This window comes from Bradyrhizobium sp. 132, from assembly GCF_023074185.1.
Taxonomy (GTDB): Bacteria; Pseudomonadota; Alphaproteobacteria; order Rhizobiales; family Xanthobacteraceae; genus Bradyrhizobium.
In genome coordinates this window covers 111,783-168,969 of record NZ_JADPKY010000024.1, presented here as the reverse complement: position 1 = coordinate 168,969, position 57,187 = coordinate 111,783, and the positions used below count along the sequence as shown (strand labels likewise).

Here is a 57,187-nt window from a genome sequence, read left to right as displayed (position 1 = left end):
AGATCGCCCAGATCCGTGCCTCGACATGCTTGGCGCTGGCATCGTCGGGCGCAGCTTTCAGCGCGCCGAACAGGAAATCGAGATTCTTGGTGCGGTCGACCTTGGGCAGCTTGGCCGGCGCTTCCGGAAGCTTTTTCTGCTTGCCGGGCGGAGGCGGCGGATCAATCTGCTGCGCCAGCGCCGGAGCGAGGCCGGCGGCTCCCAGCACAAGAGCCAGACAAAGGGTGCGCGCGAAGAGGAATCTCACTGCCATGATCGAAGTGTAAACGCGCAAGGCCGCCCTTGCATAGCAGGGGCGGCGTCAAACTCGTGTGAGGCCGTGGTCTTGCGGGGCGCGCGCTCGGGCGTCCGGCAGGGCAATATCAGCCGCCCAAATCAGCCTTGGCGAGCCTTGAAGCGGCGCTGCACCTTGTTGATCACATAGACCCGGCCCTTGCGGCGGACCAGGCGGTTGGCGCGATGGCGACCGCGCAGTGATTTCAGCGAGTTACGGACCTTCATGGCAGAATCCTGAACGTTCGAAAGGCCGTGTTCGGCACTACCGTTTCGGCACGCGCGAATGTGGCAAAATGAGATCTTTCCCGCTGGCGGACGACCGCCCGGGACGGGGCGGTTTCTAAGGCATCGCGGGACTGGATGTCAATGTTAACTGCCATGTTCCGAACCAGCAAATTCTGGAAAACAACCCCATGCAAAGCAGAAACGGCCGGATCGGCCTCAATCTAGTCGCTTGCCGGCCTCGCTTTCCACGATGCCTTGCCAATTTCGTTATATCATATAATCAATTTGGCAACCCGTCGGGAGGAAACCAATGCCGAAGCTGAAGCTGCCGAACATCGACGACGTCGTCGCCATCGACATCCACACCCATGCCGAGGAGCCCTGCGGCACCCATCCCGACGACGGCTATGACGATTTTCAGGCTCAGATGGCGGATTACTTCAAGTCGCCGCACAAGCATCCGCCGACCGTGCCGGAGACCGCGGCGTATTACCGCTCGAAGAACATCGCGGCCGTAATCTTCCCGGTCGACGCCGAGCGCGAGACCGGCTTCCGCCGCTACAAGAATGAGGAGATGCTGGAGATCGCCTCCGACCATCTCGACGTCCTGATCCCCTTCGTCTCGATTGATCCGCACAAGGGCAAGCTCGGCGTCCGCGAGGCGCGCAAGCTGATCGAGGAATACGGGGTGCGCGGCTTCAAATTCCACCCGACCATGCAGGGCTTCTACGCCAACGACCGCATGGCCTATCCGCTCTACGAAGAGATCAACAATGGCGGCGCGATCGCGCTGTTCCACACCGGCCAGACCGGCGTCGGATCGGGCATGCCCGGCGGCATGGGCATGCGGCTGAAATTTTCCAACCCGATGTACATGGACGACGTCGCGGCTGACTTCCCGGACCTCAAGATCATCCTCGCCCACCCATCCTTCCCCTGGCAGGAAGAAGCGCTGTCGGTCGCGACCCACAAGCCGAACGTCTATATCGACCTGTCCGGCTGGTCGCCGAAATATTTTCCGCCGATCCTGGTCCGCTACATCAACTCGATCCTGCAGGACAAGATGCTGTTCGGCTCGGACTGGCCGGTGATCACGCCGGACCGCTGGCTGTCGGACTTCGCCAAGATCGACATCCGCGACGACATCCGGCCGAAGGTGTTGAAGGCCAACGCGCGCAAGCTGCTAGGGATCTAGGCGCGTATTCGTCAGCGCATTGATGGCTTCGACGCTGCTATCGAATCCCTCACGCTCAGGCCCTCAAGGCCTCAGACGGCGGATGGCGGCCTTGGCGCGGTGAATCCGATGGCCGCGTTGCGTGCGATCCATTCACGCGACGAGGTCCCCGAAGCATATGCCCACCTCCGGACCGGCTCACACTTCGGCAAGATCGTTGTAAAGCTTTAGAAGCCGAGGCCCCGATTCGCGTTTCCCCCTTGGATCGATACAGCTGCGCCGAGTATAGTCCATGCGCCCGCAGCGATCCGGAGGACCGGTCAATTGAGCCTGAAAGCCGTTATCTTCGACGCCTACGGAACGCTTTACGACATCCAGTCGGTCGCGGAGACCACCGAGGATGCGTTTCCGGGCTACGGCGAGATCATCACGCAGATCTGGCGCATCAAGCAGCTCGAATACACCTGGTTGCGCTCGCTGATGCGGCGCTACCAGGATTTTAACGCCGTCACGCGCGACTCGCTTGCCTATACGCTGCGCGTGCTCGGGCTCGCCTATGAAAGCGATGCGTTCGAGCGGGTGATCGAGAAATACCTGCATCTCGATCTCTATCCGGATGCGGCAGCCACGCTCGCGGCGTTGAAGCCGCGAAAACTCGCGATCCTCTCCAATGGCAGTCCGAACATGCTGGGTGCGCTCGTGCGCAATTCCGGGCTCGACGCCCTGCTTGATGCCACGATCAGCGTCGATGCGAAGAAGATCTTCAAGCCGAGCCCGGAAGCTTACGTGCTGATCGGCGAGGTACTCGGCACCGCGCCCGACGAGGTGCTGTTCGTCTCGTCCAACCCCTGGGACGTCGCGGGCGCGAAGGCGTTCGGGCTGAACGTCGCCTGGATCGAACGGGTGACGCCCGAGGCGATGGCGCTGGCTTGCGTCGAGAATGAACTCGTGGCACCGCTGACGATGTTCAAGGCGATCCGCACCCAGATGGATGAGCTCGGCTTCGCGCCGGACCACCGCGTCCGTTCGCTCTCCGAGCTGCCAAGGATCGCCGAAGGATCGCCCAAGGATCGCCGCCCGCCCGTGAGACCTGAATGAGCCTTCAATCCGTTCGCGATTTCTTCGCTGAAAAAGCCCCCGACATCACCGTCATCGAATCCCCGATCAGCTCCGCGACTGTGCCGCTGGCCGCCGAGGCCTATGGCGTCGAGCCTGGAATGATCGCCAAGACGCTGTCGTTGCGGATCGGCGAGCGCGTGCTCCTGATCGTCGCGGCCGGCACCTCACGCATGGACAACAAGAAGGTGAAGGCGGCGTTCGGCGGCAAGCCGAAGATGCTCGGTCTGGAAGAGGTCGCCGAGATCACCGGGCACGAGGTCGGCGGCGTCTGTCCGTTCGGGCTGAAGTCGCCGCTGCCGATTTACTGCGATGTGTCCTTAAAGGCGTTCGACATGGTGGTGCCGGCCGCAGGCTCGACCCATAGCGCGGTGCGCATCACGCCGGACCGCATGGCCGAGCTGACGGCGGCCGAATGGGTCGATGTCTGCGAGGTCAGGCCGTAAGGCAGCTGCGGGATGCCTGATGCATTTGCCAGTCAAGGAGGCTAATGTATGAACCATGCCCGACGATAAGGTAAAACGACGGCTGACCACCGTGCTGTGCGCTGATGTGCACGGCTATTCTCGCCTCATGGAAGCCGACGAGGCGGGAACGCTGGAGACACTCCGCCGCTACCGCACGGCCATTGCGGGATTGGTGGAGCGCCATGACGGGCGGATCGTGAATACCTGGGGTGATGCTGTCATCGCCGAATTCGCCAGCGTCGTCGAGGCCGTGCAATGTGCGGTTGAGATTCAGCAGGAAATTTCCAACCAGGATTCGGACCCACCTCCCCCGATGCGTTTTCGCATCGGCATCAATCTCGGCGATGTGATGGTGGATGGTTCCGATCTTTATGGAGACGGGGTCAATATCGCGGCGCGTCTGCAAGAGCTTGCCGAACCCGGGGGCATCGTGATCTCCAGCTCCACCTATGATCAGGTGCACAACAAATTGTCTGTTGGCTTCGACTGCCTCGGCCAGCGTCCAATGAAAAACATTGCTCCCGTGACCAGTTATCGTGTGACCATGAGCGGCCAAACCGCTCAAGCACGGAGCCTTCCGCCTGGCGAACGCCTGACTTCTCAGGACGCAATTGCGGGCTCGCAAACTGACGCCGTACACCGCGACCGATACGAGTCGTCCACGTGGATGGGCTTCGTTTCAGATGGGCTAGCGAAGCTTCCCCGCCCGGTTGCAGCGGCCCTCACGGTGTCGGCCTTTCTGATTCTGATCAATATTTTCACCGGCATGCACAGGATCTGGTTCCATTGGCCGGTCGCGGCTTTGCTCTTCGGCGCCATCCTGCGGACGGCGCTCCGACATCGACCTGAGTCGGACAGCAAGGGGGAGCGCTGAACGAGGCGGCACCGGCAGCATCTTTGCGCCTAGCGCCAACCGCGCTCCGATCGTGCGCTAATCATTGTCATCATCATAAGGATCATAAGGCCGCGGCTGCGCTTGCGGAGGTGGTGGCGGCGCATTGTTATAGCGCGGCGGCGCTGCCGCTCGATTGCTCGGGACCCGCTGCTGCGGCTGCATCTGGTTGTTGGACTGGAACACCGCACGGCAGCCGCTGGAAAGCTGTGGTGTGTTCTGCCGCAAGCAGGCCGTGATGCGGCTCACGTCCGGGATCTGGTCGCTGCACAGCCGCCACACATCCGGCGTACAGGCCATCTGCTGTTCCATGGTTCCGCGATATTCTTCGGCGGACGCGGCACTATGTGCGACGATGCCGCCGATCGCGAGCGCTACACCCAGCACAATCCGCTCTGTCCGCATGTCCCGATCCTTCTCGAGTTTCTTGAATTGTCTTCAATCAATGAGACGCGGGGAGGTTCTGGACCAACAAAAAAACGTGAAAGCGCGATTGGAACTTACTCCACCTTGCCGATCTTCTTCACCGCCGCGATCAGCCGCATGCTGTCGGTGGCGACGAACTCGGCAAACGCCGGCGCGTCCGTGACCGCCCGCAAGAACAAGCCGTGCGGCGGGATTTACGAAGCATTATCCATGTTTCGCCCGGTCAGGAACGCCCCTCTGGACCCACCGTTGCCTCCCAGGGAGTCGAGCGATGAACAGACTTCGAACCATCGACGTGGCGTTGGACGAGATGCTGGTGAATCTCGCCGCTATCGTGTTGCGGCTTTCAAAGCCCGAAATGACGCGAACGCCGCAGGCACGGCGCGCATTGGCGCAATCGGTGCATCAATACGCGGTCTGCGCGAAGCGCTCGAGCGATCCGCATGTTCATGAATTGAAGTCGCGGCTGGAACAAACGTTGAAGCCGAGCTTGCGAATTATCGCGAAGGATGGCGTGAAGGTGTCGTAGCTCAGACTCCGTCATTGCGAGCGCAGCGAAGCAATCCAGAGTGTCACCGCGGAGGGAGTCTGGATTGCTTCGCTGCGCCGCTGCGCTCGCAATGACGAGGGTGTTGAAGCCGCTCGCTCTACGACGACTTTGCTACGACGGCTTTGCCTTTCCGCGCGCCGGCCGCTTGCACGTCCCCGGCAGCTTCGCCGCGAGAAAATCGCCGAGCGCTTCGACACGTGCGGGGCGGGGGCCGCCGGGTGGCGTGACCAGATGCACGGCGCCTTCGGCCTGCTTCCAGTCTTTCAGAATGACTTCGACCTCGCCGGAGGCGATGGCCTCGCCGACGATGAACTCCGGCAGTTCGGCGATGCCGAGACCCGCGATCAGCGCCGGCATCACGGCTTCGCCATTGTTGACGCGAAGCTGTCCGCCCGGACGTACACTGGCCTGTTCGCCGGCCGAATTGGTGTAGTGCCAGACATTCGGCGTCGAGAGGTAGGCGTAGCTGAAGCACTTGTGCTCGGCGAGATGCATGGGATGCGTCGGCCGTCCCTGGCGTTTGAGATAGGCCGGCGCCGCCACCGTGAAGCGCGGCATGGTGAACAGCCGTCGCGCGATCAGTGAGGAATCCGGCAACCGCGCGATCCGCACTGCCATGTCGAAACCTTCGCCGATCAAATCGACGGTCGCATCACTCAGATGCAGATCGACGGAGACTTCCGGATAGACTTCGAAGAACTCCGGTAGCAACGGCGCCACCGCCTTGATCCCGAACGTCATGGGCACGGCGAGCCGCACCAGCCCGCGGGGCGCTACCGATTGCGCCAGCGCCTCGTTCTCCGCCGCCTCACCGTCGGACAAAAGGCGCGTCGCACGCTCGGCGAGCTTATGCCCGGCATCGGTCAGCGCGAGCCGGCGCGAGGTGCGGTTGAATAGCCGGGCGCCGAGCCGCTCTTCGAGGCGCGTGACCGCCTTGGACACCGTCGCCTTGGACATCGCGAGCTCGCCCGCGGCACCCGCAAACGACCGTAATTCCACGACTTTTGCGAAAATCGCGAGCGCCTCGAAATCGGGGAGTTTTGCCATGGAACCGGTCCGATTGGGTGATTAATGGAAACAATGTGTTTCAACAGTTTCTATTTCTATACCACAAGCGGAGGCTTATCCAAGGGTCATCAGAAATTCAGGAATGGAGAAATCCAATGACCAAGAAGCTCTCAGGCAAGATTGCGCTCGTCACCGGTGGCTCGCGCGGTATCGGCGCGGCCTCTGCTCGCGCACTCGCCGATGAAGGTGCGGACGTCGCCATCAGCTATGTCGCGTCACCCGAAAAGGCCGAAGCGGTCGTCACTGAACTGAAGGCAAAGGGCGTCAGGGCCCGCGCCTTCAGGGCGGACCAGGCCTCGGCCAAGGACGTGACGCAGCTCGTCAACGACGTGGCGAAGGAGTTTGGCCATCTCGACATTCTCGTCAACAATGCTGGCGTTGCGAGCGGCGGTGCGATCGACGATGCGAATGCCGACACCGAGGCGCTGGCCCGCCAGGATGCGATCAACGTGCATGGCGTGATCGCGGCGATCCGCGCCGCCTCGCAGTTGATGGGTGAAGGCGGCCGCATCGTCACTGTTGGTTCGATGCTTGCCGACCGCGCCTCGTTCCCGGGCCTTGCCGACTACGTAGCCACCAAGGCGGCCGTCGTCGGCTACACCAAGGGCGCGGCGCGCGACCTCGGCCCGCGCGGCATCACCGTGAATGTGGTGCAGCCCGGCTCGATCGACACCGATATGAATCCGAAGGACGGCGGCGAGTTCGCCGAGACCCAGCGCAAGCAGCACGCGCTGCAGCGCTTCGGCCGCCCCGAGGAGGTGGCGGCCGGCGTCGTCTTCCTCGCAAGCCCGGAAGCCTCCTTCGTCACCGGCACCGTCCTCAACGTCGACGGCGGTTTCGGCGCCTAGGCGCCGCAATATCCCAATATAAGGAATTACGCAGATGATCGAACTCAGACCCTTCGCAAAGCTCGGCGGCGCCGATCACGGCTGGCTCAACGCCAAGCACCATTTCTCCTTCGCGAGTCACTACGACCCCAACAACATGGGTCACGGCGCCTTGCGGGTGTGGAACGACGACGAGATCGCGCCGAACACGGGCTTTCCCGCCCATCCCCACGCCAACATGGAAATCATCACCTATGTGCGCGAGGGCGCGATCACCCATCAGGACAGCCTCGGCAACGAGGGCCGCACTGAAGCGGGCGACGTGCAGGTGATGAGCGCCGGCAGCGGCATCCGACACTCCGAGTACAATCTCGAGCCGACCAAGACACGGATCTTCCAGATCTGGATCGAGCCGACCGCGCGCGGCGGACAACCGACCTGGGGCTCGAAGCCGTTTCCGAAAGGAGACCGCTCGGGCAAGCTCGTCACCATCGCGAGCGGCTTCGAGGGTGACACGGACGCGCTGCCGATCCGCGCCGATGCGCGGGTGCTCGCCACCACGCTGAAAGCCGGCGAGAGCGCGGAATACGAACCGCAAAAGTCGCGGCACCTCTATCTTGTGCCCGCGGCGGGTTCAGTCGAGGTCAACGGCGTCCGCGTCAATGCTCGCGACGGCGCCGCGATCCGCGACGAGGACAGATTGAAGATCACGGCTCTGGAAGACACCGAGCTCGTGCTGGTCGACGCGGCGTAAGCGCCACTCATACGGAACACCTCAAATCACCCTTCAACGGAGACCATCATGACCAAAGTTCTCGTCCTCTATTACTCCGCCTACGGCCACATCGAAACAATGGCCAATGCCGTTGCCGAAGGCGCGCGCGAAGCCGGCGTCACTGTCGACATCAAGCGCGTGCCCGAACTGGTGCCGGCCGAGGTCGCCAAAGCGTCCTATTACAAGGTCGACCAGGCAGCACCCGTCGCCAAAATCGAAGACCTCGCCAATTACGACGCGATCATCGTCGGCACCGGCACCCGCTTCGGTCGCATGGCCTCGCAGATGGCGAACTTCCTCGACCAGGCCGGCGGGCTCTGGGCCAAGGGCGCGTTGCACGGCAAGGTCGGCGGCGCCTTCACGTCGAGCGCGACCCAGCACGGCGGTCAGGAGACGACGCTGTTCTCGATCATCACCAACCTCCTCCATTTCGGCATGGTCGTGGTCGGCATGAACTACGGCTTCGCCGGCCAGATGAAGCTCGACGAGGTCACCGGCGGCGCGCCCTACGGCGCCACCACGATCACCGGCGGCGACGGCAGCCGCCAGCCCAGCGCCAACGAACTCGCCGGCGCACGCTATCAGGGACGCCAGATCGCGGAGACCGCCAAGAAGCTACATGGCTAGGCTTCACGGCTGATGCGAGGGGGCGGCGTCAGCGCCTCCCCTTGCCCATGACCCGCGCCGCGAGGACGGCGAGCCTGGGGTGACGGCGCAGGCCCTGCGCGGCATGATCGCGCAACGCGAAGGGCATGCCGCGCCAGGACAGCGCGACGCTGACATCGGTCAGCCGCACCGGCTCGGCGCCGAAGCGGCGCTTGTAGTCCTGGTTGCCGATGCTGAGGTCGAAACGGCGCACGCCTTCTGCGTGCAGCGCTGCCATGGTGCGCTCGGTCACCAGCAGCCCCGGCGAGCAGCTCGACCATGAATTGCCGGCGTGGCTGATGCGCAGGAGAAAATAGGTCGCACCAAACCTGACGCCGAGCGTGGTGGCGACGATGGCCTCGTCGCACACCAGCGCCGAGATGACGGCGTAACCGTCCGCGACACCCTGGCGGGCGACTTCGCGATAGAACTGCGCATGGGTTTCGTCGTTGAGGACGAAGCGCGAACCGAGCTTTTGCATGCGCGCCTGCTGCTGGACATCCATCACGTCCAGCAGCTCGCGCGCGCGCGTGACATCGGTGGCGATCTCGAATCGCGCGCCGGCATGACGGCAGAAGACGCGCCAGCAGCGCGGCATCTGCATGCGCTTGATCGAAGCCTGGTAGTCTTCATAGTCGTCACCGGTCAGCACGAGGTTGCCGTTGAGCGAGCAGGACCCGATCCGGCCGAGCGACACCAGCGGATTCGGGTTGCCGCCGATATGGGCTGGCATCTTCTTCAAGCGCAGCAGATCGAATCGATCGGGCAATGCGCGCAATGCGTCGATCAGCGCCTTGCCGATCGCATCCGTTGCCGCCGCCTCCAACGCGGCATCGAGCGCCAGGATCGGCGCGTTGTTGTCGGAGACGCCGAAATCCGCGAATTCGACGATGCGGATGCCGCGCCTGAGGTGGCTAATCATCGGCACCACCGCAATGTCCCTGCCGGTCGCGGCATCGGAGATCAATGCAATCAGCGGCGCGAGGTCGTGGAACGCTTTGTACCAGGCGCCGAGCCAATAACCATGCTGAAACGCAGTGCGATGACCAGCGTTCAGGCGCGATGCGGCGTGCCGCCAGTCACGCACGAAATCGACCGCGATTCCCGACGTGCTGGACACAAGACCATTTGGTTGCTCGACGCTGAGGAACGTCATCCGCGGTGCTTACGACTACTGAATGTTTCCAGATAGATTGTGTTTTGTCGCAGACCACAAGCGACGTCACTGCTTATCGTTAAGCCAATGCCACTGCCGCGCCGGTGCGACAAGCTGTCAGGTTTCAGGTTCCTTTTGCGTCACACATTGGAACCTGGCCAGGAAGTGCAGGCCGGCCGCAGCAACAGCGAACATGAACCAGATCGGATTCTGCCGTTCGAGCAGGAAGGTCTCGGTCGCTCCGTAGTACAGGCCGAACAGCCACACGGTCAGGAACAGCTTTGCCAGCGCGCGACTGCGATTGTGTGTCCGGGTCGACTGGAAATTGCCGAGCGGCGCGAGCACGAAGACGAGGATCACGAGCACAAGACCCGGCAGGCCGATGGTGACCGCGAGGTCGAGATAGCTGTTGTGACTGTGCGCCGCGGTCGTCGCCCATTCGGCGCCCTGGGCGGTCTGCCGTGCGGTGACGTCGTCCCAGAAGGCCGCATAGCCGTGGCCGGTGATCGGCTTTTCGGCGACGGCTGCGAGCGCGAACTCCCAGATGGCGGAGCGGCCGGTGAAGGTGGGGTCGAGCGGAAGCAGCCGCGTCATCGCCCCGAGCGTCGGGCTCAAGACACTGCCGACCGTCAGCAAGTTCATCACAATCAGCGGCACGAAACAGATGATCCGCTTCAGCCACAAGCTCGGCGTGACGCAGACCAGCGACGCGAGCGCGTAGATCGCTAGGCATAGCACCGAGGACGTCTTGCCGCCGGTGAAGATCAGGAAGATTCCGGCCAGCGCGGCGATCGCCGGACCCATCACGAACGATCCGACGGCGGACAGGTAAATGCCGACATAAACCAGGATGGTCATCACCGGCGAGGCGATGTTCTTGTGGCCAAAGCTGCCGCGCCAGTCGCCGGCCAGCTGCGGCTCCGTGACGTCGAGTGCGGTGTGGATCGAATATTGCGGCGCGAGGAAGACGCCGAGATAGCAGAGTGCGAGCAGGACGAGCGCGGCGCCACCAAGACACAGGTTGAAGCTGCGCTGCGTCGGCGGCAGCAATGGCAACAGCACGGCAAGCGACATCACGCTGGCCGCAAGCACGAGGCGCTGAATCGAAACGCCGCGGCTCTCGGAAAAGACGATGTTGATCAACAGCCAGCCGACCAGGCAGAGATGCAGCGGTGTCACCAGGGTCTTCAGCGCGGGCGCATCCGTTGTGGCGACGAACAGCACCGCGACCGCAGCCAACAGGCCCCAGGAGACATAGGTGAACGCCATCCGTCCGCCGACGACGGTGATGACATCCTCGCTGCGCAGATCCGGAAACGGATCGAGCGTTACCAGCACAAGGAGCAGCGCCGCGACTGCGACGAGGCAACGCCCCGCCCGCACGGCGTTGACCCCCGCGAGCCCATCGCGCAGGACGTAGCCGAACGATCGGGCCTCGACGTCAGTCATGTCAGCGACGCTGCGATCCATGGCTCAAGGCTGCCCGGGAAACTGGGGAAGCTCCAAGTCTTAGCCGATCCCTGTTAAGCATCCGTCAACCAGTACACCGGAGCTCTGCGGCACAGCCTGCTGCCGCACGATGCTCCGCGCGATCTCGTAATATTGCAGCGCGCGCTGTTCCAACGTGAGATTGTCGAGCACGAAGCCGCGCGGATCGAACTCATCAGCGGCGCACCCGGCCCAGAAATCGTCCCAACCCGCCTCGAACCCCGCGGCGTCGACGAACTTGGCGCCGCAACGATCGTCCCAATACGGCACCGACGACACAGGCGCGAACTGGACACGATGCGGATAATAATCGGCGTCCCGCCAGGGGCCACCGGGATCCCAGGCGAGCACCGGCACGCCGCAGGACAACGCCTGCTGATAAGCGATGCCCTGGCTCTCGTTCTGGCACAGGAAGATCATCGCACGCGAGCGCGCGAGCGCGGCCTGATAGTCGTCCTCCTTGTAACTGCCGTAACGCAGTTCCGTGAACGAGCGGCCCTCTCTGGTGAGCCGGGCGCGAACCGGCTCGATCAGCTCCGAAGCATAGCGCTCGCGGTCCCAGTTGACCTTGTCGTAGATCAGGACGTCGACGGTCTTTTGCGACGTCAGCGACGGCGCCCAGAGATCCGTGTCGATACCGACCGGCCAGGCCTCCGTTTCGGGCCAATGCGGCCGGTACATGTCGGCGTACCACGGGCCGGGCACCACCACCTTCTTGACCGGCAGGCGCTTGAACAGGTCGGGATCGTCGAGCGGATGATTATGGGCGGCGACGCCGAGCAGGATCGGATTCTTCCACGCAAACTTGTCGAGCAGGAAGGTGCGACCGATGATGCAGGCGAGTTCGTCCGGATGCTGCGCGATGTAGCCATAATCGTTGACGCGATAGCGGATGCCGAGCCGATCGAGCCCCGCACGGAGATTGAGGAACACGCGGAGCTGCCCGCTCATACGAGGCTCGCCGAGCAGCATGCGGCGCGCCATGCGCCGCAGATGCCGGTCGCCGGAAAACCAGCGATCGTCCTTGTCCTCGTAGAAGAGGTTGAGAACCATGTCGTCGGGATCGTAGTCGAATGTCTTTGCGGGCACTGGGTCCATCCGCGGGAAGTTCGGTGCGCATTCTCGCATGGGACCGGCTGTCGCACTCTTCCAAATTTGCCACAGGCTTAATGCCGCCGGCTTAACGCTATTCTACAAAACCAGCGCCGCGCCGGCCTTCGCGGCAACGATTTCACCGGAATGCGAGTATCATTTGCGGCGCCCAAGGTTGCGATCAATCGCATTGCCAATGCGCAGACGCACCCTGGTTAACAGACCCTTAAAGGCGAGCCGTAGCTTGATTACCGCCGAAGAAATTCTCGAACTACCGGCCACATCACGCGTCGCTCCGGCGGCGCGCTTGCCGCTGCAAATCAGCTCCACTACATCGGTGTCCGTCGTCATTCCGGCCAAGAACGTCGCGGCCTATGTCGGCGAAACCCTCGCCAGCGCACTGGCGCAAGCCGAAATCACCGAAGTGATCGTCGTGGACGACGGTTCGACCGACGACACCACGGCCATCGTCCGTGCCATCCGTGACCCGCGGCTGCGCCTGTTGACCAACGACGCCGCCGGCGTATCGGCGGCGCGCAATCTCGGCGCGCGGCATGCGAGCGGCCAATGGCTGCTCTTCCTCGATGCCGACGATCGCCTGCGGCCCGGCGCGGTCGCCGCGCTGCTGGCAGCCGCGCGTGGTGCTCCGCACGCGGTTCTCGTTTACGGTGACTACAACACGATCGACAGCGACGGACGGCAGATCGGTCGACGGGATCTGCTGAAAGGACGCCGCAAACCGTCCGGTGATGTGCTGGCGCGGCTCGCGGCCGGTAACTTCATCGTCAATGGCGGCATCGCGCTCGCGCGTGCGGAGGCGTTTCGCGCCATCGGCGGCTTCGACGTCTCACTCAGATATTGCGAGGACTGGCACTGCTGGTGCCGTCTTGCCGCGATCGGTGAATTCGAGTTTGCGCCAAACCTTCTGCTCGACTACCGCCTGCACACGGCCAACACCATGAATGCGGCGGCGCGGACGCCGCAGGATTTCTTCCCGGCCATCGCGCGGGTGTTCGACGACGGGCTGATCATGGCGCGACTGCCCGCGGGCATGGCAGCCGGGCTGCGCCAGGCCGCCGAGGTTCATCTCGTCACATATTCGGCGATGCAAGCGGTCCGCTTCGGCAGATATCGCCAGGCCTTCGCCTATCTCGGGATGGTCGGCCGCCGCTCGCTCAAATCGCTGCCACGCGCCGCGGTCAGGGTCGCCCTCGCCTGCTTCGGCATCTAATCCCTCACTCCGGCGTCAGGATACGATCTTCGAGGCTTCATAGGGCTTCGGCTCGATGCCGAACGCCGCAAGCATGGAGCCGAGCGCGACCAGCGTGGGATGCATCGCGACGACGGGCTTTGACGTCACGAGCAGGCGAGCGGATCGGACCAGCGACAGCGGCAACCTCCCGAGCATCTGCGCAAACACCCGCGCCCGCGCTCCCGCGCCCTGCGCGGCCTTCGACTGCACACGATAATTGATCGCACCGATACGCAGACCACGCTTGGCGATCCAGCCGGGGCTGGTGCGGTTTTGCGGCACCGTCTCGGAGATGACTGCCTCCGCAGTCCAGTGGAACGTCATGCCGGCATCGCGGCATCGCACGAAGAAATCGCAATCGCCGCCGCCGAGGAAGTTGAAGCGCAGGTCGAAGGCGGGACGGTCGAACCGCTCGAACGCCGCGCGCGTGATCAGGCAATTGCCGCAGCCATAGATCAGCGGCACCGCGCCGCTGTAATCATAGGCGGGGCAGAAGGCGGGATGGCGCGAAAGCCAGGGCTTGCTGTCGTCCTCGAAGACCGGCAGCACCGGCCCGCCGACCACATCGGCGCCGGTCGCATCCGCGGTGCGAACCATCAGTTCGAGCCAGTCGGGCGAAGCGATCTCGTCGTCGTCGATCATCAGGAAGCGGGTCGCGGCTGGAAACAGCGCCTGCGCCGTCTCGAACGCGGCGTTGATCGCCTGGACGTTGCCTTGCCGTTTTTCGACCAGGCAGACGCCCTGGAGCCTTCCGCCGGCGAGATACTCCGCGGCCACCGGTGCGCTTTCGCGCCGTACCGCGTCGTTCTCGACCATGACGACGGCGAAGGAGCGCGGGGTACGCTGGCTGACGAGCGAGTCCAGCGTCATCCGCAGATGCTGCGGACGGCGGAAGCAGGGGATGCAGACGACGATGCCGACCGACAGGTCGATAATTCGGGAGCTCGCCGCGATCTCCCGGTTGGGATCGCGCACGGCATCCGGGATACGCGCGGCGGACAAGTCTGTCGGGATCAATGTCATGACGTTCTAGATGTCCGATATAGATTGAAAAAGCCCTGCTTCGATCCCGCGGATCGGCGCCGTTTCGCAACGGCACAGCGCCGCGGCACAGATCCGCCCCAGAATGAACGGCTGGCGTGGGGCTCGCGACGGCGCAAATCTCCGGCCGTCACGGTGCAATACCATTCGCTTAACCGCCATCGCGTGTTTCTGCTGCAAAACCTTGCGCACGTGATAGTGCAATTCGCGGTCCATCGCGCGGGCGGCGGCCCGACGTGGATGATGCCGTAGTTAACGCTTATGCGCGTTAACTCGACCGTAAGCACCAAGACCGGTGAAGCTGCGCGGCATCAGATTTGCTCTTCGGGCATGCGAGATTTTTCCTGTAAATTTAAGTCGAACAAGCGCGGTCAGAAAATATGAACAAGCCAGCCACGATCAATTTCGCGACAGCCACGGCGGTCCAAATTCCCGCGGCCATTGCACCCCCTCAGGCGTTGCACGATCTCGTCCCCGGAGAAGCGCGCGACAGCCTGCTCGCCGTCCACGACGTACTGCGCCGCATATTGCCGCAGGGCCAGCTCGCCACCTACGAAGCCGGCGGCGGCTCGTGCAGCGTTCTGCCACCGGAATTGCTGAGCCGCAGCAAGGTCACCGTCGTCGACATTGACGAGGACCAGGTCCGCAACAACAGCTACGCGGACGAAGCGATCCTCGGCGACGTCCAGACCTACCGCTTCGGGCGCGAAACCTTCGATCTGGTGATCTGCTACAACGTGATCGAGCATCTGCCCCATGTCGATGCCGCGCTCCTTAATTTCCGCGATGCGCTCAAGCGCGGTGGGATGATCCTGATCGGCGCGCCCAATCCGCGCTCGCTGTCCGGCGTCGTCACCAAATACTCGCCGCACTGGTTCCACGTCTGGTTCTACCGGCACATCCGCGGCATCAAGGATGCCGGCCTGCCGGGCGAACCTCCGTTCCCGACTTTCTTCCATCCCCTGGTGACGCTGCCGAGGCTCGAAGCGTTCGCGGTCGCCAATGGCCTTGAGATGGTCTACCGCCGTGAGGTCGAGAGCCCGCGCTATCCCGAGATGCGCCGGAGCAAGCCGCTGTTCGCAACCCTGGTGGACGCCGGCGCCGCCGTGCTGAACGCCGTGCTTCCGCGCGGGACCGACGTCCGCCGCGGCGACTATCACGTCATCCTGCGGAAAAATTGACGGCCATGGTGAGCGCGCGGCCGATCGCACGACGAGCGAAGCCTCGTGGCCACGCCGCACGCGGTAACGAACCGTTAATCTCTGAAGGACCCCGCCGTCGCACGCGTCACAGCGACTCGTCGAAGAGTGGCATGCGTTTAAACGCTTTGTTTGCCATTTCGGTGAATAGTCCCTCAATGAGTATGGTTAATTTTCCCTGTTGCGTTGATTGGGCACCTATATCTCAGGTGCGTTGCGTAGAGCGAAGAGTAACCCCTCAGCACGCGACAGTTGGAATGAAAGCTGGGGATCATGCTTGACTATAACCAGCCCATAGACCCGGCCAGACCAGAGGTCCCGCAACAGCGGCCTCAGGCCGGCTTCAACGTGCTGGAGCTTGTCAATTTACTCTGGCGGCGGAAGATCGCGATTGCTGCTGCAGCCCTGCTCGGCGCGACACTTGCCGTCACCGTGGGCAAGAGCCTGACGCCCCGCTACACCGCCACCGCCCAGCTCTATGTCGACCCGCGCGAGCTCCAGCTCGTCGATCGTGAGCTCACGCCCCGCGCGCAGGACGTCTCCGGCATGGCGATGGTGATCGAGAGCCAGGCGCGCCTGATCACCTCCAACAGCGTGCTGCTGAAAGTCATCCAGCAGACCGATCTGGACAAGGACCCCGAATTCGGCGGCGGCGGTGACGGCAAGAGCCTGATCTCGTCGCTGCTCGGCCTGATCGGCCTTCAGCCCGGCGCGCCCTCGACCGCGGAGAAGAAGGAAGTGCAGCTCGCGGCCCTCGAGGCGCTGAACCGGCACATCACGATCCGCAAGACCGAGAAGAGTTTCATTGTCGACATCGAGGTCTGGTCGATCGATCCGGCGAAAGCAGCGATGCTCGCCAACGCGCTGACCAGCACCTACCTGACGGAATCCCGCAACTCGCAGGCTTCGGCAGCGCGGCGCGCCACCAACGATCTCTCCGGCCGCCTGAAGGAGTTGCGCGAGCGGCTGCGCAACGCCGAGACCGGGCTTGCGACTTACAAGGCCCAGAACAATTTCGTCGGCACCCAGGACGCTCTGATCAGCGACCAGCAGCTCTCCGCCAGCAACCAGCGGCTTTCCGCCGCCCGCGCGGCGACGATGGATGCGCAGGCGCGTCTCGACCAGATCGAGGCGAGCCGGCGCACGACAGCGGATGCGGGGGCGAATTCCGAGGCGCTGCAATCGCCGACCATCGCGAACCTGCGCGCACAATACGCCGACGCGCGCAAGAAATATGCGGAGCAGACCGGCGAGCTCGGCCCCCGTCATCCGGCGCTGCGCCAGACCGAGAAGCAGGTCGAGGATCTCAAGCGCACCATCAACGAAGAGATCGACCGCTTCGCCCAGTCCGCCAAGAACGATTTGACGCGCGCCCGCGACTTTGAAGCCTCGCTCAGCCGGGCGCTGGAGGCGCAGAAGCGGCAGAGCGTCCAGCTCAGCCAGGCCGCCGTGCGTTTGCGCGAGCTCGAGCGCGAAGTCGATGCCAGCCGCGACGTCTATCAATCCTTCCTCAAGCGCTCGCGCGAGACCGAGGAGCAGGAGACGCTGAACACTTCGGCGGCCCGCGTCATCGGCGAAGCGACGGTGCCGCAGCGGCGCTCGTTCCCACCGGCGATGAGCCTGTTCGCCATGATCGGCTTCGTCTTCGGCGCGATTGCTGCATCGAGCTGGTTCGTCGCGGCCGAACTGTTGCTCGCCGGTGCGTCCGTGCCGGCACCCGCGCCGGCCCGTCCCCATCGTGCTCCGGTGCCGCAAGCTCCCCGAGTTCCAGAGCCTTTGCGGGCTCAGGAGACTGCACGACCTCAGCAGGTTTCGCGGACCCCGGAAGTCGCGCAGGCTCTCCCGGAGCTTGCCGCACCACCGCTGCAACCATCGATGGCTGAAAAGCCCTTGATCGAAAAGCCGCTGATCGCCCGCCTCCAGGAGGCCGACGTCATCCACACGCTCGGCGCCATTCTCGCCACCGGCAGCGGCGTCGACCTCACCCGTCTGGGCTGGCCGACGCTGCGCCCGGGTTTTCCGCTTACGACGCTGCTCAACGCCTGGCGCGACATGCGCGCCGCGGTGGCACACCGTACGGACGGCAAGGCGATGCCGGTTATCGCGCTCGTCGGTGCCAGTGAGACCACCGGGCGCAGCGTAACCGCGCTGAATTTCGCGCTCGCGGCGGCGCGCGACGGCGCTCGCGTGCTGATGATCGATGCCGACCATCAGGCACACTCGCTCTCGAACAAGGTCAACCGTGCCGGCAAGAGCGAGCCGAGCAAGCTCGGCTGGCTTTCGATCGGCAGCAAGGCCGCCCGCGAGATCAAGACACTCAACGGCATCTCGGTATTGCCGGCCGCCGAAAGCGACGCCGGCAAGGCCACTGACGCCATCCGCAAGGCCATCGAGCAGGCGCGCTCCGCCGGCGGCTATGACCTCGTGATCCTCGACGGCCCCGTCGCGCCACTCACGGCCGCCAGCCGCAAACTGCTCGATGATGCCGACGCGCTGGTGGCGGTGCTGCCGACCAGCCTCGACATCAACGATGGCCTCGAAGAGATCTTGAACACGCTCGGCCGCGCGGAGCGCAAGCTCGTCGGCGTCGTGCTCGACGAGCTCACCCCCGCAACCCAAGCGCGCCAGCGAGGCAGACAATATGCTTGAGCGTCGCATCAATCTGGAGGGCCGGGCCGCAACCGCCGACGTGCCGCGGATCACGGTCGGCGGCCTTCGCATGGCCGCACTCGACCTGGAAGCGACCGCCGATTTCATGATCGAGGCAACCGATCCGCGTCATCGCATCGGCCGCCCGCTGTTCCTGACTTCGGCCAATGGCGAGGTGCTGGCGCGGTGTTCGACCGAGCCGCAGACCGAGCGTCTGTTCCGTGCCGCCGACCTGATCAACGCCGACGGCCAGCCGCTGGTGGCGGCCTCAAAACTGCAATCCTGGTTTCCACTGCCCGAGCGCGTCGCGACCACCGACCTGTTCCACGTCGTCGCGCGCAAGGCGGAAGCGCTGGGCCGCACCTTCTACATGTTCGGTGCCAGCGAGGCCGAGAACGCCGCAGCGGTCGAGAATGTTCGTCGCCTGTATCCGGACCTCAAGATCGTCGGACACAGCCACGGCTACCTCCGGGGCGAGGCGCTGCGCGCGAAGGTCGAGGAGATCAACGCGCTCGCGCCGGACTATCTGTGGGTCGCGTTCGGCGTACCCAACGAGCAGGCATTCGTTGAGGAATTCACCCCGCATCTCACCAATGTCGGCGTCATCAAGACATCCGGCGGCTTGTTCAACTTCTTGTCGGGCAGCCGGTCGCGCGCCCCGCAATGGATGCAGAAGATCGGACTCGAATGGGTCTGGCGCACCTTGCTGGAGCCGCGACGCCTGTTCTGGCGCTATTTGACCACCAATCCCCGCGCGATCTATCTTCTCTTCAGCCGCAAACGGCCCTTCAATCGCTGAGAGACGTCGAGATGGCCGAGCGACGGACTGTCCGTCGGCCTGCTTTCAGGCGCGACCCGAGGGAGCACGGAACGAATGCATCAGGCCGCAAGCCTGCAATTCGAGCGCGTGATGGATGAACTCGTCCTCTGGCATGCCGTGCCGGAGGACGAACGATCGCCGGCGCCGGCCTGGTGGTGGGGTCCGGCAATGGCGTTGTTCGACGCGCACGAGCCGATGCCACACGCGTGGTGTTCTGAACTCGGTCTGAGCCACAACTCGAGCTTTGCCGAAGGCGCCCATGCCCTGCTCGCCCTGTTCGCCAAACAGACCTCGCTGACCTGGCCGGATGATTTTCCGCGCAAGGCGGAAATCAAGAAAGACGACGTCCGCGAGCTGCACCCGCAGCCGTTAGACGACAGCTCGTTTCAACCGTAGCGCAGCGGCTTCGGTGGCGGCCTGGTCCGGCTCCGGCTGGAGCGGCGGTGCGACAGCCAGCTCAATCGGTCGCAGCAACTCCGCCATCTGGCGCGCCGGCAACGGCTTGGCGATCAGGAAGCCCTGCATTTCGTCGCAGCCATGGGCGCGCAAGAAAGCTTCCTGTTCGACGTTCTCGACGCCTTCCGCGACGACGGTCATGCCGAGCGCCTTGCCCATGCTGATGATCGCCTGTGCGATCGCCTGGTCTTCCGAATCCTGCGGCAGGTCCCGCACGAAGGAGCGGTCGATCTTGATGGTGTCGATCGGAAAATGCTTCATCAGCGACATCGACGAATAGCCAGTGCCGAAATCGTCGATGGCGAGGCGAATGCCGCGACTCTGGATGGCGTCGAGCACCTTCAGCGCGCGCCCGACATTACGCATCATCATGCTCTCGGTGACTTCCAACTGGAGCAGCACCGGCGACATGCCGCTGGCGGCCAGCGCCTCGTCGACGTCCTGCAACAGATGTTCGTCGACAAACTGACGCGGCGACAGGTTGACTGCCATAGACACCGGCAACAAGCCGCGGCGCTGCCAAGCCATGGCCTGCGCGCAGGCCTCCCTTACCACCCAGCGGCCGATCGGCACGATCAGCCCGGTCTCTTCCGCAAGCGGAATGAACTGCGCCGGCGAGATGCTGCCGAGATCAGGATGTGTCCAGCGCAGCAGCGCTTCCACGCCGGTGATCTGGCCGGTCTCCATGTCCACCTTGGGCTGGTAGTTCAGCGAAAACTGTTCGCGCTCCAGCGCCCGGCGCAACGCGCTCTCCAGCGACAGCCGTTCTATCGACTGGGTCTTCACTTCCTTGGAGAAGAAGCGGTGGCCGTTCTTGCCGTCTTCCTTGGCGAGATACATCGCCATATCGGCGTTCTTGGTCAGCGTCTGCACGTCGGCGCCGTTGGCCGGATACATCGCGATGCCGATCGAGGCCGTGGTGTGGCACTCGTGCCCGGCCAGCTCCATGGGCTCGGCGAGCGCCTTCAGCAGCCCGGTCGCGATGCGCTGGACGTCGTCGATCTCACCGCACTGGTCGAGAATCACCACGAACTCGTCGCCGCCGAGCCGCGCCACGACGTCGCTTGCCCGCAGCGCACCGCGCAGCCGGTTCGCCACTTCGAGCAGGAGCAGGTCGCCGGCCTCGTGTCCCAGTGAATCGTTGATGACCTTGAAGCGGTCGAGGTCGATGAAAAGCACCGCGAAGCGGTGATCATGGCGCTGCGCCGCGTCGATTGCCTCCCGCAGCAGCCCGTTGAACGTCTCGCGGTTCGGCAGGTCGGTCAGGCTGTCGTGAGAGGCGAGGTATTCGATCCGCTCGTCCGCCTCGTCCTTCTCGTCCGCGCGATCGAAATTCTCCATCGCGAAGGAGACGTTGTCGGCGAGGCGCTGCAACAGCTCGACGAACTCGACCGTGAAGGTACCCGGTTCGGTCGACATGTAGATCATGACACCGACGGCCTGATCGTGCGCGACGAGCGGAAACGCCGCGCCGGACCGAGCGCCGTCGTTGCGGACGATAGCGTGGAAGACGCGGACGCGGTCGTCGTTGAGATAGTCGTTGCTGATGCAGGGCTGGCGGGTGCGGAACGCCGAGCCGCTCATTCCGCGCCCCTCGGGTCGCTCGGGGTCGACGGAGAGACGGACGTTGCGCGTGGTGTCGGCGGACGGCCCGGCCGCCGACACGATCTCGAGCTGGTCGCTGCCTGCCCTGGCCAGCGCAATCGTGGTCGAGGTGAACTTGGCGCCGTTCGACGCTGCCAGGCAAACGAGGTCGAACAGCTCGGCCCGCGACTTCGCCCGCATGATCGCTTCGTTAGTCGCGCTCAGCGCCGCGAACATGCGCGTCAGGCGCTCCTTCTGCGCCTCGGTGCGGGCCTTTTCCTCGGCGCGCTCGAAATTGTCGAGCGCGAACGACACGTTCTCGGCAAGCCGTCCCAGCAGCTGGATGAGATCCGGCGTGAACGTGCCCTCGTCCGGCGAGAGGAACAGCAGCACGCCGATCGCCTCACAGCCGTTGCTGAGCAACGGGAAGCAGGCGCCCGATTTCGTGCCCTGGATGCGAGCGATCTGATGCCAATGGGCCGTACGGATGTCGGTAAGAAGCTCGTTGGCGACGCAAGGGGCGCGCGTACGGAACGTCGTGCCGGCCAGCCCTCGGCCTTCCGGATCGCCAGCCGACGTCGAGAACCGCCATTGCTTGACCTGATAGCAGCTCTCGCCCTTGGTCATGGCAATGTCGAGGTAGTGCCCGGTCTCGTCCACGAGTGCGATGGTCGCGGAGGAGAAGGTGTCGCCGAGCACCGCCGCCTCGCAGATCACCTCGAACAGTTCGGCGCGGGTCTTCACCCGCATGATCGCTTCGTTGGTCGCGGTCAGCGCCTCGAGCATGCCGCGCAGACGGTTGCGCTGCATATCGGCCTTGGCCTTCTCGTCGGCCCGGTCGAAATTCTCCAGCGCGAAGCCGACATTAGCCTGGAGCTTGCGCAGCAGCTCGATGAATTCGCCCGTGAAGGTGTCGCGCTCCGGAGAGTTGAACAGGAACACGCCTTCGACCTGGTCGCCGTTGAAGAGCGGCAACGCCGCGGAGGACGCGATCCCGTTGCGGCGGGCGCTGGCCTGCCACGGCGCAATGCGATCGTCGGCGAGCACGTCGTTGCTGACGGCGGGCTGGCGCGTGCGGAATGAGGTGCCGGTCAGCCCACGGCCTTCGGGCACATCGTCGCAGGTCGAGAATTTGAAGTTGCGAACCTGGTCCGCGTTCGGTCCGTAGCAGGAGACGACACGCAGCAGTTCGGCGTGATGATCGGCGAGCGCAATGGTGACCGAAGTGAACTTGGCTCCCTTCGCCGTCGCCTCGCAGACAAGGTCGAACAGCTCGGAGCGCGACCGAGCGCGCAAGATCGCCTCGTTGGTGGCGCTGAGCGCCGCATACATGCGTGCCAGGCGCTCTTCTTCTCTGGCGATCTTGGCTTTTTCAGCCTCGCGCCCGAAATTATCGAGCGCGAACGAGACGTTCTCAGCCATCCGCAAGAGGAGCGCGACGATCTCCTCGTCCTTGGCCCAGGATCGGCTGATGAAGAACAAGAGCACGCCGACACTTTCACCGTGCCTGATCAGCGGCGCGACCACGCAGGCGGCAACGCCGGTGTTGACGTTGGCGCGCTCCCACGGAGTGCCCCTGGTGCGGCGAGCGAGATCGTCCTCGACGATCGGCTTTTGCGTCCGGAACACCTCGCCGGATATGCCCTTGCCATAGAGATTTTCCGGGTCGATCGAATAGCGTGCCTGGGTGACCAGCTCGAGGTTCTGCCCGGTGGAGGCGACCGGCTTCATCCAGTGAGAATCCGACTCGCGAAGCAACACGATAGTCGCCAGCGATTCGCCGCTGTGCACGGAGGCGTCGCACACGAGCTGATACAGCTCCTGCTCGCTCTTGGCGCGCAGGATGGCCTCGTTGGTTGCGCTGATCGCGCCGTACATACGGTTGAGCCGGCGCATCGCCCGCACGCCGGTCTGCCGTGCAGTCTCGCGCGCGAAATTGTCCAGAGCATAGGAAATGTTGGCCGACATGCGCTCGAACAGCGACACCATTTGATCGCTTAGCGAACCGGCCTCACTGCGGGTCACGAGCAGCACGCCGACGCTCTTGCCGCTGCACAGAAGCGGCAACGCCGCCGCGGCGCCGACATGCGCCTTAAACGCGCCCTCGCGCCACGCGAGCGAGCGCGGGTCGTTCAGAAAATCGTTGCTGATGCAGAGCTTCCGGCTGCGGAAGGCCTCCCCGCTGACGCCCGATCCCTCGGCACTTCCGGCTTCCGTGGTGATCTCGATTGCGCTCAGCCGCGCGACGTCGTCGCCGCGACCGGCGGCAAAGCGCAGCAGACGGCCGTCCGAATCCACGAGGAACACGGCGACCGCCATGAAGTCCCCGCTCGAAAACCCGGCGTCGCAGACCTTCTGGTGCAGCTCGTCCGGCGATTTCGCGTAGAGGATCGCTTCATTTATGGCGCTCAACGCCGCAAAGGTGCGCGCGAGTGTCGTCGTCACGATCTCAACTCCCCGGGCATTTCTGCCTTTTTTTCCCGGATGACGTTATGACCGGCGATCGCCTAAGTGGTCGTTATTGCAGGCCGCAAACCCTCGATCAAAGTGAACGAGCTGCGAACAACCGGCGGAAAACTGTCGAAAATGCCGCCGCACGGGACGAGTCTTCAACCAAAGGCGCGTGCTCTCTACGAATTTGCAGCCCTGTATTGGTTTACGGGAGATTGATATCGCTCGCGCGCTTTGAGACGATGGCTCTCAGCAACCGCCCACCAAGGGCGAGGACCGAGGAAACGCGATGCCCATCGTCAAGGCCGACCGCCTCACGCGCGTCAGCGCCGTGCTGCTTCGTGCCGCCGGAGCTTCCGAGGAAGAGGCTGACGCGGTCGCGATCGGCTGCGTCAACGCCAATCTCGCCGGCCATGATTCCCACGGCGTGATCGCTGTTCCCACCTACATCGACCGTATCAAGGCTGGCCACATCGTGCCTGGCGCCAAATGGAGCATCGTCCGGGAATCGCCGACGACGACCGTGATCGACGGCCATTGGGGTTTCGGCTTCCACGTCAACGCCAAGGCGATGGCGCTGACGATCGAGAAGGCGAAGACGGTGAATGTCGCCGCTTGCACCGTGTTCCGGCAAAGCCATGTCGGCCGCCTCGCCGCCTATCCGCTGATGGCGATGCGCGAAGGCATGATCGGGATCGCAACGGCAGATTCCGGCCGCTCACCGAAACACGTGGCGCCGTTCGGCGGCAAGGAGGCACGGCTTGGCACCAATCCGATCTCGATCGCGGTGCCGTCCGATCTCGATGCGCCCTTCTACCTGGACATGGCGACCTCGACGGTGGCGGCCGGCAAGATCCAGCTCGCGGTCGCCCGTGGCGAGGAGATTCCGACGGGATGGATCATCGATGCCGAAGGACGACACACCACCGATCCGACCCAATACCGCAAGGGCGGCGCCCTGCTGCCGCTCGGCGGCACCGAGGGCTACAAGGGCAGCGGCCTCGCCGCCATGGTCGAGGTCCTTTGTGGCCTGCTCACCGGCCTCGGCTTCGGCGTCGAGCCGACGGGCCGGCACAATGACGGCTGCTTCATGGCGGTGTTCAACGTCGCAGCGTTCCGGCCGCTGAAGGCGTTCAAGCGTGAGGTCGCGGATTTCGCGCAATACCTGAAATCGACTCCGCCCTCCGAGGGCAGCAACGGCGTCTACTATCCCGGTGAGATCGAGGGCGTGCGCGAGCAGCAGCGCCTGCGCGACGGCATCGAGATCGAGGATGCGACCTGGGAAAAACTGCGGGCGCTGGCGCGCGAATACAGGCTCGATACGGTCCTCGATCTGGCCTGACGGAATTTTGGAGAACAGCAGCATGACGCGGCAGATGGTACTGGTCGGCTTCCTCCAGGCGCAGAACTGCACGAATCTGCCGAGCTCGTGGCGACATCCGGACTCGCGCGACGATTCGATGTCGGCGGACTATTATCAAGAGATCGCCAGGGTCCTCGAAGCCGGCAAGTTCCACATGGCGTTCTTCGACGATCGCCTGGCGATGCCGGACCGCTACGGCAACGATCACGCCCACACCGTCGAATACGGCATCCGCTGCGTGAAGATGGACCCGCTGATCGTGCTGACCACGATGGGTTTGGTGACAGAGAAGCTCGGGTTGGGGGCGACCGGCTCGACGACTTATTTCGAACCTTTCGACATCGCCCGGCGCTTCGCAACGCTCGACCTGATGTCCGGTGGACGCGCCGGGTGGAACGTCGTCACCTCGCTCAACGACGGCGAGGCACACAATATGGGGCGCGCCTCTCATCCCGAACATGATTCGCGGTACGACAAGGCCGACGAGTTCATGGAGGTGGTGCTAGGCCACTGGGACACCTGGGAGGACGGCGCGCTCATCATGGACAAGGCGAGCGGCCGCTTTGCCGATCCGGCCAAGGTGAAGCGGCTCGATCACAGGGGACCGGCGTTCAAGTCCCGCGGTCCGTTCACCGTGCCGCGTTCGGACCAGGGCCATCCCGTGATCATCCAGGCCGGCGCGTCCGGCCGCGGCCAGCGCTTTGCAGGACGATGGGGTGAGGTGATCTTCACCGCCGCGCGCAACCTCGCCGCCGCCAAGGATGGCTATGCGGCGGTGCGTAACGAGGCCGCGAAAGCCGGCCGCGATCCGGAAACGATGTTCCTCTGCAACCTGACGACGCCGGTCTGCGCCGCGACCAAAGCCGAGGCCGAAGACAAGATGGCGCTGATCAACAAGCTCCCGCTGCAAATCGACGCGCTGTCGCTGCTGGCCGAAGCGCTCAACTACGATTTCGCCTCCAAGGATCTCGACGCGCCGCTGACGACGGAAGAGCTGAAAAGCATGCAGGGCATTCTGGGCATCCGCGACGGGGTGTTCAAGAACTCTGGAAAGAGCAATCCGAGCGCGCGCGACTTCGTCACCTTTTCCGGCCGTGGTCAGGTCCAGGATGCGATGGTCGGCGGTCCCAAGGAGATCGCGGACAAGCTCGAAGAGATGTTCGCCGAGCGCGGCTGCGACGGGTTTGTCATCGCCGCCACCTATGTGCCCGGGTCCTATGCCGACTTCGTGCAACATATCGTACCGGAATTGCAGCGGCGCGGCTTATTCCAGAAGGAGTATCGCGGCAAGACGCTGCGGGAAAATCTCGGGCTCAAGCGGCCGGCTGCCGGCGCCTGGAAAATGCAGCCGCGCCATGCCGCGGAATAGCAACGGAGACACGGCATGCGCTGGCTGAAATTCACCGCCTCGGACAAGGCTTCATGGGGAATCGTCGAGGGCGACCAGGTGATCGCGGTCACCGGCGATCCGTTTGGCGAATGGCAGCGCACCTCGCGCACGCATCCGCTGTCGCAGGTCAAGATCGAGCTGCCGCTGATCCCGCGCACGTTTTACTGCGTCGGCCTGAACTACCTGAAACACCTGAAAGAGGCCGCCGACAAGCGCGGCGAGGTGCCGGCCGTGCCTGATCGGCCCGAGATCGGCTATCGCGCCCAGAATGCTCTGATCGCTCATGACGAGGATGTCGTGATCCCGTTTTTTGCGACGGACAAGATCCACTATGAAGGCGAGCTCGTCGTCGTCATCGGCAAGAAGGTGAAGCATCTCACCAAACAGAACGCGATGGATTGCGTGTTCGGCTACACCATCGGCAACGACGTCAGCGAGCGGAGCTGGCAGAAGGCCGACCGCAGCCTGTGGCGGTCGAAGAACGCCGACACGTTCAAGCCGATGGGCCCATGGATCGAAACCGAGGCCGATCTTGCGAAAATGGAAACCGTCGTCCGGGTCAATGGCAAGGAGACCAACCGCTTCCACACCAACGACATGATCTTCGGCGTGGTGGCGTTCCTGGTGGAGCTGACGAAATACTTCACGCTATGGCCCGGCGATGTGATCTGGATGGGTACCGACGGTGCGTCGCCGGACATCAAGCACGGCGATGTCGTGGAGATCGACATCACCGGTGTCGGGACGCTGCGGAACAGGTTCGTGCGGGAGGAGCGGTAGGCTGCTTGCGTGGTGGGGCACGGCGCAGGAACACTTTTGCGCACCCTACGCAGCTCGATCAAAACAGCAGCGTCAGTTCGTTAAATCCGGACTCGGATCAGCTCGTGGCTCCTGAGCGGCCCTTCACATGATCGATAAAGGCCCGCAACTTCGGCATGATTTGTCGATGGCCGGGATAGTAGAGGAACACCCCCGGCGTCATCGGCGCGAATTGCTCCAGCACGTGGACGAGTTTTCCCGTCGTCATGGCACCGGCGGCGAGCGGTGCGGGCACTTGCGCAAGACCTACACCCTCGACGGCAGCGCCGAGCATCGTGGGAAAGTCGTTGGCGATGAAGGGTCCCGAAACGGCGATCTCGATCGAACGCCCGTTGTCGTTGAGCGACCATGATGCAAGCGCACCGTTCGATCGTCGCAATCTCAGGCACGCGTGCTCACGCAGATTGTCCGGGCGCTCGGGCCAGCCGCGGCGGTCGAGGTAAGCTGGGCTGCCCACGATGATGAGCGGCAGCGGCTTCGTCAGCCGCACCGCGATCATGTCAGGGGTGATGAACTGGCCCATCCTGATGCCGGCGTCAAAACCTCCGGCAGCGAGGTCGACCAGCTCTTCGCTCGCAGCAAGCTCCACCTCAATCTCGGGAAACGCCCGGCAGAACGACGCGACCACCGGCTCCAGCAGGATCGGCACGACCGAGCGCGGTACGGTGAGACGCAGGAGACCGGCCGGCCGCTGTCCGAGCTCACGCGCCGCCCCGCTTGCTGCGATGAGCTCTTCGAAGGCTGGTCTTGCGCGAGCAAAGAACCTTTCGCCGGCTTCGGTCAGACCGACGCTGCGGGTCGTGCGGATGAAGAGCGCCGCGCCCACGCGCGCCTCGAGCGCTCGTACCGCCTGACTGATGGCCGATGGCGTGACCCCGAGTTCAGCGGCCGCCCGGCGGAAACTGCGGTGCTGGGCGACACTCAGGAACGCCTCCACGCCGTCGAGTGCACCGTGCCTGACTGTGAAGTTCTGCTTCATAACCCATCAACATTATCGCGAATAGTCGCCGGTGCAAAGCAGACTTACATCCAGCCTGCAAGCAGCACCGCTGCATGCGCTGACAGTCGCGACACCACGGCGACCGCCGTGATCGGAGAAATGAGACCGATGAAAGCAATCCGTCACGCCATCTTGGCACTCACCCTCACATTGATAGGTGCGACTTCCATGGCCGATACATCCCCTGCCCAAGCACAAGCCGCATCGCCCACAACCGGGGTGATGGTCATCCTGTCCGTCAAGCCAGGCGTCACACGCGAACAGGTCATGGCCGTCATGCCCGATGAAATCAGGCAGACCGTACAGCTCTATCTCAATGGAAAGGTTCGTGAATGGTATTCGCGGTCCGACGGGCGCGGAGCCGTCTTCCTGCTGGATGTCAAGGATGTCATCGAAGGGCACGCCATCATGGACGCCCTGCCGCTCGCCAAGCAGGATCTCATCGATCACGAATACATTGCAGTCGGTCCGCTGATGCCGCTCCGCCTGCTCATGACCAAACCCTGAGCGCGCGTCGACGCCGGATCGAAACGACCGGCTTCGACTCACTCGACCGGACGGACAATCACAAGGACATCCGAACGTGCCACCGAGCTTTAACCTTCCGTTCGTTCTCAGCGTCGCCGGGGCTTTCCTGACAAGCTCGGTGGTGGCCGCCATCTATGTTTGGCCGGCGCTCCGCGCCATGCCGCGCCATGACGCCCTGAGACTTCTCGCTGCGTTCCATGCGTTCAGGTTTTTGGGGATGAACTTCATGGTTGCCGGATTCGTGTCTTCGGAGTTGAGCCCGGATTTCGCCAGCGAGGTCGGATGGGGAGATCTCATCGCCGCCACGCTCGCTCTCATGTCAATGGCAGCGCTGTCCTGGCGATGGTCGATCGCCATTCCGATGGTCTGGATATTCAACGTCTGGGGCACGCTGGACCTTTTAAATGCGTACTACATGGGCGTAACCAAAATCCAGAATCCGGGCCTGTTCGGCGCCGGGATTTATATCCCGGCCCTCTACGTGCCGCTGCTGCTCGTCAGCCATGTTCTCGTCTTCATGCTTCTCTTGAGGGCCGGATCAGCGGAAGAAAGCACCGTGACGCAGCGGGAGGAACGCCGATGAACGCCGATGCTGTTTCCGCTGGCGTGATGGCCCCGCGGCCCGCCTGGCTCACCCTGACGTGGATCGTTGCATTCACGACGCTGTGGACCTGGTTGATCTACGCGCTACCCGCGCTTCCGGAGAGCGGCTTTCCGGCCCTTGGCGTTCGGCTGATGGTCCATGGGTTCATCGCGCTTGGATTGTGGCTCGGCCTCGAAGGCACCGCGTTGACACCAAGACAACGCCAGGCGACCTGGCTAGCCGTCATGGTCCCTTTCACGCTTTGGGCCGCCGTCGCCTGGACGGCAGCCATCAACGGCGCGTTCCGCGCGGGCGCTTCCTCCTTGCCGCTGCTTCCAGCGGCGATCCTGCTGCCGGTGATCGTCGGGACTCCGGTGTTGCTGCTGTCGAAGCGGGTGGGACAGTTGCTCGATGCAATGCCGATGACGTGGCTCATCGCCCTGCAGCTTTACCGCGTCTTTGGCAGCCAATGGCTCGTTTACTGGCTGTGGGGGGTGATGCCGGGCCTATGGGCGCTGCCGGCAGGAACTGGCGATGTGCTGACCGGCCTGTTCGCGGTACCGGCGGCGATTGCCCTGGCGACCGGAACGGTCGAGGGTCGAAAAACGGCGATGCTTTGGAACATCTTCGGCCTCGCTGATTTCGCCGTCGCGATCACCTTGGGGATGATCATGTCGCCGGGTCCGTTCCAGCTCATCATTCCAGAGGGCCCGGCCATGGCCGTAGACACCTTTCCGAATGTGCTGACCCCTGCCTTCGTGGTGCCGAGCTCGATCCTGTTGCATATGCTGTCGCTGCGCCAACTGCGGCGCGGATGAAGTTGCCTCAAAACGGCAGCGCGACGCTGGTCTTGATTTCTTTCAGCACCACGTTGCTGCGGACGTAGCGAATGCCGGGGATGCGGAACATGAACTCGTCGAGGAATCTGTTGTAGGCCGCCATGTCCTGCACCACGACACGCAAATGATAATCGGCATCGCCCGTGGTCGCAAAGCACTCCAGCACCTCACGCCGCGTGGTCACCCGCGCGACGAACTCGTCGACGAATTTTGCGTCGTGTCGTTCCAGCGAGACGTGGAGGATCGCGGACATCGCAAAGCCCGCCTGCTCGCGCGCGACCAGGGCCGCATAGCCCTGGATGGCTCCGCTCTCCTCGAGCGCACGCACCCGGCGCCAGCACGCCGAGGTCGACATGCCGACCGCGTCGGCGAGCTGCTGGTTGGTGGCGCGGCCGTCCCTCTGAAGGTAGGCGAGAATCCGCGCGTCCTGGTCTTCGATCATGCAAACCACTAAGATGGATTATCCAACCACCTTATAGACCGTACCGGATAATTCTACCAGAACGGACGCGTCATCGGGTAAATCAGGTAAGACCTACCAGTCACCAAAGCCTACTCTTCTCCCATTCGGCAAGGATGCCGCGGGAGGTCCGCCATGGACGCCATTCCGTCACTCGACGCCTACGAGCTCTCCGACCGCTACGATCGCGACGAGGGACGCGTCTTCCTCACCGGCACGCAGGCCATCGTCCGCATCGCGCTCGACCAGGTGCGGCGCGACCGTGCCGCGGGGCTGAACACGGCCGGCTTCATCTCAGGCTATCGCGGCTCGCCGCTCGGCGGCGTCGATCTCGAGCTCTGGCGCATCCCGGAGCGGCTGAAGCGCGACCGCATCGAATTCCTTCCCGCAGTGAACGAAGATCTTGCCGCGACCGCGGTGCTGGGCTCGCAGCAGGTCGAGACGCAAGCCGACCGCGAGGTCGATGGCGTGTTCGGGCTCTGGTATGGCAAGGGTCCCGGCGTCGACCGCTCCGGCGATGCGCTCAAGCACGGCAACGCCTACGGCTCCTCGCCGCATGGCGGCGTTCTGGTGGTCGCCGGCGACGACCATGGCTGCGTCTCATCCTCGATGCCGCACCAGTCCGACGTCGCCTTCATGAGCTGGTTCATGCCGACGTTGCACCCCGCCAGCGTCGCCGAATATCTCGAGTTCGGCGCATATGGCTATGCGCTGAGCCGCTTCTCCGGCATGTGGGTGGGCTTCAAGGCAATCTCGGAGATCGTGGAATCCGGCGCGTCTGTTGCGCTGCGCCCGCCGCGCGCCTTCCACACGCCGGACTTCGCGCCGCCACCGGGCGGGCTGCACTATCGTTGGCCGGATCTGCCGGGGCCGCAGATCGAGGAGCGGCTGGAGGCGAAGAAGCACGCGGTCTACGCCTTCGCAAAGGCCAACCCGATCGACCGTCACATCTACGACATCTCGGGCGCCACCTACGGCATCGTCACCACGGGCAAGGCGCATCTCGATTTGATGGAAGCGATGCGGCTGATGGGCCTGGACGAAGCGGCCTGCCGCGGCATCGGCATCGACATCTACAAGGTCGGCATGGTCTGGCCGCTGGCGCTGCATGACGCGATGGCGTTCGTGAAAGGCAAGCGCGAGATCCTCGTGGTCGAGGAGAAGCGCGGCATCATCGAGAGCCAGTTCAAGGAATATTTTTACGACTATCCCGGCGCAAAGCCCGAGCGCATGGTCGGAAAGCATGACGAGACCGGCGCGCGGCTGATCTCCTGGATCGGCGAATTGTCACCGCGTGCGCTCGCCGGGGTGCTCGCACGCCGGCTCGATCCGATGTTCCCAGGCCTCAATCTCGCCGCGCGGGCAGCGACCCTGTTGCCGGAAGCCGCCCGCACGATCAACGTCTCTGGTGCGACGCGCACGCCGTATTTCTGCTCCGGATGCCCGCACAACATTTCGACAAAAGTGCCGGAGGGGTCGAAGGCGCTGGCCGGCATCGGCTGCCATTTCATGGCGAGCTGGATGGACCGAGAGACATCGTCGCTGATCCAGATGGGCGGCGAAGGCGTGAACTGGGCGGCCTCGTCACGCTTCACCGGAAAAAAGCATGTCTTCCAGAATCTCGGCGAAGGCACCTATTATCATTCGGGCTCGATGGCGATCCGGCAGGCGATCGCGGCTCAGGCCAACATCACCTACAAGATCCTGTTCAACGATGCGGTCGCGATGACCGGCGGCCAACCTGTTGACGGCCCGGTCAGCGTCCGCGCCATCGCGCACAGCGTCCGCGCCGAGGGCGTTGCGCGCATCGCGCTGGTGTCGGACGATCCCACCCAATTTTCGCCAGGGGATCTGCCGGTCGACGTGTCCATCCATCCGCGCGACGAGATGGACGGCGTGCAGCGCGAGCTGCGCGAAATCTCCGGCGTCTCGGTGCTGATCTATCAGCAGACCTGCGCGACAGAGAAGCGGCGCAGGCGCAAGCGTGGCGAGATGGCCGACCCCAAACGCTTTGCCTATATCAACGACCTCGTCTGCGAAGGCTGCGGCGACTGCTCGATCGAATCCAACTGTCTCAGCGTCGAGCCCAAAGAGACGCCGTTCGGCCGGAAGCGCCAGATCAACCTCTCATCCTGCAACAAGGACTTCTCCTGCCTCAACGGGTTCTGCCCGAGCTTCGTCACCGTTGAGGGTGCGACGCGCCGAAAGAAGAGCGCGAGCCAGATCGACGCGGTCGGCCACGCGGCGACGCTTCCCCTGCCCGCGCCCGCAACGCTCGACCGTCCCTATGATCTGCTCATCACGGGCGTCGGCGGCACTGGCGTGATCACGGTCGGCGCGCTGATCGGCATGGCGGCGCATCTCGAACGAAGCGGCGTCTCGGTACTGGATTTTACCGGCTTTGCACAGAAATTCGGGCCGGTGCTGAGCTATATCCGGCTTGCGCCAACTCCCGAGGCGCTGCATCAGGTGCGTATCGACCAGGGCGCGGCCGATGCGCTGATCGGCTGCGACCTCGTCGTCAGTTCGTCGCCAAAGGCGTCCGGCACCTATCGGAAAGGCACGCGCGCCGCGGTCAACACCGCGGAGATGCCGACCGGTGACGTCGTCCGTTTCCGCGACGCCGATCTCGCTTCACCCGCTCGCCTGCGCGCGATCGGCCAGGTGATCGGCGACGGCAATCTCGACACTATCAACGCCAACGCGCTTGCCGAGCGCCTGCTCGGCGATGCCGTCTATGCCAACATCATCATGCTGGGCTTTGCCTGGCAGCGCGGGCTGCTGCCGGTCTCGCTGTCGGCGCTGTTGCGCGCGATCGAGCTCAACGGCGTCGCGGTCCAGCGCAACAAGCAGGCCTTTGCCTGGGGCCGGATCGCGACCGCCGATCCGGACTTTCTGCCGAAGACGGACGAGGCGTCCAAGGCCGAGACGCTCGACCAGTTGATCAACCGCCGCGCCGATTTCCTCACCGCTTATCAGGACCGCGCCTACGCGACGCATTATCGGACACTCGTTGCAAACGTTCGCAATGCCGAAGCCAATTTGAACAGCGAGGCGTTGACCGAGGCCGTCGCGCGCGCCCTGTTCAAGCTGATGGCCTACAAGGACGAGTACGAGGTGGCGCGGCTGCATATGCAGGGTGGTTTCCTCGACGCGTTGAAAGGCGAGTTCGAAGGCAACTTCAGCATCCAATATCACCTCGCCCCGCCGTTCCTGCCGTCGAGGCGCGACGCCCGCGGACGTCCGCGCAAACGCGCCTTCGGGCAATGGATCCAGACACCGCTTGCCATGCTCGCGCGGATGAAGGGATTGCGCGGGACGCCGTTCGATCCGTTCGGCTACACGGCGGAACGGCGCGCCGAACGGGAGCTGATCACCTGGTACGATCGCGTCATCAACCGGCTTCTCAGCGGGCTCGACGCAGCGCATCTGCCTGACCTCATCGCCATTGCAAAAGCCCCGATGGATATCCGCGGCTACGGGCCGGTTAAGGACGCCGCGATTGGAAAGGTGAAGGCCGAGGTCGAACGGCTCTTCGCCGAGCTCGATGCGCCGTCACCTGCAAAGATGCGCGCCTACGGTTGACGGGGCGCCGATGAGGCTTCAGCCTCTGAAGCTGAGGGGCGCCCTGATGGCGCTCCTGCAATCGGGTGACGCATCATGGATTTCGACCGGTTAACCCTGACCCAGGCCGTGGCCGACCTCCGCGCCGGAAAAATCACGAGCACCGCGCTCACGACGGAAGCTCTTGCCCGCGCTAAGGCCAATGCCGATCTGAATGCCTTCGTCACCTTGGACGAGGTTGGTGCCTTGAAGGCCTCGGCCGCATTCGACGCGACGGGCGACAGCAAGCCCCTCGGCGGCGTGCCCATCGTGATCAAGGACAATATCGAGGTCGCGGAGCTTCCCTGTAGCGCAGGAACACCGGCGCTGAAGCAATACGTTCCGAAGGCTGACGCGCCTGTTGTCGCAAAGTTGCGCGCGGCGGGCGCGATCATCATCGGCAAGACCAACATGCACGAGCTCGCCTTCGGCATCTCCGGCTACAACACTGCGTTCAAGACCGGCACGGAGTTCGGCGTGCGCAACGCCTATGACCGTGCCCTGATCGCGGGCGGCTCCTCGTCTGGCACGGGTGCCGCGATCGGCGCGCGGATCGTTGCGGGCGGGCTCGGAACCGACACTGGCGGATCGGTCCGCGTGCCCGCCGCACTGAATGGATGTGCCTCGCTGCGCCCGACGGTCGGACGCTATCCGCAAGCTGGCATCGCGCCGATCTCGCACACCCGCGACACCGCGGGCCCGATGGCCGCGACCATGGCGGATGTCGAACTGCTCGACCGCGTCATTGCGGGCGGCGACGCCGTTCAACCGGCTGATCTGAAGCAGATACGAATCGGCATCGTGAGGTCGATGCTGATCAATCTTGATACCGACACCGATGCCGCCTTCCAGGCGGCGGTCGCGAAAGTGAAGACACAGGGCGTCACGGTCCTCGATATCGAGATGCCGCAGTTGGCCGAACTCAACGGCCAGGTCGGCTTTCCCATCGCGCTGTACGAGGCCTATGACGACATGGTGGCCTATCTCGCAGGCACCGGCACCGGCATCACCATCGACGCACTGGCGCGGGAGATCGCGAGCCCCGACGTCAAGGATACCTATGATGGCCTCGTGATCCCGCGCAAACTGCCTGGTCCCGACAATACCCTGGTCGATGCCGGCCCGATCTATGAGGCCGCCATCAAGTCCGCGCGTCCCGCCCTGCAGGCGCTCTACGGCAGGACCTTTGCGGACAACCGGCTCGACGCCATCGCCTTCCCCACCACGCCGCGCGTTGCGATCGCTTCCAACCCCGACGCCAGCAGCCCCGAAAATTTTGGCCTGTTCATCCAGAACACCGATCCCGGCAGCAATGCCGGGCTTCCCGGAATCCAGATTCCGATTGCGCTCGGCGCGGTCAGCAAACTGCCGATCGGGCTCGAGCTGGATGGTCCCGCAGGCAGCGATCGCTGCCTGCTTGCGGTCGGCATGGCGCTCGAAAAAGTGTTCGGGCGGCTGCCGGCGCCGCCCCGGTCATGAGTAGGGATTGATCAGCTTCTGCTGCTCGGCGCTGTGATGCACGAGCATGTCGATGAAGGTCCTGACCTTCGCCGACAGATGATGCCGGTGCGGATAGACCGCGTTCATCGACATCTCGACGGGACGATATTCGGGCAGAAGGCGAACGAGGTGACCGGCTTCGAGATCGTCCTGGACGAGAAAACCCGCCATCAGGCAGACGGCAGCGCTTTCCAGCGCCACCTTTCGCAAGGCCTCACCGCTGTTGGTGATGAAGCTGCCCGAAATTCGCACCGATGCCGGCGTGCCCTTGCGATCGAAGAAGCGCCAATCGTCGCCGAACGGATAGTTCAAGTGACGGGCGCAATTGTGCGCGGTGAGCTCATCGAGCTTCTGCACGCGACCGTGCCTTTCGAGATAGTCGTGCGAGCAGCACAGCACGTGGCGCCAGGTGGCGAGGCTGCGGACGATCAGGCTCGAATCCGGCGGTGAGGTCATGCGCAGGGCAACGTCATAACCTTCTTCGATGAGGTCGATGTCGGCTTCGCCCATGCGCAGATCAATCCTGAGCTCTGGATAGGTCGACAGGAGCTTCGCCACCACGGGCGCGACGAACGGCACCATGTGCGTGGCGACGTGGATCCGTAGCGTGCCGCGAGGCACCGACTGCAACTCGCTCGCGATATCGTCGGCCTGTTCGATATCGGCGAGGATCTGGATGCAGCGGTCGTAATAGGCCCTGCCGATCTCGGTGAGGTTGACCTTGCGCGTGGTGCGCTGGAGCAGCCTCACGCCGAGCCGGTCTTCCAGCGCCTGAACGTGATTGCTCACCATGGTGGTCGACATGTTGAGCTTACGGGCCGCTGCAGAGAAGCCGCCGGTCTCGACCACCCGGCTGAAGACTTCAAGGCTGGTCAATCGATCCATGCAGGCTGATTATCCGCTCTTGTTCGATAATCGCAAGGAATTTAGTCGGATTATCCGTCCGATCGTCCCACGGTTCGCGCATGCATTAGCAGCAATCGCGCGACAGACGCGGCAATCGCTCTGGGGCAGTCGCCCCCCTGGCTCGGTACACCCCACACCCAAGCGATGGCCCCAACTATCCACTCAAAATGGATAATCCTTCCGGCATTTTGCCGATTATCGCGCGAGTCAGGAAGACCGATACTCTCAGTCAGCCGATAGGAGATCGCGATGTCCGAGATGCCCCGCACCGAAAACTTCCAGCAAGCGACTGAAATCACTCATGATAACCCCAAGGTTCCGCTTCCGGTGCCTGCGCGGAATATCGTCCGGCGCGCGGCATTGGTGCTCGCCCTTCTCGCGGGCACGGCAGCGATTGTCCATTACGGACACGATTACTGGACCACCGGGCGCTACCTCGAGACAACCGACGATGCCTATGTGAAGGCCGACTCCACGATCGTCGCGCCAAAAGTCTCGGGCTACATCGCCAAGGTGCTGGTCAGCGATAACGAAGAGGTCAAAGCGGGCCAGGTGCTGGCAAAGATCGACGGCCGCGACTTCAAGGCGGCGCTCGACCAGGCGCGCGCCGATGTGGCTGCGGCGGAAGCGTCTGTGCGTAACCTCGATGCCCAACTCGAACTTCAGCAGCCTATCATCGAGCAGAGCACGGCCGATGTGACTGCCGCGGACGCGAATCTGAAATTCGCGCAGGAGGAGCGCGCCCGCTACGACGATTTGATGAAGTCGGGCTCCGGGACGATCCAGCGCGCCCAGCAGACTGACGCTGCGTTGCGCGCCAGCAACGCGCAACTGCAGCACGCGAAGTCGGGCCTCGTGGCCGCACAGCGCAAGGTAGACGTACTCACCACCCAGCGCGCGCAAGCCACAGCCCAGCTCGAACACGCGCGCGCGGTCGCCGAGCAGGCGGCGCTGAATCTCTCCTACACCGAGATTGCCGCGCCGGTCGACGGCACGGTCGGCGCCCGCTCACTGCGCGTGGGACAGTTCCTGCAGGCCGGCACGCAATTGATGGCGGTGGTGCCGCTCGATGCGGTCTATGTGGTCGCCAATTTCAAGGAGACCCAGCTCACCCATGTTCGCGCCGGCCAGCCGGTCGAACTGCATGTCGACAGTTTCCGCAACCAGACCCTGCGCGGCCATGTCGACAGCCTGTCGCCGGCGAGCGGCCTCGAATTCGCACTGCTGCCGCCCGACAACGCCACCGGGAATTTCACCAAGATCGTGCAGCGCGTGCCGGTGAAGATCGTGCTCGACGACCACCGCCTGACCGGGCTGCTGCGCCCCGGTATGTCGGCGGAGCCGACAGTCGACACCAAGGCGACCGTGCTGGCCGAACGCGAGACGGCCAAGCGCCTCGCCGACAATGCGACGCGACCCAACGGCGGCTAAAGGCCAACTCCGGCAGCATTATCAAGTCCTGCCGGACGATCCTTCCAACGCTTCCTCGATTATCGAAAACACTCGCCTGATGCATCCTGTCTCCATATCCGAGACGAGGCCTTCCATGAGCACACTCCAACCCGCGCTGAACGCCGCTTCCGCCGCCGGCATTCCCGCTCGAGCCGCACCCGCCACGCCGGCGGTTTCCACCAAGACCTGGATCGCCGTGATCGGCGCGACGCTCGGCGCCTTCATGGCGGTGCTGAACATCCAGATCGTCAATGCCTCGCTCGCCGACATCCAGGGCGCGATCGGCGCCGGCATCGACGACGGCGGCTGGATCTCGACCTCCTATCTGATCGCGGAGATCGTGGTGATCCCGCTGTCCGGCTGGCTCGCGCAGGTGTTTTCGATCCGCATCTATCTCCTCACCAACGCGGTCCTGTTCCTGATCCTGTCGGCCGCCTGTGCGCTGGCGCAGGACCTGCCGCAGATGATCGTGCTACGGGCGGTACAAGGTTTCACCGGCGGCGTGCTGATCCCGATGGCGTTCACGCTGATCATCACGTTGCTGCCGCGCGGAAAACAGCCGGTCGGGCTTGCGCTGTTTGCGCTGTCGGCGACGTTCGCGCCCGCGATCGGCCCAACCATCGGCGGTTATCTCACCGAGAATTTTGGCTGGCAGTACATCTTCTACGTCAATGTCGTCCCCGGCGCGATCATGGTCGGCATGCTCTGGTACGCGCTGGACGCAAAGCTGATGAAGCTGTCGTTGCTGGGCGAGGGCGACTGGGCCGGCATCATCACCATGGCGATCGGACTGTCCGCGCTGCAAACCGTCCTGGAGGAAGGCAACAAGGACGACTGGTTCGGCTCGCCCTTCATCGTCAAGCTCTCCGTCATCGCGGCCGTCGCGCTGACCGCCTTCCTGATCATCGAGCTCACGGTGAAGAAGCCGCTCCTGAACCTGCGTCTGCTCGTTCGCCGCAATTTCGGTTTCGGCATGCTCGCGAACTTCCTACTGGGAATCGCGCTCTACGGCTCGGTGTTCATCCTGCCGCAATATCTGGCCCGCATCCAGGGCTACAATGCCGAGCAGATCGGCATGGTACTGGCATGGACCGGCCTGCCGCAGCTCCTGCTGATCCCGCTGGTGCCACGCCTTATGCAGAAGCTCGATGCGCGGCTCATCATCGGCGTCGGCTTCGTCCTGTTTGCGGCCTCCAACTTCATGAATATTTACATGACCGGCAACTATGCCGCCGATCAATTGCTCTGGCCCAATGTGGTTCGTGCGATCGGGCAGGCGCTGGTGATGGCGCCGCTGTCTGCGGTGGCGACGTCAGGCATCGAACCGGAGAACGCGGGCTCGGCCTCCGGCTTGTTCAACATGATGCGCAATCTCGGTGGCGCCGTCGGCATCGCGCTGCTGCAGACCCTGCTGACCAAGCGCGAGCAGTATCACTCCAACGTGCTGATGCAGTCGGTCTCGCTGTTCGAGCAGGCGACGCGGACGCGGATGGAACAGCTCACGCAATACTTCGTCAATCACGGCATCCTCGACCGTGCGGACGCGTCGCATCGCGCCTATGTCGCGATCGGCCATATCGTGCAGAAGCAGGCCTATATCCTCGCCTTCAGCGACACCTTCTATCTGCTCGGCGTGGCACTGATCGTCGCGTTGATCGCTACCCTCTTCCTGAAGAAGGCCGGCCATGCCTCGGCCGGTGGCGCCCACTGACACCAACCCAGCAAGCAAGGAGAACGACCATGAAACCCCGCATGAATTTCTACCAGGCCGCACCCGACACGATGAAGGCGCTGATGGCGCTGGAAGAGCAGATCCAGTCGACGGGACTGGAGAAATCGCTGATCGAGCTCGTCAAGATCCGCGCGTCGCAGATCAACGGATGTGCCTTCTGCATCAACATGCACACCGAGGACGCCCGCAAGCGCGGCGAGACCGAGCAGCGCATCTATCTGCTCAACGCCTGGCCCGAATCCCCGCTCTATACTGACCGCGAGCGCGCCGCGCTGGCATGGACCGAGTCGGTGACGCTGATCTCCGAGACGCACGCGCCTGATGACGTCTACGAGCAGGTCCGCGCACAATTCTCCGATGCGGAGACGGTCAACCTGACGATGCTGATCGGGGCCATCAATGCCTGGAACAGGTTGGCGATCGCGTTCCGGGCGATTCACCCGGTGAAAGTGAAGGCGTCGGTGGCGTGAGCTGCGGCGCGCTAATACAAGGGTGGGCAAAGCGAAGCGTGCCCACCGTCTTTCAGCGAACGCGAGAGAACAGGTGGGCACGGCGCAAGCGCGCCTTTGCCCACCTACGGCAGCTTCGTCAGACCGCCGTCGCCTTGGCGAACTCCACATAAATCTCGCGCAGCCTTGTTGCCATCGGGCCGGGCTTGCCGTCGCCGATCTTCTTGCCGTCGATCGCAACCACCGGCTGGACAAACAGCGACGCCGAGGTGGCAAAGGCCTCCTTGGCGGCGAGCGCTTCGGCGACCGTGAAGGAACGCTCCTCGACCCGGAGCTGGCGCTCTTCGGCAAGAGCCACCACCGCCTTGCGGGTGCAACCCGGCAGGATCGCGTTGGAATTCTTGCGGGTCACGATGACGTCGTCCTGCGTCAGGATGAACGCCGAGGACGAGCCGCCCTCGGTGACGTAGCCGTCCTCCAGCATCCAGGCCTCGCCCGCACCGGCTTCGGCCGCGGCCTGTTTCGCAAGCACCTGCGCCAGCAGCGCGACGCTCTTGATGTCGCGCCGCTCCCAGCGGATGTCCGGCACGGTGATGACGTTGATGCCGGTCTTGGCCGATGCCGCGTTGATGATGTCCTTCTCCGAGGTGAACATCACCAGGCTCGACTTGACGTCGCCCTTGGGGAAGGCGAAGTCGCGGCCCTTGTCGGCCCCACGCGTGACCTGGAGATAGACGAGGCCGTTCTCGACCCTGTTGCGCGCGATCAGCTCCTTCTGGATCTCGGTGATGCGCTCGACCGTCTCGGGGAGCTTTAGCTTAATTTCGCCGACCGAGCGCTCCAGCCGCGTCAGATGCGAGGCGTTGTCGATCAGCTTGCCGTCAAGCACCGCCGAGACCTCGTAGATGCCGTCGGCGAACAGGAAACCGCGATCGAGGACCGAGATTTTAGCGTCCGAGAGCGGGACGAATGAGCCGTTGACGTAGGCGATCGAGTCCAAGGCAGGTCTCCTGGCGGGAATAAACGGAACTTCCGCTGCTATACGAAATTCGCAGGCACCGATAAACCCTATTTGGCGTCAGACGACTAATGCGACAAAATCTTCGACAAGAACTTCTGCGCGCGGTCGCTGCGGGGCTTGCCGAAGAAATCCTCCTTCGGGGCGTCCTCGACGATCTCGCCGCGATCCATGAAGATCACGCGGTTGGCGACCTTGCGGGCAAAGCCCATCTCGTGGGTGACGACCATCATGGTCATGCCCTCATGGGCGAGGTCCACCATGACGTCGAGCACCTCGCTCACCATTTCGGGGTCGAGCGCCGAGGTCGGCTCGTCGAACAGCATGACAATGGGATCCATCGCGAGCGCGCGGGCGATCGCCACGCGCTGCTGCTGGCCGCCGGACAGTTGCGCGGGAAACTTCTGCGCCTGTTCCTTCAGACCGACGCGCTCCAGCAGCTGCATGCCTTTCGCCACCGCCTTGTCGCGCGACCGGTCGAGCACTTTCTGCTGTGCGAGGCAGAGATTGTCGATGATCTTCAGATGCGGAAACAGCTCGAAGTGCTGGAACACCATGCCGACCCGCGAGCGCAGCTTCGGCAAATTGGTCTTGGGATCGTTGACCTTGGTTCCATCGACGCTGATGTCGCCTTTCTGGAACGGCTCCAGCGCGTTGACGCATTTGATCAGCGTCGACTTGCCCGAGCCCGAGGGACCGCAGACCACCACGACCTCGCCCTTGGTGACGCTGGTGGTGCAGTCGGTCAGCACCTGGAAGGTCGGGCTATACCATTTGTCGACGTGGCTGATTTCGATCATGACCGATACGCTCTAACGGATGATGGCGATGCGCGCCTGGAGGCGGCGGACGCCGTAGGATGCGACACAGGAGATGGTGAAGTAGACGATTGCGGCGAACAGATACATTTCGACCAAACGACCGTCGCGCTGCGCGACCTTGCTCGCAGCTCCCAGAAAGTCGGTAATCGACAGCACGTAGACCAGCGAGGTGTCCTGGAACAGCACGATGGTCTGCGTGATCAGAACCGGCAGCATGTTGCGGAACGCCTGCGGCAGCACGATGTAGCGCATGGTCTGGGCGTAGGTCAGCCCCAGCGCGTTGGCCGCGGCAGGCTGGCCGCGCGAGATCGACTGGATGCCGGCACGCATGATCTCGGAGAAGTACGCGGCCTCGAACATGATGAAGGTGATGAGCGAGGACGCGAACGCGCCGACGCTGATGGGGCGCGACGAGCCGGTCAGCCACTGCCCGATATAGGGCACCAGGAAGTAGAACCAGAAGATCACCAGCACCAGCGGCAGCGAACGCATGAAGTCGACATAGACGCCGGCGACGTATCCGAGCGTCTTGTAGCCGGACAACCGCATCAGCGCGATCGCCGTGCCGAAGACCAGGCCGCCGAGTGCCGCGAGCCCCGTCAGCATCAGCGTGAACGTCATGCCTTCGTAGAACAGATAGGGCAGTGCGCGGCGGATGACGTCGAAATCGAGATTGCTGAACATGGCGCTATTTCCCCGTGATGTAGCCGGGGATCGCGACCCAGCGCTCGAGGAAGCGCATCGCAGTCACGACGACGACGTTGACGAGGAGATAAAGCAGGGTCGCGGCGGTAAAGGCCTCGAACACCTGGAACGAGAATTCCTGCATCGAGCGCGCCTGTCCGGTGAGCTCGAGCAGGCCGATGGTGATGGCCACGGCCGTGTTCTTGATGGTGTTGAGGAATTCGGAGGTCAGCGGCGGCAGGATAATGCGGAACGCCATCGGCAGCAGCACGTAGCGGTAGCCCTGCACAGTGGTCAGGCCCAGCGCAGTCGCGGCCATCCTCTGCCCGCGCGGTAATGAGCCGACGCCGGCCTGCAATTGCACGGCGACGCGCGCCGACATGAAGAAGCCGATGCCGATCGCCGCCGTCCAGAACGGTGCGTTCGGCATTTGCTTCAGCCAAGTGCCGGCCGATTTCGGCAGCAATTCCGGCAGCACGAAGAACCACAGAAACAGCTGCACCAGCAGCGGCATGTTACGGAAGAATTCGACCCAGCAAAAGCCGATCCAGGACGCGGTCTTTGACGGCAAAGTGCGCAGCACGCCGACGATCGTGCCGAAAATCAGCGCGATGATCCAGGCGAGCACGCCCGTCTTCAGGGTCAGCACCAGCCCCGACAGCAGCATGTCAAGATAGGTGCCGGTCCCCATCGGGTTGGGCTCGAAGAAAATTCCCCAGTTCCAGTGGTAGTTCACGTGTCCCCCGCGCGAACGCGCCAATCACAGATGTCCCGGGCGCCTATGCAAATGTCCGGCCACCCTGGTGTCAAGAGTGGCCGGACATCATTTTGATCCCGAAGTCCTGATTCCAGGACGGATCGGAGCTTACTTATAGTCGTCCGGATTCGGCGAGTCGCTCGGCTTGGCGAACTCGTGCTTCAGCTCGGGCGAGATCGGGGTGTTGAGGTTGAGACCCTTCGGCGGGATCTTGGCCGTGAACCATTTGTCGTAGATTTTCTGGCCCTCGCCGGAGGTGTAGACCGCAGCGGTCGCCGCATCGACCACCTTCTTGAACGGCGCGTCGTCCTTGCGCAGCATGATGGCGTAGGGCTCAGGCTTGGAGAACGCATCCTTGGAGATAACGTAGTCGTCCGGCGACTTCGAGCCGGCAACGAGGCTCGCGAGCAGGATGTCGTCCATCACGAAGGCGACCGCGCGGTCGGTCTCGACCATCAGGAAGGATTCGGCGTGATCCTTGGCCGGAATGATGTTGGCGCCGAGGCTTTTCGCCACATTGGCTTCGGTGAGCTGCTTGATGTTGGTGGTGCCGGCAGTCGAGACTACCGTCTTGCCCTTGAGGTCGTCGATCGACTTCAGGCCGCTTGATTTTTTGAAGACGTAGCGGCTGGCGGTCAGGAAGTGGGTATTGGTGAAGGCGACCTGCTTCTGGCGTTCGACATTGTTGGTGGTCGAGCCGCATTCGAGGTCGATGGTGCCGTTGGCCATCAGCGGGATGCGGGTCGCCGAGGTCACCGGGTTGAGCTTCACCTCGAGCTTGTCGAGCTTGAGCTCTTTCTTCACGGCGTCGACGATCTTGTAGCAGATGTCCATCGCGAATCCGATGGGCTTCTGGTTGTCGTCGAGATAGGAGAACGGAATCGAGGAGTCGCGGAAGCCCAACGTGATGGCGCCGGTGTCCTTGATGTTCTTCAGCGTACCGGTCAGCTCCTCGGCCCCAGCCTGGCTGACGGCGAAGGTCGCGGCGAGCGCGAGGCCGATGCTACGGAAGTGTTTCACTTTTTGGTCCCCTTTCAGGATGATGCCGGCGGGATGCAAGCACAAAACAAGCCGGAATAGAATGTGACTTTCGACTGGATGGCGGCTCAGGTTAACGCTCAGGTTAGCGGGCGTGTTAGCGGACGTGTTAGCGGTCCTGGCAATTCCCCGAGATCCCAGAACAGGCCGGCCATCACCGTCAAGGCCTCTTCGGTCAATGGCAGCAGGATGTGCTCATTGGGCGCATGCTGGGAGCAGCCGGGATAGGAGTGCGGCACCCAGATCGTCGGCAGGCCCAGGATTTCGGAAAACACGTCGTTGGGCAGCGAGCCGCCGAAGTTCGGCAGCACCGCCGGCACCTTGCCGGTGGTCTCCTGCACCGAATCCGCCGCCCACTTGATCCAGGGGCTGTCGAAATCGGTGCGCGAGGCGGCAAAGCTCTGCGCCGCCCGCACCTCGACCATCGGAAAACCCTTCTGGACCAGATGTGCGCGGACGGCGTCGATCAGGCCGTCGATTTTGGTGCCGACCACGAAACGCAGTTGCAGCACGGCATTGGCGTGGCCGGGAATGGCGTTGGCTGGCTTCTCGATATTGCCGGACGACATCGCCAGCACTTCAAGCGTGTTCCAGGCATAGAGCCGCTCGGCCGCCGACAGCCCTTCTTCGCCCCAGCTCTCAGCGAGCGCCGGCTCGTCCTCGGTCGGCACCACCTGCACGTCGGCAAGATAGCTGCGGATCTGGTTGGTGAGCCGGGGCGGCTTCAGCGCTTCGAGCTGAAGGCGGCCGTGGCCGTCGACCAGCGTCGAGATCGCGTTGACCAACACGGTCGCAGGGTTGGCAAGCACGCCGCCCCAATTACCGGAATGATGTCCGCCGTCACGAAGGTTCACATCGAGATGAATGCGTATGCCGCCGCGGCAGCCGAGGAACAGTGTGGGGCGGTCGGCGGACAGGCGTGGCCCGTCCGAGGCCATGAACAGATCGGCCCTGAGCGCATCGCGATTGAGATCGCAGACCTTGCCGAGATCGGGCGAGCCGGTCTCCTCGCCCATCTCGACGATGAACTTGGCGTTGAAGCCGAGCTTGCCGCCGCGGGCGTCGCGCACCGCGCGGAGTGCCGCCATGTTGATGCTGTGCTGGCCCTTGTTGTCGGCGGTGCCGCGGCCATAGAGGCGCGTACCCGCAACCGTCGTGCGCCAGGGATCGCGGCCGTCGCGCCACTCGCCCTCCATGCCGTCGACGACGTCGCCATGACCGTAGATCAGCACGGTCGGCGCCGTCTCGCTCTCGTGGTGCTCGGCGAACAGAAACGGCGCCTTGCCGTTGGGAGATTCGACCATGCGGCTTTCGAAGTCGAGCGCGGCGAAAGCGGGCACCATCTCCTGTTCCAGATAGGCGCGCAGCTCGACGCTCCGGTTCGGATTCTGGCTCTCGGTCCGGTAGGCGACGCGGCGGTCGAGTTCGGTGAGGAACGCGCCGAATTTGAAATCGTCACGGGCGCGGGCGATGGCATCGGCTCTGGTCATTATTTTCTTTTTTAGGTTGCGAGACGAAAGAGCATACCCGAGACGGGTGGGCCTCCGAAAGTGGCGGGGACTTCGATAGTCTTGGGATTTCGTTCTTGCTCTCTTGAGATTGGCTTGCCAAGCGCAGCAGCACCGCTGATTTTGGCCTTGCCAAGGTCGAGTTATATGCAAGAACTTCGCCAAGTTCGGGCGCAGCTCTATCATTCGAAGAGCGCCCGGTACAGGGCGCCGGGGGACCATCATGGCCAAGCAGATCAGGCTCAACGCTTTTGCGATGAATTGCGTCGCGCACCAGTCACCGGGCCTGTGGACCCATCCGCGCGACCGCACGGCCGAATATAACCGCCTGCCCTACTGGATCGATCTCGCCAAAACGCTGGAGCGCGGCCGCTTCGATGGCCTGTTCCTGGCTGACGTGCTCGGGGTCTACGACGTCTATGGCAACAGCCCTGACGCAGCCTTGCGCAATGCAGCGCAGACGCCGTCGAACGAACCGCTGCTGCTGCTGTCGGCGATGGCGGCGGTGACGCAGAATCTCGGCTTCGGCGTCACCAGCAATCTTTCCTTCGAGCCGCCCTATCCGTTCGCGCGGCGGATGTCGACGCTGGATCATCTCACCGAGGGACGGATCGGCTGGAACGTCGTCACCGGTTATCTCGACAGCGCCGCGCGCGGGGCCGGCAAGGACAAGCAGACCGGGCATGACGACCGCTACGAGATCGCAGACGAATATATGGAGGTCGTCTACAAGCTCTGGGAAGGGAGCTGGGAGGACGACGCCGTGCTGCGCGACCGCAAGCGCGGCATCTTCACCGATCCCACAAAAATCCATCGCGTCAACCACGAGGGCGCGAACTACCGCATCAACAACACCATTCACCTCAGCGAGCCGTCGCCGCAGCGGACGCCCGTGCTGTATCAGGCCGGCACCTCGCCGCGCGGACGGCAGTTCGCGGCGAAGCATGCCGAATGCGTGTTCATGTCCGGGCCGTCGGCCAAGGTGATCGCGCCGCGCGTGTCGGCGATCCGTCAGGAGGCCGCCGCGTTCGGCCGCAATCCGGCGGAGATCCTGATGTTCTCGATGATGACGATCATCCTCGGCAACACGGAAGCCGAGGCGGCGGCCAAATATGCCGACTACCGGTCGCATATCAGCCCGGAAGGCGCGTTGGCCCTCATGTCGGGATGGACCGGCATCGACTTCTCCGGCTACGAACTCGATCAGCAGGTGCGTCATGTCCAGAACGATGCCGGCCGCAGCGCACTCGATAACGTCACCCGCGCCGATCCCGACCGCGTCTGGACCGTGCGCGACGTCATCGAGCATGTCGGCGTCGGCGGGGCCGGTCCTGTCGTGGTCGGCACGCCGGAGATGGTCGCAGACAAGATCGAGGCGTGGTTCGAGGCGACCGATGTCGACGGCCTCAATGTCGCCTTCGCGATCTCGCCCGGTGATTTCGAGGATATCGCCGACATGCTGGTGCCGGAGCTGACGCGGCGTGGAAGATACAAGAAAGAGTATGCGCAGGGCACGCTGCGGGAGAAGCTGTTTGGCGAGGGGCGCGCGCGGCTAGGTGCGCCGCATCCGGCGGCGGGGTTCAGGGTGGGGAAGACGGGGTAGGCCCGCTGCCGCCTCCTCGTCATTGCGAGCGAAGCGAAGCAATCCAGGATCCCTCCGCGGAAACAATCTGGATTGCTTCGTCGCTTCGCTCCTCGCAATGACAGCGGTTGATGTGCCTACACCTTCCCGTCCACCATCACCTCGATCAGCTTCGTCCCCGGACGGTTGAACGCTGACGCCAGCGTCGCCTTCAGCTCCCGCGGATCGCTGACCTTGATCGCCTCGCATCCCAGCGCCTTCGCGATCCCGGCGAAGTCCACTGGCGGATCGACAAAATCCATGCCGACGTAATTGTCGTCGCCATGGAATGCGAGCAAGCGCTGCTTGATGATGCGGTAGCCGCCATTGTTGGCGATGACGACATTGAGCGGCAGCTTGTGATGCGCCGCGGTCCACAGCGATTGGATCGAATACATCGCGCTGCCGTCGCCGGAGAAACAGACGACGGGCCGATCCGGATTGGCAATGCTGGCGCCGACCGAGGCCGGTAGGCCCCAGCCAATGCCGCCGGAGGCGAGACCGTGATAGCCGAAGCGGTCGCGGTGCGCACGCAACGCCGTGATCTGGCGGCTGGAGGTAAGGCCTTCGTCGACCAGGATGGCGTTTTCGGGCATGGCCTCCACCATTTGCAACACCAGCCAGTCCGGATCGATGGGGCTACGGTCCGCGGCCTTGCCGATCTGCTCCACCAGCGCGCCGCGCCGCGCGGTCCAGTTCTGCGGTGCGAGTTCGGCGAGACGTTGTTTCGCGCGGCTCGCCAGGGCAACGCCGCCCATCTCCTTCAGCACCGGAATCAGCGCGCGCAACGTCTCCTTCAGATCCGCCTTCAGCGCGATCTCGGCGCCGTAGTTCTTGGCAATCTCCCAATCGGCGAGGCCGACCTGCACGACCCCGAGACCATCCGGTAGCGCATCGACCTCGCTATAGACCGACATCCGCAGGGGATCGCCGCCGAGCGCGATCAGAAGATCGTAGGGTGCGAGCGTGTCGCGCGCGACCTTCTGCACGCGCGCCAGCGTGCCGACGAAGCTCGGGCTCTCGGAGAGAAAGTGCGAACCGTAGGGCGTCGAGGACTGATAGGCGGCCGCCCCCATCAGCTCGGCGAGCTCGGCGGCCTCATTCAGCGCGTCACTCTTGACCACCTCGTCCATAGTAACGATTACGGGGCGCTCGGCCTTGAGCAGGCGCGCGGCAAAAGCCTTCAGCGCCTCGTCCGACGGCCTTGTGCGGGCGTCGATGCGGGTGGAGCGGCCGAGATCGATGCCGGCCTCGCTGTTGAGGATATCGCCGGGCAGCGAGATGAACACCGGCCCGGTCGGCGGCGTCATCGCAACCTTGGCGGCGCGGCGAACGATGCGCGGCAAATCCTCCAGCCGCGTCACCTCGACGGCCCATTTCACCAGCGGCTCGGCCATGCGCACCAGCGGGCCATACAGCACCGGCTCCATCAAGCCGTGTCCCTGCTCCTGCTGGCCCGCGGTGAGGATCATCGGCGTGCCTGTGAACTGGGCGTTGTAGAGCGAGCCCATCGCGTTGCCGAGGCCGGGTGCGACATGGACGTTGCAGGCGACAAGCTTGCCGGAGGCGCGGCTATATCCATCCGCGATCGCCACCACCAGGCTCTCCTGCATCGCCATCACATAGGTGAGGTCGGGATGGTCCTTCAGCGCATGCATGATCGGCAGCTCGGTGGTGCCGGGATTGCCGAACAGATGCGTGATGCCCTCGTCCTTGAGCAGCGCGAGAAAGGCGGAGCGGCCGGTGATCTTGTTCTTCATGTTTCCTCCAGGCCCGCGGGCGTTGCCGCGAGGAGAGGCGCATGATGGCCGAAATCGCGGGACGCGCGCAAGGAAGTGCGATCATGGCTGCGTTGCGCGGGACGGTCTCATGTCCCGGACGCGGCGCAACGTGCAACGTTGCGACGCAGAGCCGGGACCCAGATTTGCGCCGAGTTCGCTGAGGCATGGGCCCCGGCTCAGCAGCGCTGCACTGCGTCCGGGGCACGAGAGTGGAGTGCGCTACATCTCCGCGCGCCCCAGATCGAACGGATCTTCGCCGCTGGCTCGCTTTTTCTTTTTCGAGCGCTGCCAGACCACGCCCGGAAAACCCGTCAGCGGCACCAGCGGCTCGCCGGTATAGGCCCATTCCTGAAGCTCTTCGATTGCGATGTGATAGAGCGGCTGGCGGCCGGTGCGCTCCTTGAACAGCGCGCGGGGAATGTTGACCATGTGCGGCCCGCGCGGGCGCTCGTATGTGATCGGCGTGCCGCAATGCGCGCAGAAGCTGCGCGCGGTCTTGGTCGCCTTGTCCTCGTAGCGGCTGAGCGCGGTTTTCCCCGAAATGATGCGAAACCGCTTCTTCCAGCTGCCGACATAGGTCGCATAGGCAGCGCCGTGGGCGCGACGGCTGGCGGCGGAATGATCGTGCCAGGCCCAGCGTGCGGGGACGTCGATCTCGAAGGTGACCTTGCCGCAGAGGCATTGGCCGGTGGCAATACCTGCGGCGACTGCGGCTTTGGCCATGGTGCTTCCCTCATCGTCTTTGCGAGCGCAGCGAAGCAATCCAGACTGTCTCTGCGGAAAGATCCTTGATTGCTTCGCGGCGCTCGCAATGACGAGATTGGGGCAACTGCATCGCTCTTTCAATGGGCCTTCCAGACAGCTGACACGCCTTCGCGTTCTCGCGGCGCGTTTCGCCCGAGCTTTAAGGTTTCGTTCGCGCGCTCTGAAGCCAAAGGGCGCAGGGAAGGCCGGGCGCCGGCGGCACCCGTTGGTCCGTGCGCGACAAGAGTGCACACGGGGTGGACCGATGGGGTGGCCGATCGCCCGGCCTTCCCTGCGCGGATGGTTTTAACGGTGTCCTTCGTGCTCTCCCCGGGGAGCGATGCACTATTGCCCCCGTCGTCCCGCCGATGACTGATGCGCACGCCCGGTCGGGCCGCCACATCACCGCTGGGACTTGACGCACAGACCCCGGGCGTCAGGACCACACGACTTCTCCGTCCGCGGACGCACCCGCCTGATCATCAGGGGCTCGCGTGTGCTCACCCCTGACAACCGACCAGCCCGCTCTCCAGCGCCGTGTCGTACCGCGTCGCGTGAGGACTCACGGTTGCCCGCCCTGTCATCACGCTGCCCGCGCCGTCGCTGCCGCGTCCACCGCCACCCGGCCCGCATGTCGTGACGATCGCGAACGCCCCTTTGGCAGGGCCAGGATGACCGTCGTATGCCATAAATCCGAAATTCGGAAAAGTGAAATCTTTTTGAAGTGAGGGCTTGACGGGGTGTTTTGCCCGACGCCTCGCGGGTGCAGGCCGCGCGCGGCGAGAGGGCTTGGGCAGCCCGCAGCTACACCGTCATTGCGAGCGCAGCGAAGCAATCCAGACTGTCTCTGCGGAAAAGATTCTGGATCGCTTCGCTCGCAATGACGGAAATTATGCTGGCGGTCGGAGCATCACTATCCGGGCCACGGAAAAGTCTACGCCGGCGTCAGCTCGTCATACACCGGATAATCCGTATACCCCTTCTCCTCGCCGCCATAGAACGTCGCACGGTTATACGGCGTGACCGGGTAATCGTGCTGCAGGCGGCGCGGCAGATCGGGGTTGGAGATGAAGATGCGGCCGAAGGCGATGATGTCGGCATGTCCCTCCGCGATCGCGGCGTTCGCCGTCTCGCCTGTGAAGCCGCCGGCGGTCATCAGCACACCGCGGTAGAGCGGGCGGAACAGCAGCATCGCCGACGGCACGTTCTGCCAGTTGACTTCCGCTCGCCCCGAGCCGCTGGAGCGCGGTTCGATGAAATGCAGATAGGCGAGACCGAGTTTGTCGATCGCCTTCACCACATGCGTGTAGAGCGGCATCGGATCGGGCTCGCCGGAATCATTGGCGATGCCGTGGGGCGACAGCCGCACGCCGACGCGGCCCGCGCCCCAGACGTCGATCGCGGCCTGCGTCACTTCGAGCAGAAGCCGCGCGCGGTTCTCGATCGAACCGCCGTACTGATCGGTGCGCTGGTTGCTGCGCGACTGCAAGAACTGTTCGAGCAGATAGCCGTTGGCGCCGTGGATCTCGACGCCGTCGAAGCCGGCGGCCAGCGCGTTCTTCGCGCCCTGCCTGAAGGCCTCGACGATGCCCTTGACCTCTTCGGTCTCCAGCGCGCGCGGCGTCTCGTAGTCGGAGATCTTGCCGTCGGCGGTCATCGCCTTCACGCCTTCGGCCTTGATCGGGATCGCCGAGGCCGAGACCGGCAGCTCACCACCGTGGAAAGAGGAATGAGAGACGCGGCCGACATGCCAGAGCTGGAGAAAGATGATGCCCCCCGTAGCATGCACGGCGTCGACCACCTTGCGCCAGCCGGCGATCTGCGTCTCCGAATAGATGCCGGGCGTCGCCGGGTTACCGCGGCCATGCGAGAGCACGGGCGAGGCCTCGGCGATGAGCAGGCCGCCTTGGGTGGCGCGCTGACCGTAATATTCGGCGTTGAGCGGCCGCGGCGAAAAGCTCTCGCGCTCGGCCCGCATGCGCGTCAACGGCGCCATCGCGACGCGATGCGCGAGCTTGTACGGACCGACCTGCAACGGTTTGAACAACGCCTCGAATTTCATGTGGGCCCCAATGGCTAAGAAAGGATGCGGATCATATAGCGAGGGGCGGCCACCGGAAAAGGCGCCGCCCCTACAAAAGCAGATATTCCCTCCCGCGGAACGCGGGAGAGAACAGGCCTTACGCCGTCTTGATCCAGACGGCCTTCACGTTGAGATATTCCTCGACATGCTGCTTGCCAGACTCGCGGCCGTAACCGCTCATCTTGTAGCCGCCGAAGGGCACTGCCGGGTCCATCGCCTGGTAGCAATTCACCCACACCGAGCCGGCGCGGAGCCTCTTCGCAACCGCATGTGCCTTGCTGACGTCGCGCGTCCACAGGCCCGAGCCCAGGCCGAACGTGGTGGTGTTGGCGCGCTTGACCAGTTCGTCCATGTCCTTGAACGCGATGGCGGAGATGACGGGGCCAAAGATCTCCTCCTGCGCGATCCGCATGTTGTCCTGGACGCCCGCGAACACGGTGGGTGAAACGAAGAAGCCTTTCGACAGCGCGCCTTCGGTGACCCGGCCGCCGCCGGCGAGCGCCTTGGCGCCTTCCTTCTGGCCGATGTCGAGATAGCTGGTGACGCGTTCGAGCTGCTGCTCGGAGACCAGCGGCCCGATCTGGGTGTTGGGATCGAGGCCGTTGCCCACTTGCAACTTCTTGCCGAACTCGGCGACACGTCCGACGAATTCCTCGTAGATCGACTGCTCGACGAACAGCCGCGTGCCCGCGCTGCAGATCTGCCCCGAATTGGCGAACACCGCCATCGCCGCACCAGGCACGGCCGCATCGAGATCGGCATCCGCGAACACGATGTCCGGCGACTTGCCGCCGAGTTCCAGCGAGACACGCTTGAGGTTGCCGGCCGAGGCACGGATGATCGACTGGCCCGTGACATGCGAGCCGGTGAAGGCGACCTTGTCGACGTCGTGGTGCGAGGCAAGCGCGGCACCCGCGGTCTCGCCATAGCCAGGCACGACGTTGATGACGCCGGGCGGCACGCCCGCTTCCATCGCGAGCTCGGCGATGCGCAGCGAGGTCAGCGGCGCTTCTTCGGCGGGCTTGAGCACGACGGTGCAGCCGGTCGCGATCGCCGGACCGATCTTCCAGATCGTTGCGGTCAGCGGGCCGTTCCAGGGAATGATGGCGCCGACGACGCCGATCGGCTCCTTCAGCGTGTAGGAGAATATCTCGCCGGGCAGCGAGTTCTCGATGGTTTCGCCGTGGATCGCGGTGGTCTGGCCGGCATAGTAGCGCAGCATGCCGACGGCGCGCAGGCGATAGGCGCGGGTACGGCTGAGCGGGGCGCCCATGTCGAGCGTGTCGAGCTGCGACAATTCGTCGAAATTCTTCTCGACGAGGTCGGCGAGCTTCAGGAGCAGGTTCTGCCGCTCGAACGGCTTGACCTTGCTCCAGGCCCCTTCGAAGGCGCGGCGGGCGGCAGCAACTGCACGGTCGATATCTTCCTTGTCGCCCTCGGCGACCGTTGCGAGCAGTTCGCCGGTGGCGGGGTTGTGGGTCTCGAAGCGCTTGCCGGAGGCAGCATCGACCCACTTCCCGTCGATCAGCATCTGCTTGTAGGACCCGTTGGCGAATGGATGGCGCGTGATCGGAATTGCCTGCGACACAGCCATGGCTGAACTCCCTGTCAAATGATTGATTGGTTCGATCTGGGCGGGATCGTTAGGTCGATAGAATACTGCGATGCCGGATAGGCGTAAAGTCGGTGCGGAACGAAGACCTCCCATGCCGACTTGTGCAGGGTCGCGCGAGCGCCATGTTATAGCCCGACCGAGCCCCTCTCCCGGAGACGATCCATGCCGCACCCCGCCATCGTCAAAGACAATGTTGCCGTGATCACCGGCGGAGCGTCCGGCATCGGATTCGCCGCCGCCGCAGCGTTCGCGCGCGGCGGCATGAAGGTGTGTATCGCCGATGTGGATCAGGCGCGGCTGGCGGAGGCCGCCGCAAAACTGTCATCCATCACTTCTGCCACACATGTGATGACCTTCGCGGTCGATGTCAGCAAGGCCGAGAGCGTGACGCAACTGGAGCGCGCCGTGCACGAGCGCTTCGGCGGCACCGACATTCTCATGAACAACGCGGGCATCCAGCCCGGCAGCACGCTGTTCGGCGAACCCGACAACTGGCAGCGCGTCATCGGCGTCAACATGTGGGGCATCATCAACGGCTCGCGCATCTTCGCGCCCAACATGATCGCGCGCGGCAGGGCCGGCCTCATCATCAACACCGGCTCGAAGCAGGGCATCACCACGCCGCCTGGCGATCCCGCCTACAACGTCTCCAAGGCCGGGGTGAAGGCTTTTACGGAAGCGCTCCAGCACGAACTGCGCAGCACCAGGGATTGCCGCATCACCGCGCATCTGCTGATTCCGGGCTTCGTCTTTACGGGCCTCACCGCGAAGGGCCGCACTGAAAAGCCGGCGGGCGCCTGGACGGCCGAGCAGACCGTGGATTTCATGCTGGCGCGGCTGGAGGCCGGCGATTTCTACATCCTGTGCCCGGACAACGACGTCCCGCGCGTGCTCGACGAAAAGCGCATGCTGTGGGCCGCCGGCGACATCGTGGAGAACCGCCCGCCGCTGTCACGCTGGCACCCGGATTATGCGGATGCGTTCAAGAGATTTGTCGAGGGGGATTAGATGAGCCGTGAGCCCCTCATGGTGAGGAGCGCGGAACGCGCGTCTCGAACCATGCAGGCCCAGCTGGGGCCTCGATCCCTCGAGACGCCCGCTTCCAGCGGGCTCCTCATGATGAGGGTTAGAGCGTCTCTTGCTGATGCCCGCAATTCTTGCAGACGAATTTGATGCGGGACTGGCCCTTTGGCGCCTGCACCCGGTTCGGGGCGCCGCATTTGCCGCAGACGGCCTCGATGCGGGTATCGCCCTGCTTGACGACGACGGTCTTCTTTTCCATCGATTCGCGGATCAGGCGCTCGGCCTCCTCACGCAGGGACTGTTTGGACAAAGCTCGTCTCCGCCATAAATGCGGGCGAGGCTTATCCCACCTGCGGCGAAATCACAATCCGAAACGGCTGCTCAGACTTCGACAATCACGTAGCTGTCCTCGACATGCACCGCAAACGTCTCGGCAACATACGGGCCCTTCTGGAGTTCCTCGCCTCGCTCCACCGCGACGGGATATGACCTTATCTTGACGCGCTTCGGGTCGAACCACGACTGGCCGTTGCGCATGTCGAACTCCCAGCCATGCCAGGGACAGCGCAGCATCTCGCCGACGCGCGAGCGCTGATAGATGCCAGGCTCGGGCGAGGTCAGCCGCGCCACGCACGCCGCTTTCTCCAGCGGCGCGCCTTCGTGCGGGCAGCGGTTCAGCAGCGCGAAGAACTCGCCATTGACGTGGAACACGACGATGTCGCGGCCCTCGACGTCGACGACCTTGTTGCCGCCGGGCGGGATCTCCGAGGTGGACGCAACGATGTGACGGGCCATATTCGCTCACACCGCTCTCAGAATTTATAGACCGCGCGGGCATTGGTGCTGAAGATCTTTGTCCGCTCGGCTTCTGTCAGCGGCGTCTTGAAAGCGAAGCGCGGATCGTCAAAGTCCCAGTGCGGATAGTCCGATGAGAACAATAGACGGTCGATGCCGACCCATTCGATCAGCGAGCGCAGATGCCGGGCTTCGTCAGGCTCGTCGATCGGTTGCGTCGTGAACCAGAAATGCTCGCGCACATATTCCGACGGCTTGCGCTTGAGATGCGGCACCTCGCTGCGGAAGCGCGCAAAGTGCTGGTCCATCCGCCACACCGCAGATGGGATCCAGCCGAAGCCGCCCTCGATGAAGACGAACTTCAATCTTGGAAAGCGCTCCGGCACGCCCTCGATCACGAGACTGGCAAGCTGCGCCGCAATGGTGTGTGCGTTGGACTGGTGCTCCTCGACATAATAGGACGGCCAGCCGCCGCCGGTCGGCGCATGCCCGCCATAGCCGCCGACATGGATGCCGAGCGGCAGATCCAGTTCTTGGGCACGTTCGTAGATCGGCCAGTAGCGGCGGCGGCCCAGCGGCTCGTTGGCGCGCGGCGAGACGTTGATCTGGATGTATTCGCCGATTTTCGCGCAACGTTCGATTTCGGCAATCGCAAGGTCGACGCCATCCTGGCCGACCAGAATCGAAGCCTTCAGGCGCGGGTCGCGATGCGACCAGAACGCCAGTTGCCAGTCGTTGATGGCACGCTGAATCGCGGCGCCAAATTCGAGGTTCTGCTGCGAGAAGATGAAGAGATCGAGCACCTGCAAAATCCCGAACTCGACATCGAGCGGATCGAGATGCTGCTTCTGCATGAAGGCGAGATCAGAGCCGGGTGGCCCCCCGGTCGGCGGCCAGGCGTCGCGCCGGGCGATCAAAGGCGAGGAGCGCGGATATGGCGTGGTGAACAGATAGGGCGTGCGCAGATGGCTGCCATATTCCTTCAGATGCTGCTGCCAGCGCTTGGGCAGGAACTCGTTGAGATCGTCGAACGAATGCAGGCTCGGATGCACGTCGCAATCGACGATGCGCAGCCGGGTCGCCATCGGCTTCTCGTCTTCACGCAGCGGACGGTCGATGACTTCACTCATGCGAACCTCCAAAGTCAGTTGGCGAGCGACAGCCGCGGAAACGTCTCCAGCGGGTTGTCGACGCACATCTTCGAGATGATGCTCTTCGGTAGGTTCGGCGGGATCGGATCGTCGCCGTCGAACTGCCAGTGCGGATAGTCGGACGCGAACAGGAACATCTTTTCGGAGCCGATCTGGTCGATGATCTCCTCGACGCTTTTGGCGTCGGCCGGCGCGTCGAACGGCTGCATGGTGACGCGAAAATTGTCGCGGATGATCGCAGCCGGCTCGCGCTCGACCCAGGGCACCTCGACGCGCACCCCGCGCCAGGTCTTGT

General features: G+C 63.8%; 52 protein-coding genes (2 of these 52 only partly in view). 26 read left to right on the top strand and 26 right to left on the bottom strand.

All coding sequences use genetic code 11. From position 1 onward, the window contains the following. Positions 1–253, bottom strand: partial view of a tetratricopeptide repeat protein gene (locus tag IVA74_RS03210; RefSeq protein WP_247339809.1) — the 5' end (the start) only. 389 nt of this gene lie to the left of the window's left edge; 253 of the gene's 642 nt are visible here — the first part of the coding sequence; its start codon is at positions 251–253; its stop codon lies off the left edge, out of view. Between the two features lie 122 nt (positions 254–375). Continuing rightward, positions 376–501: a type B 50S ribosomal protein L36 gene (ykgO, locus tag IVA74_RS03205; RefSeq protein WP_006611362.1), complete on the bottom strand. Its 126-nt coding sequence runs from the start codon at positions 499–501 to the stop codon at positions 376–378. 310 nt (positions 502–811) lie between these two features. Between ykgO and IVA74_RS03200 the strand changes: the two genes are divergently transcribed. The 4 genes from IVA74_RS03200 to IVA74_RS03185 all read left to right on the top strand — a co-directional run bounded on the left by IVA74_RS03200 (position 812) and on the right by IVA74_RS03185 (position 4,132). Further along, on the top strand, positions 812–1,696 hold the full coding sequence (locus IVA74_RS03200) for an amidohydrolase family protein (protein ID WP_247339808.1): 885 nt from the start codon (positions 812–814) through the stop codon (positions 1,694–1,696). A 303-nt stretch (positions 1,697–1,999) separates the two neighbouring features. Then, on the top strand, positions 2,000–2,773 hold the full coding sequence (locus tag IVA74_RS03195; RefSeq protein WP_247339807.1) for a haloacid dehalogenase type II: 774 nt from the start codon (positions 2,000–2,002) through the stop codon (positions 2,771–2,773). Continuing rightward, positions 2,770–3,237, top strand: a complete 468-nt coding sequence (locus tag IVA74_RS03190; protein WP_247339806.1) for a YbaK/EbsC family protein — start codon at positions 2,770–2,772, stop codon at positions 3,235–3,237. Before IVA74_RS03195 ends, IVA74_RS03190 begins: the two co-directional genes overlap by 4 nt. Positions 3,238–3,292: 55 nt before the next feature. Further along, complete coding sequence (locus IVA74_RS03185; protein WP_247339805.1) at positions 3,293–4,132, top strand: adenylate/guanylate cyclase domain-containing protein; 840 nt, start codon at positions 3,293–3,295, stop codon at positions 4,130–4,132. Positions 4,133–4,189: 57 nt separating this feature from the next. On the opposite strand, the gene IVA74_RS03180 is transcribed toward IVA74_RS03185, so the two are convergent. Beyond that, positions 4,190–4,555 carry a hypothetical protein gene (locus IVA74_RS03180; protein ID WP_247339804.1) on the bottom strand — a complete coding sequence of 122 codons (366 nt, stop codon included), beginning with the start codon at positions 4,553–4,555 and terminating at the stop codon, positions 4,190–4,192. Positions 4,556–4,847: 292 nt separating this feature from the next. Here IVA74_RS03180 and IVA74_RS03175 point away from each other — a divergent pair, with 292 nt between their 5' ends. Then, positions 4,848–5,105 carry a hypothetical protein gene (locus IVA74_RS03175; protein WP_247339802.1) on the top strand — a complete coding sequence of 86 codons (258 nt, stop codon included), beginning with the start codon at positions 4,848–4,850 and terminating at the stop codon, positions 5,103–5,105. A 132-nt stretch (positions 5,106–5,237) separates the two neighbouring features. Here the strand turns inward: IVA74_RS03175 and IVA74_RS03170 are convergent, their stop codons facing one another. Beyond that, a complete protein-coding gene (locus tag IVA74_RS03170; protein ID WP_247339800.1) occupies positions 5,238–6,173 on the bottom strand; it encodes a LysR family transcriptional regulator in 936 nt (311 codons plus the stop codon). Between the two features lie 116 nt (positions 6,174–6,289). Between IVA74_RS03170 and IVA74_RS03165 the strand changes: the two genes are divergently transcribed. Genes IVA74_RS03165 through wrbA form a run of 3 tightly spaced genes read left to right on the top strand, consistent with a single transcriptional unit; the run spans position 6,290 to position 8,423 of the window. Continuing rightward, positions 6,290–7,042, top strand: a complete 753-nt coding sequence (locus IVA74_RS03165; RefSeq protein ID WP_247339799.1) for an SDR family oxidoreductase — start codon at positions 6,290–6,292, stop codon at positions 7,040–7,042. A 34-nt stretch (positions 7,043–7,076) separates the two neighbouring features. Then, positions 7,077–7,775, top strand: a complete 699-nt coding sequence (locus IVA74_RS03160) for a pirin family protein (RefSeq protein WP_247339796.1) — start codon at positions 7,077–7,079, stop codon at positions 7,773–7,775. Between the two features lie 48 nt (positions 7,776–7,823). Then, positions 7,824–8,423 carry an NAD(P)H:quinone oxidoreductase gene (gene wrbA / locus IVA74_RS03155; RefSeq protein WP_247339793.1) on the top strand — a complete coding sequence of 200 codons (600 nt, stop codon included), beginning with the start codon at positions 7,824–7,826 and terminating at the stop codon, positions 8,421–8,423. Between the two features lie 28 nt (positions 8,424–8,451). Here wrbA and IVA74_RS03150 read toward each other — a convergent pair whose 3' ends face one another. The 3 genes from IVA74_RS03150 to IVA74_RS03140 all read right to left on the bottom strand — a co-directional run bounded on the left by IVA74_RS03150 (position 8,452) and on the right by IVA74_RS03140 (position 12,174). Continuing rightward, positions 8,452–9,597 (bottom strand): GNAT family N-acetyltransferase, encoded by a 1,146-nt coding sequence (locus IVA74_RS03150; protein WP_247339790.1) that lies wholly within the window; start codon positions 9,595–9,597, stop codon positions 8,452–8,454. A gap of 117 nt (positions 9,598–9,714) precedes the next feature. After that, entirely contained in the window at positions 9,715–11,067 is a 1,353-nt protein-coding gene (locus IVA74_RS03145) for an O-antigen ligase (RefSeq protein WP_247339788.1), read from the bottom strand. A 39-nt stretch (positions 11,068–11,106) separates the two neighbouring features. Continuing rightward, positions 11,107–12,174, bottom strand: a complete 1,068-nt coding sequence (locus tag IVA74_RS03140; RefSeq protein WP_247339786.1) for a glycosyltransferase family 1 protein — start codon at positions 12,172–12,174, stop codon at positions 11,107–11,109. Between the two features lie 247 nt (positions 12,175–12,421). Here IVA74_RS03140 and IVA74_RS03135 point away from each other — a divergent pair, with 247 nt between their 5' ends. Continuing rightward, the gene (locus tag IVA74_RS03135) at positions 12,422–13,408 is read left to right on the top strand and encodes a glycosyltransferase (RefSeq protein WP_247339783.1); all 987 of its coding nucleotides are present in this window, start codon (positions 12,422–12,424) and stop codon (positions 13,406–13,408) included. Positions 13,409–13,423: 15 nt separating this feature from the next. Here the strand turns inward: IVA74_RS03135 and IVA74_RS03130 are convergent, their stop codons facing one another. Continuing rightward, positions 13,424–14,452 carry a glycosyltransferase family 2 protein gene (locus IVA74_RS03130; RefSeq protein WP_247339780.1) on the bottom strand — a complete coding sequence of 343 codons (1,029 nt, stop codon included), beginning with the start codon at positions 14,450–14,452 and terminating at the stop codon, positions 13,424–13,426. 398 nt (positions 14,453–14,850) lie between these two features. Here IVA74_RS03130 and IVA74_RS03125 point away from each other — a divergent pair, with 398 nt between their 5' ends. The 4 genes from IVA74_RS03125 to IVA74_RS03110 all read left to right on the top strand — a co-directional run bounded on the left by IVA74_RS03125 (position 14,851) and on the right by IVA74_RS03110 (position 19,534). Next, entirely contained in the window at positions 14,851–15,651 is an 801-nt protein-coding gene (locus IVA74_RS03125) for a class I SAM-dependent methyltransferase (protein WP_247339779.1), read from the top strand. 291 nt (positions 15,652–15,942) lie between these two features. After that, positions 15,943–18,318 (top strand): exopolysaccharide transport family protein, encoded by a 2,376-nt coding sequence (locus IVA74_RS03120; protein ID WP_247339778.1) that lies wholly within the window; start codon positions 15,943–15,945, stop codon positions 18,316–18,318. Next, positions 18,311–19,117, top strand: coding sequence for a WecB/TagA/CpsF family glycosyltransferase (locus IVA74_RS03115; RefSeq protein WP_247339774.1), 807 nt, complete (start codon positions 18,311–18,313; stop codon positions 19,115–19,117). Before IVA74_RS03120 ends, IVA74_RS03115 begins: the two co-directional genes overlap by 8 nt. A gap of 75 nt (positions 19,118–19,192) precedes the next feature. After that, positions 19,193–19,534: a hypothetical protein gene (locus IVA74_RS03110; protein ID WP_247339773.1), complete on the top strand. Its 342-nt coding sequence runs from the start codon at positions 19,193–19,195 to the stop codon at positions 19,532–19,534. Here IVA74_RS03110 and IVA74_RS03105 read toward each other — a convergent pair. Further along, complete coding sequence (locus IVA74_RS03105) at positions 19,508–23,623, bottom strand: EAL domain-containing protein (protein WP_247339772.1); 4,116 nt, start codon at positions 23,621–23,623, stop codon at positions 19,508–19,510. The two genes, IVA74_RS03110 and IVA74_RS03105, sit on opposite strands and share 27 nt — an antisense overlap. Positions 23,624–23,918: 295 nt before the next feature. Here IVA74_RS03105 and IVA74_RS03100 point away from each other — a divergent pair, with 295 nt between their 5' ends. The 3 genes from IVA74_RS03100 to IVA74_RS03090 are packed head-to-tail and all read left to right on the top strand — an operon-like array spanning position 23,919 to position 27,162. After that, positions 23,919–24,971, top strand: coding sequence for an Ldh family oxidoreductase (locus IVA74_RS03100; protein ID WP_247339770.1), 1,053 nt, complete (start codon positions 23,919–23,921; stop codon positions 24,969–24,971). 22 nt (positions 24,972–24,993) lie between these two features. Continuing rightward, positions 24,994–26,361 carry an LLM class flavin-dependent oxidoreductase gene (locus IVA74_RS03095; protein ID WP_247339768.1) on the top strand — a complete coding sequence of 456 codons (1,368 nt, stop codon included), beginning with the start codon at positions 24,994–24,996 and terminating at the stop codon, positions 26,359–26,361. A 15-nt stretch (positions 26,362–26,376) separates the two neighbouring features. Then, the gene (locus IVA74_RS03090; protein WP_247339767.1) at positions 26,377–27,162 is read left to right on the top strand and encodes a fumarylacetoacetate hydrolase family protein; all 786 of its coding nucleotides are present in this window, start codon (positions 26,377–26,379) and stop codon (positions 27,160–27,162) included. 97 nt (positions 27,163–27,259) lie between these two features. Here the strand turns inward: IVA74_RS03090 and IVA74_RS03085 are convergent, their stop codons facing one another. Then, positions 27,260–28,180, bottom strand: a complete 921-nt coding sequence (locus tag IVA74_RS03085) for a LysR family transcriptional regulator (RefSeq protein WP_247339766.1) — start codon at positions 28,178–28,180, stop codon at positions 27,260–27,262. A gap of 129 nt (positions 28,181–28,309) precedes the next feature. Between IVA74_RS03085 and IVA74_RS03080 the strand changes: the two genes are divergently transcribed. The 3 genes from IVA74_RS03080 to IVA74_RS03070 all read left to right on the top strand — a co-directional run bounded on the left by IVA74_RS03080 (position 28,310) and on the right by IVA74_RS03070 (position 30,130). Next, positions 28,310–28,708: a hypothetical protein gene (locus IVA74_RS03080; RefSeq protein WP_247339765.1), complete on the top strand. Its 399-nt coding sequence runs from the start codon at positions 28,310–28,312 to the stop codon at positions 28,706–28,708. Positions 28,709–28,784: 76 nt separating this feature from the next. Beyond that, a complete protein-coding gene (locus IVA74_RS03075) occupies positions 28,785–29,312 on the top strand; it encodes a hypothetical protein (RefSeq protein ID WP_247339764.1) in 528 nt (175 codons plus the stop codon). After that, on the top strand, positions 29,309–30,130 hold the full coding sequence (locus IVA74_RS03070) for an MFS transporter (RefSeq protein ID WP_247339763.1): 822 nt from the start codon (positions 29,309–29,311) through the stop codon (positions 30,128–30,130). Before IVA74_RS03075 ends, IVA74_RS03070 begins: the two co-directional genes overlap by 4 nt. A 7-nt stretch (positions 30,131–30,137) precedes the next feature. Here IVA74_RS03070 and IVA74_RS03065 read toward each other — a convergent pair whose 3' ends face one another. Then, positions 30,138–30,593 (bottom strand): Lrp/AsnC family transcriptional regulator, encoded by a 456-nt coding sequence (locus tag IVA74_RS03065; protein WP_247339761.1) that lies wholly within the window; start codon positions 30,591–30,593, stop codon positions 30,138–30,140. 153 nt (positions 30,594–30,746) lie between these two features. Here IVA74_RS03065 and IVA74_RS03060 point away from each other — a divergent pair, with 153 nt between their 5' ends. Then, positions 30,747–34,196 (top strand): indolepyruvate ferredoxin oxidoreductase family protein, encoded by a 3,450-nt coding sequence (locus IVA74_RS03060; protein ID WP_247339760.1) that lies wholly within the window; start codon positions 30,747–30,749, stop codon positions 34,194–34,196. A 75-nt stretch (positions 34,197–34,271) separates the two neighbouring features. Further along, complete coding sequence (gene iaaH, locus IVA74_RS03055) at positions 34,272–35,693, top strand: indoleacetamide hydrolase (protein WP_247339757.1); 1,422 nt, start codon at positions 34,272–34,274, stop codon at positions 35,691–35,693. Here the strand turns inward: iaaH and IVA74_RS03050 are convergent. After that, positions 35,688–36,599, bottom strand: a complete 912-nt coding sequence (locus IVA74_RS03050) for a LysR family transcriptional regulator (RefSeq protein WP_247339755.1) — start codon at positions 36,597–36,599, stop codon at positions 35,688–35,690. The two genes, iaaH and IVA74_RS03050, sit on opposite strands and share 6 nt — an antisense overlap. Before the next feature lie 270 nt (positions 36,600–36,869). Here IVA74_RS03050 and IVA74_RS03045 point away from each other — a divergent pair, with 270 nt between their 5' ends. From IVA74_RS03045 to IVA74_RS03035, 3 genes are all read left to right on the top strand, one after another. Then, positions 36,870–38,051: an HlyD family secretion protein gene (locus IVA74_RS03045; protein WP_247339753.1), complete on the top strand. Its 1,182-nt coding sequence runs from the start codon at positions 36,870–36,872 to the stop codon at positions 38,049–38,051. A 115-nt stretch (positions 38,052–38,166) separates the two neighbouring features. After that, complete coding sequence (locus tag IVA74_RS03040) at positions 38,167–39,783, top strand: MDR family MFS transporter (RefSeq protein WP_247339751.1); 1,617 nt, start codon at positions 38,167–38,169, stop codon at positions 39,781–39,783. A gap of 29 nt (positions 39,784–39,812) precedes the next feature. Then, entirely contained in the window at positions 39,813–40,274 is a 462-nt protein-coding gene (locus IVA74_RS03035) for a carboxymuconolactone decarboxylase family protein (protein ID WP_247339750.1), read from the top strand. Between the two features lie 118 nt (positions 40,275–40,392). On the opposite strand, the gene IVA74_RS03030 is transcribed toward IVA74_RS03035, so the two are convergent. From IVA74_RS03030 to IVA74_RS03005, 6 genes are all read right to left on the bottom strand, one after another. Further along, the gene (locus tag IVA74_RS03030; RefSeq protein WP_247339747.1) at positions 40,393–41,253 is read right to left on the bottom strand and encodes a D-amino-acid transaminase; all 861 of its coding nucleotides are present in this window, start codon (positions 41,251–41,253) and stop codon (positions 40,393–40,395) included. Positions 41,254–41,339: 86 nt separating this feature from the next. Further along, the gene (locus IVA74_RS03025; protein ID WP_247339745.1) at positions 41,340–42,071 is read right to left on the bottom strand and encodes an amino acid ABC transporter ATP-binding protein; all 732 of its coding nucleotides are present in this window, start codon (positions 42,069–42,071) and stop codon (positions 41,340–41,342) included. 12 nt (positions 42,072–42,083) lie between these two features. Next, a complete protein-coding gene (locus tag IVA74_RS03020; protein WP_247339744.1) occupies positions 42,084–42,776 on the bottom strand; it encodes an ABC transporter permease subunit in 693 nt (230 codons plus the stop codon). A gap of 4 nt (positions 42,777–42,780) precedes the next feature. Beyond that, complete coding sequence (locus IVA74_RS03015) at positions 42,781–43,512, bottom strand: amino acid ABC transporter permease (RefSeq protein WP_247339743.1); 732 nt, start codon at positions 43,510–43,512, stop codon at positions 42,781–42,783. Between the two features lie 129 nt (positions 43,513–43,641). Continuing rightward, a complete protein-coding gene (locus IVA74_RS03010; protein WP_247339742.1) occupies positions 43,642–44,553 on the bottom strand; it encodes an amino acid ABC transporter substrate-binding protein in 912 nt (303 codons plus the stop codon). Positions 44,554–44,651: 98 nt separating this feature from the next. Beyond that, complete coding sequence (locus IVA74_RS03005) at positions 44,652–46,061, bottom strand: M20 family metallopeptidase (RefSeq protein WP_247339741.1); 1,410 nt, start codon at positions 46,059–46,061, stop codon at positions 44,652–44,654. Positions 46,062–46,302: 241 nt separating this feature from the next. Here IVA74_RS03005 and IVA74_RS03000 point away from each other — a divergent pair, with 241 nt between their 5' ends. Further along, positions 46,303–47,682, top strand: coding sequence for an LLM class flavin-dependent oxidoreductase (locus IVA74_RS03000; RefSeq protein WP_247339740.1), 1,380 nt, complete (start codon positions 46,303–46,305; stop codon positions 47,680–47,682). A gap of 116 nt (positions 47,683–47,798) precedes the next feature. On the opposite strand, the gene IVA74_RS02995 is transcribed toward IVA74_RS03000, so the two are convergent. From IVA74_RS02995 to IVA74_RS02980, 4 genes are all read right to left on the bottom strand, one after another. Continuing rightward, complete coding sequence (locus IVA74_RS02995; RefSeq protein WP_247339739.1) at positions 47,799–49,460, bottom strand: thiamine pyrophosphate-binding protein; 1,662 nt, start codon at positions 49,458–49,460, stop codon at positions 47,799–47,801. 240 nt (positions 49,461–49,700) lie between these two features. Beyond that, on the bottom strand, positions 49,701–50,204 hold the full coding sequence (locus tag IVA74_RS02990; RefSeq protein ID WP_247339737.1) for a GFA family protein: 504 nt from the start codon (positions 50,202–50,204) through the stop codon (positions 49,701–49,703). A 955-nt stretch (positions 50,205–51,159) separates the two neighbouring features. Next, positions 51,160–52,287, bottom strand: a complete 1,128-nt coding sequence (locus IVA74_RS02985) for an alkene reductase (RefSeq protein WP_247339734.1) — start codon at positions 52,285–52,287, stop codon at positions 51,160–51,162. A gap of 118 nt (positions 52,288–52,405) precedes the next feature. Then, positions 52,406–53,902 (bottom strand): aldehyde dehydrogenase family protein, encoded by a 1,497-nt coding sequence (locus IVA74_RS02980; RefSeq protein WP_247339732.1) that lies wholly within the window; start codon positions 53,900–53,902, stop codon positions 52,406–52,408. Between the two features lie 183 nt (positions 53,903–54,085). On the opposite strand from IVA74_RS02980, the gene IVA74_RS02975 reads away from it, so the two are divergent. Beyond that, entirely contained in the window at positions 54,086–54,931 is an 846-nt protein-coding gene (locus IVA74_RS02975) for an SDR family NAD(P)-dependent oxidoreductase (protein WP_247339730.1), read from the top strand. 118 nt (positions 54,932–55,049) lie between these two features. On the opposite strand, the gene IVA74_RS02970 is transcribed toward IVA74_RS02975, so the two are convergent. The 4 genes from IVA74_RS02970 to IVA74_RS02955 all read right to left on the bottom strand — a co-directional run. Continuing rightward, entirely contained in the window at positions 55,050–55,256 is a 207-nt protein-coding gene (locus tag IVA74_RS02970) for a zinc ribbon domain-containing protein (protein ID WP_247339728.1), read from the bottom strand. Positions 55,257–55,327: 71 nt separating this feature from the next. Further along, positions 55,328–55,741 carry a Rieske (2Fe-2S) protein gene (locus IVA74_RS02965; RefSeq protein WP_247339726.1) on the bottom strand — a complete coding sequence of 138 codons (414 nt, stop codon included), beginning with the start codon at positions 55,739–55,741 and terminating at the stop codon, positions 55,328–55,330. A gap of 17 nt (positions 55,742–55,758) precedes the next feature. Then, on the bottom strand, positions 55,759–56,871 hold the full coding sequence (locus IVA74_RS02960) for an amidohydrolase family protein (RefSeq protein WP_247339725.1): 1,113 nt from the start codon (positions 56,869–56,871) through the stop codon (positions 55,759–55,761). A 14-nt stretch (positions 56,872–56,885) separates the two neighbouring features. Then, positions 56,886–57,187, bottom strand: the final stretch of a protein-coding gene (locus IVA74_RS02955) for an amidohydrolase family protein (protein WP_247339724.1). The gene runs 763 nt beyond the window's last position; 302 of the gene's 1,065 nt are visible here — the last part of the coding sequence; its start codon lies off the right edge, out of view — the gene reads right to left on this strand; it ends in the stop codon at positions 56,886–56,888.

What these genes read in the sequence shown, in the direction of transcription:
- IVA74_RS03185 (WP_247339805.1), top strand. Translation starts at nt 3,293, where the DNA reads ATGCCCGACGATAAGGTAAAACGACGGCTGACCACCGTGCTGTGCGCT.
- IVA74_RS03025 (WP_247339745.1), bottom strand. Translation starts at nt 42,071, where the DNA reads ATGATCGAAATCAGCCACGTCGACAAATGGTATAGCCCGACCTTCCAG.
- IVA74_RS02975 (WP_247339730.1), top strand. Translation starts at nt 54,086, where the DNA reads ATGCCGCACCCCGCCATCGTCAAAGACAATGTTGCCGTGATCACCGGC.
- IVA74_RS03090 (WP_247339767.1), top strand. Translation starts at nt 26,377, where the DNA reads ATGCGCTGGCTGAAATTCACCGCCTCGGACAAGGCTTCATGGGGAATC.
- IVA74_RS03175 (WP_247339802.1), top strand. Translation starts at nt 4,848, where the DNA reads ATGAACAGACTTCGAACCATCGACGTGGCGTTGGACGAGATGCTGGTG.
- IVA74_RS03110 (WP_247339773.1), top strand. Translation starts at nt 19,193, where the DNA reads ATGCATCAGGCCGCAAGCCTGCAATTCGAGCGCGTGATGGATGAACTC.
- IVA74_RS03060 (WP_247339760.1), top strand. Translation starts at nt 30,747, where the DNA reads ATGGACGCCATTCCGTCACTCGACGCCTACGAGCTCTCCGACCGCTAC.
- IVA74_RS02960 (WP_247339725.1), bottom strand. Translation starts at nt 56,871, where the DNA reads ATGAGTGAAGTCATCGACCGTCCGCTGCGTGAAGACGAGAAGCCGATG.
- IVA74_RS03190 (WP_247339806.1), top strand. Translation starts at nt 2,770, where the DNA reads ATGAGCCTTCAATCCGTTCGCGATTTCTTCGCTGAAAAAGCCCCCGAC.
- IVA74_RS03000 (WP_247339740.1), top strand. Translation starts at nt 46,303, where the DNA reads ATGGCCAAGCAGATCAGGCTCAACGCTTTTGCGATGAATTGCGTCGCG.
- IVA74_RS03145 (WP_247339788.1), bottom strand. Translation starts at nt 11,067, where the DNA reads ATGGATCGCAGCGTCGCTGACATGACTGACGTCGAGGCCCGATCGTTC.
- IVA74_RS02995 (WP_247339739.1), bottom strand. Translation starts at nt 49,460, where the DNA reads ATGAAGAACAAGATCACCGGCCGCTCCGCCTTTCTCGCGCTGCTCAAG.
- IVA74_RS03200 (WP_247339808.1), top strand. Translation starts at nt 812, where the DNA reads ATGCCGAAGCTGAAGCTGCCGAACATCGACGACGTCGTCGCCATCGAC.
- IVA74_RS03120 (WP_247339778.1), top strand. Translation starts at nt 15,943, where the DNA reads ATGCTTGACTATAACCAGCCCATAGACCCGGCCAGACCAGAGGTCCCG.
- IVA74_RS03020 (WP_247339744.1), bottom strand. Translation starts at nt 42,776, where the DNA reads ATGTTCAGCAATCTCGATTTCGACGTCATCCGCCGCGCACTGCCCTAT.
- IVA74_RS02985 (WP_247339734.1), bottom strand. Translation starts at nt 52,287, where the DNA reads ATGAAATTCGAGGCGTTGTTCAAACCGTTGCAGGTCGGTCCGTACAAG.
- IVA74_RS03065 (WP_247339761.1), bottom strand. Translation starts at nt 30,593, where the DNA reads ATGATCGAAGACCAGGACGCGCGGATTCTCGCCTACCTTCAGAGGGAC.
- IVA74_RS03170 (WP_247339800.1), bottom strand. Translation starts at nt 6,173, where the DNA reads ATGGCAAAACTCCCCGATTTCGAGGCGCTCGCGATTTTCGCAAAAGTC.
- wrbA (WP_247339793.1), top strand. Translation starts at nt 7,824, where the DNA reads ATGACCAAAGTTCTCGTCCTCTATTACTCCGCCTACGGCCACATCGAA.
- IVA74_RS03050 (WP_247339755.1), bottom strand. Translation starts at nt 36,599, where the DNA reads ATGGATCGATTGACCAGCCTTGAAGTCTTCAGCCGGGTGGTCGAGACC.
- IVA74_RS03040 (WP_247339751.1), top strand. Translation starts at nt 38,167, where the DNA reads ATGAGCACACTCCAACCCGCGCTGAACGCCGCTTCCGCCGCCGGCATT.
- IVA74_RS03080 (WP_247339765.1), top strand. Translation starts at nt 28,310, where the DNA reads ATGAAAGCAATCCGTCACGCCATCTTGGCACTCACCCTCACATTGATA.
- iaaH (WP_247339757.1), top strand. Translation starts at nt 34,272, where the DNA reads ATGGATTTCGACCGGTTAACCCTGACCCAGGCCGTGGCCGACCTCCGC.
- IVA74_RS03150 (WP_247339790.1), bottom strand. Translation starts at nt 9,597, where the DNA reads ATGACGTTCCTCAGCGTCGAGCAACCAAATGGTCTTGTGTCCAGCACG.
- IVA74_RS03165 (WP_247339799.1), top strand. Translation starts at nt 6,290, where the DNA reads ATGACCAAGAAGCTCTCAGGCAAGATTGCGCTCGTCACCGGTGGCTCG.
- IVA74_RS03160 (WP_247339796.1), top strand. Translation starts at nt 7,077, where the DNA reads ATGATCGAACTCAGACCCTTCGCAAAGCTCGGCGGCGCCGATCACGGC.
- IVA74_RS03045 (WP_247339753.1), top strand. Translation starts at nt 36,870, where the DNA reads ATGTCCGAGATGCCCCGCACCGAAAACTTCCAGCAAGCGACTGAAATC.
- IVA74_RS03070 (WP_247339763.1), top strand. Translation starts at nt 29,309, where the DNA reads ATGAACGCCGATGCTGTTTCCGCTGGCGTGATGGCCCCGCGGCCCGCC.
- IVA74_RS03100 (WP_247339770.1), top strand. Translation starts at nt 23,919, where the DNA reads ATGCCCATCGTCAAGGCCGACCGCCTCACGCGCGTCAGCGCCGTGCTG.
- ykgO (WP_006611362.1), bottom strand. Translation starts at nt 501, where the DNA reads ATGAAGGTCCGTAACTCGCTGAAATCACTGCGCGGTCGCCATCGCGCC.
- IVA74_RS03115 (WP_247339774.1), top strand. Translation starts at nt 18,311, where the DNA reads ATGCTTGAGCGTCGCATCAATCTGGAGGGCCGGGCCGCAACCGCCGAC.
- IVA74_RS02990 (WP_247339737.1), bottom strand. Translation starts at nt 50,204, where the DNA reads ATGGCCAAAGCCGCAGTCGCCGCAGGTATTGCCACCGGCCAATGCCTC.
- IVA74_RS02965 (WP_247339726.1), bottom strand. Translation starts at nt 55,741, where the DNA reads ATGGCCCGTCACATCGTTGCGTCCACCTCGGAGATCCCGCCCGGCGGC.
- IVA74_RS03035 (WP_247339750.1), top strand. Translation starts at nt 39,813, where the DNA reads ATGAAACCCCGCATGAATTTCTACCAGGCCGCACCCGACACGATGAAG.
- IVA74_RS03005 (WP_247339741.1), bottom strand. Translation starts at nt 46,061, where the DNA reads ATGACCAGAGCCGATGCCATCGCCCGCGCCCGTGACGATTTCAAATTC.
- IVA74_RS03095 (WP_247339768.1), top strand. Translation starts at nt 24,994, where the DNA reads ATGACGCGGCAGATGGTACTGGTCGGCTTCCTCCAGGCGCAGAACTGC.
- IVA74_RS03180 (WP_247339804.1), bottom strand. Translation starts at nt 4,555, where the DNA reads ATGCGGACAGAGCGGATTGTGCTGGGTGTAGCGCTCGCGATCGGCGGC.
- IVA74_RS03130 (WP_247339780.1), bottom strand. Translation starts at nt 14,452, where the DNA reads ATGACATTGATCCCGACAGACTTGTCCGCCGCGCGTATCCCGGATGCC.
- IVA74_RS03085 (WP_247339766.1), bottom strand. Translation starts at nt 28,180, where the DNA reads ATGAAGCAGAACTTCACAGTCAGGCACGGTGCACTCGACGGCGTGGAG.
- IVA74_RS02980 (WP_247339732.1), bottom strand. Translation starts at nt 53,902, where the DNA reads ATGGCTGTGTCGCAGGCAATTCCGATCACGCGCCATCCATTCGCCAAC.
- IVA74_RS03125 (WP_247339779.1), top strand. Translation starts at nt 14,851, where the DNA reads ATGAACAAGCCAGCCACGATCAATTTCGCGACAGCCACGGCGGTCCAA.